At 46.3% G+C, this 57,671-nt stretch carries 42 protein-coding genes and 2 tRNA genes (1 of these 44 running past the window's edge); 28 read left to right on the top strand and 16 right to left on the bottom strand.

Features of this window, described 5'->3' with window-relative positions; genetic code table 11:
* The 4 genes in view from CIK89_RS06295 to CIK89_RS06280 are tightly spaced (at most 41 nt apart) and all read right to left on the bottom strand, a layout consistent with a single transcriptional unit that may run on beyond the window.
* A protein-coding gene (locus CIK89_RS06295) for a DUF4302 domain-containing protein (RefSeq protein ID WP_094390542.1) crosses the window boundary here: on the bottom strand, positions 1–316 show its beginning. Its footprint begins 995 nt before the window's first position; 316 of the gene's 1,311 nt are visible here — the first part of the coding sequence; its start codon is at positions 314–316; its stop codon lies off the left edge, out of view.
* Positions 317–326: 10 nt separating this feature from the next.
* Entirely contained in the window at positions 327–1,217 is an 891-nt protein-coding gene (locus CIK89_RS06290) for a putative zinc-binding metallopeptidase (protein ID WP_094390541.1), read from the bottom strand.
* Positions 1,218–1,240: 23 nt separating this feature from the next.
* Complete coding sequence (locus CIK89_RS06285) at positions 1,241–2,872, bottom strand: RagB/SusD family nutrient uptake outer membrane protein (RefSeq protein ID WP_094390540.1); 1,632 nt, start codon at positions 2,870–2,872, stop codon at positions 1,241–1,243.
* Between the two features lie 41 nt (positions 2,873–2,913).
* Entirely contained in the window at positions 2,914–6,219 is a 3,306-nt protein-coding gene (locus CIK89_RS06280) for a SusC/RagA family TonB-linked outer membrane protein (protein WP_094390539.1), read from the bottom strand.
* A gap of 624 nt (positions 6,220–6,843) precedes the next feature.
* On the opposite strand from CIK89_RS06280, the gene CIK89_RS06275 reads away from it, so the two are divergent.
* Complete coding sequence (locus tag CIK89_RS06275) at positions 6,844–7,194, top strand: MerR family transcriptional regulator (RefSeq protein WP_094390538.1); 351 nt, start codon at positions 6,844–6,846, stop codon at positions 7,192–7,194.
* Between the two features lie 187 nt (positions 7,195–7,381).
* Here the strand turns inward: CIK89_RS06275 and CIK89_RS06270 are convergent, their stop codons facing one another.
* The 7 genes from CIK89_RS06270 to CIK89_RS06240 all read right to left on the bottom strand — a co-directional run bounded on the left by CIK89_RS06270 (position 7,382) and on the right by CIK89_RS06240 (position 17,972).
* On the bottom strand, positions 7,382–10,654 hold the full coding sequence (locus CIK89_RS06270) for a S41 family peptidase (protein ID WP_254046628.1): 3,273 nt from the start codon (positions 10,652–10,654) through the stop codon (positions 7,382–7,384).
* Between the two features lie 84 nt (positions 10,655–10,738).
* Positions 10,739–11,713 (bottom strand): pectinesterase family protein, encoded by a 975-nt coding sequence (locus CIK89_RS06265; protein WP_094390536.1) that lies wholly within the window; start codon positions 11,711–11,713, stop codon positions 10,739–10,741.
* Positions 11,714–11,756: 43 nt separating this feature from the next.
* Positions 11,757–14,027 (bottom strand): bifunctional (p)ppGpp synthetase/guanosine-3',5'-bis(diphosphate) 3'-pyrophosphohydrolase, encoded by a 2,271-nt coding sequence (locus CIK89_RS06260; RefSeq protein WP_094390535.1) that lies wholly within the window; start codon positions 14,025–14,027, stop codon positions 11,757–11,759.
* Between the two features lie 73 nt (positions 14,028–14,100).
* A complete protein-coding gene (locus tag CIK89_RS06255) occupies positions 14,101–15,387 on the bottom strand; it encodes a lytic transglycosylase domain-containing protein (RefSeq protein ID WP_094390534.1) in 1,287 nt (428 codons plus the stop codon).
* Positions 15,388–15,429: 42 nt separating this feature from the next.
* On the bottom strand, positions 15,430–16,221 hold the full coding sequence (locus CIK89_RS06250) for a DUF5683 domain-containing protein (protein WP_371593309.1): 792 nt from the start codon (positions 16,219–16,221) through the stop codon (positions 15,430–15,432).
* A gap of 48 nt (positions 16,222–16,269) precedes the next feature.
* Positions 16,270–17,193: a ParB/RepB/Spo0J family partition protein gene (locus CIK89_RS06245; RefSeq protein WP_094390533.1), complete on the bottom strand. Its 924-nt coding sequence runs from the start codon at positions 17,191–17,193 to the stop codon at positions 16,270–16,272.
* Complete coding sequence (locus tag CIK89_RS06240; protein ID WP_094390532.1) at positions 17,193–17,972, bottom strand: ParA family protein; 780 nt, start codon at positions 17,970–17,972, stop codon at positions 17,193–17,195. The genes CIK89_RS06245 and CIK89_RS06240 overlap by 1 nt, the downstream gene beginning before the upstream one ends.
* A gap of 111 nt (positions 17,973–18,083) precedes the next feature.
* On the opposite strand from CIK89_RS06240, the gene surE reads away from it, so the two are divergent.
* The 5 genes from surE (at position 18,084) to cmk (ending at position 22,685) form a co-directional block, all read left to right on the top strand.
* Positions 18,084–18,854, top strand: coding sequence for a 5'/3'-nucleotidase SurE (gene surE / locus CIK89_RS06235; protein WP_094390531.1), 771 nt, complete (start codon positions 18,084–18,086; stop codon positions 18,852–18,854).
* Positions 18,851–19,966 (top strand): lipid-A-disaccharide synthase, encoded by a 1,116-nt coding sequence (gene lpxB, locus CIK89_RS06230; protein ID WP_094390530.1) that lies wholly within the window; start codon positions 18,851–18,853, stop codon positions 19,964–19,966. The genes surE and lpxB overlap by 4 nt, the downstream gene beginning before the upstream one ends.
* Before the next feature lie 6 nt (positions 19,967–19,972).
* Positions 19,973–20,698, top strand: coding sequence for a DUF5020 family protein (locus tag CIK89_RS06225; protein ID WP_094390529.1), 726 nt, complete (start codon positions 19,973–19,975; stop codon positions 20,696–20,698).
* A 37-nt stretch (positions 20,699–20,735) separates the two neighbouring features.
* Entirely contained in the window at positions 20,736–21,680 is a 945-nt protein-coding gene (porQ, locus tag CIK89_RS06220; protein WP_094390528.1) for a type IX secretion system protein PorQ, read from the top strand.
* A gap of 306 nt (positions 21,681–21,986) precedes the next feature.
* Positions 21,987–22,685 carry a (d)CMP kinase gene (gene cmk / locus CIK89_RS06215; protein WP_094390527.1) on the top strand — a complete coding sequence of 233 codons (699 nt, stop codon included), beginning with the start codon at positions 21,987–21,989 and terminating at the stop codon, positions 22,683–22,685.
* Between the two features lie 13 nt (positions 22,686–22,698).
* Here the strand turns inward: cmk and CIK89_RS06210 are convergent, their stop codons facing one another.
* Positions 22,699–23,865: an FprA family A-type flavoprotein gene (locus CIK89_RS06210; protein ID WP_094390526.1), complete on the bottom strand. Its 1,167-nt coding sequence runs from the start codon at positions 23,863–23,865 to the stop codon at positions 22,699–22,701.
* Positions 23,866–24,622: 757 nt separating this feature from the next.
* Here CIK89_RS06210 and CIK89_RS06205 point away from each other — a divergent pair.
* Positions 24,623–24,865 (top strand): transposase, encoded by a 243-nt coding sequence (locus CIK89_RS06205; RefSeq protein ID WP_371593307.1) that lies wholly within the window; start codon positions 24,623–24,625, stop codon positions 24,863–24,865.
* Between the two features lie 115 nt (positions 24,866–24,980).
* Here the strand turns inward: CIK89_RS06205 and CIK89_RS06200 are convergent.
* Positions 24,981–25,051: transfer RNA gene (locus tag CIK89_RS06200), tRNA-Gln, on the bottom strand.
* A 147-nt stretch (positions 25,052–25,198) separates the two neighbouring features.
* On the opposite strand from CIK89_RS06200, the gene rsfS reads away from it, so the two are divergent.
* The 12 genes from rsfS to CIK89_RS06140 all read left to right on the top strand — a co-directional run bounded on the left by rsfS (position 25,199) and on the right by CIK89_RS06140 (position 38,074).
* Positions 25,199–25,558, top strand: coding sequence for a ribosome silencing factor (gene rsfS, locus CIK89_RS06195; RefSeq protein WP_094390525.1), 360 nt, complete (start codon positions 25,199–25,201; stop codon positions 25,556–25,558).
* Between the two features lie 52 nt (positions 25,559–25,610).
* Positions 25,611–27,677 carry an ATP-dependent zinc metalloprotease FtsH gene (gene ftsH, locus CIK89_RS06190; RefSeq protein WP_094390524.1) on the top strand — a complete coding sequence of 689 codons (2,067 nt, stop codon included), beginning with the start codon at positions 25,611–25,613 and terminating at the stop codon, positions 27,675–27,677.
* Positions 27,674–28,543 carry a phosphatidate cytidylyltransferase gene (locus CIK89_RS06185; protein WP_094390523.1) on the top strand — a complete coding sequence of 290 codons (870 nt, stop codon included), beginning with the start codon at positions 27,674–27,676 and terminating at the stop codon, positions 28,541–28,543. The genes ftsH and CIK89_RS06185 overlap by 4 nt, the downstream gene beginning before the upstream one ends.
* 63 nt (positions 28,544–28,606) lie before the next feature.
* Positions 28,607–29,560 carry a glycoside hydrolase family 5 protein gene (locus CIK89_RS06180; RefSeq protein ID WP_094390551.1) on the top strand — a complete coding sequence of 318 codons (954 nt, stop codon included), beginning with the start codon at positions 28,607–28,609 and terminating at the stop codon, positions 29,558–29,560.
* 656 nt (positions 29,561–30,216) lie between these two features.
* Positions 30,217–31,269, top strand: coding sequence for a hypothetical protein (locus CIK89_RS06175; RefSeq protein WP_144007363.1), 1,053 nt, complete (start codon positions 30,217–30,219; stop codon positions 31,267–31,269).
* A gap of 307 nt (positions 31,270–31,576) precedes the next feature.
* Positions 31,577–32,584, top strand: coding sequence for an anthranilate phosphoribosyltransferase (gene trpD / locus CIK89_RS06170; protein ID WP_173815131.1), 1,008 nt, complete (start codon positions 31,577–31,579; stop codon positions 32,582–32,584).
* A gap of 4 nt (positions 32,585–32,588) precedes the next feature.
* Complete coding sequence (locus CIK89_RS06165) at positions 32,589–33,395, top strand: indole-3-glycerol phosphate synthase TrpC (protein ID WP_094390521.1); 807 nt, start codon at positions 32,589–32,591, stop codon at positions 33,393–33,395.
* The gene (locus CIK89_RS06160) at positions 33,392–34,015 is read left to right on the top strand and encodes a phosphoribosylanthranilate isomerase (protein ID WP_094390520.1); all 624 of its coding nucleotides are present in this window, start codon (positions 33,392–33,394) and stop codon (positions 34,013–34,015) included. Before CIK89_RS06165 ends, CIK89_RS06160 begins: the two co-directional genes overlap by 4 nt.
* A 60-nt stretch (positions 34,016–34,075) precedes the next feature.
* Positions 34,076–34,852, top strand: coding sequence for a tryptophan synthase subunit alpha (gene trpA / locus CIK89_RS06155; RefSeq protein ID WP_094390519.1), 777 nt, complete (start codon positions 34,076–34,078; stop codon positions 34,850–34,852).
* A 36-nt stretch (positions 34,853–34,888) separates the two neighbouring features.
* Entirely contained in the window at positions 34,889–36,097 is a 1,209-nt protein-coding gene (gene trpB / locus CIK89_RS06150; RefSeq protein ID WP_094390518.1) for a tryptophan synthase subunit beta, read from the top strand.
* Positions 36,084–37,508, top strand: coding sequence for an anthranilate synthase component I family protein (locus CIK89_RS06145; protein ID WP_094390517.1), 1,425 nt, complete (start codon positions 36,084–36,086; stop codon positions 37,506–37,508). Before trpB ends, CIK89_RS06145 begins: the two co-directional genes overlap by 14 nt.
* Positions 37,505–38,074 carry an aminodeoxychorismate/anthranilate synthase component II gene (locus tag CIK89_RS06140; RefSeq protein WP_094390516.1) on the top strand — a complete coding sequence of 190 codons (570 nt, stop codon included), beginning with the start codon at positions 37,505–37,507 and terminating at the stop codon, positions 38,072–38,074. Before CIK89_RS06145 ends, CIK89_RS06140 begins: the two co-directional genes overlap by 4 nt.
* Before the next feature lie 166 nt (positions 38,075–38,240).
* Here the strand turns inward: CIK89_RS06140 and CIK89_RS06135 are convergent, their stop codons facing one another.
* Entirely contained in the window at positions 38,241–40,736 is a 2,496-nt protein-coding gene (locus CIK89_RS06135) for a GH36-type glycosyl hydrolase domain-containing protein (RefSeq protein WP_094390515.1), read from the bottom strand.
* Between the two features lie 40 nt (positions 40,737–40,776).
* Complete coding sequence (locus CIK89_RS06130; protein ID WP_094390514.1) at positions 40,777–42,837, bottom strand: acetate--CoA ligase family protein; 2,061 nt, start codon at positions 42,835–42,837, stop codon at positions 40,777–40,779.
* 112 nt (positions 42,838–42,949) lie between these two features.
* Here CIK89_RS06130 and CIK89_RS06125 point away from each other — a divergent pair, with 112 nt between their 5' ends.
* The 9 genes from CIK89_RS06125 (at position 42,950) to CIK89_RS06085 (ending at position 56,282) form a co-directional block, all read left to right on the top strand.
* Positions 42,950–44,275: an MATE family efflux transporter gene (locus CIK89_RS06125; RefSeq protein WP_094390513.1), complete on the top strand. Its 1,326-nt coding sequence runs from the start codon at positions 42,950–42,952 to the stop codon at positions 44,273–44,275.
* A 375-nt stretch (positions 44,276–44,650) separates the two neighbouring features.
* Positions 44,651–50,071 carry an alpha-2-macroglobulin family protein gene (locus CIK89_RS06120; RefSeq protein WP_094390512.1) on the top strand — a complete coding sequence of 1,807 codons (5,421 nt, stop codon included), beginning with the start codon at positions 44,651–44,653 and terminating at the stop codon, positions 50,069–50,071.
* 14 nt (positions 50,072–50,085) lie between these two features.
* Entirely contained in the window at positions 50,086–51,180 is a 1,095-nt protein-coding gene (locus tag CIK89_RS06115; protein ID WP_094390511.1) for a DUF1573 domain-containing protein, read from the top strand.
* Positions 51,181–51,270: 90 nt separating this feature from the next.
* Positions 51,271–52,377 carry a methylmalonyl Co-A mutase-associated GTPase MeaB gene (meaB, locus tag CIK89_RS06110; RefSeq protein ID WP_094390510.1) on the top strand — a complete coding sequence of 369 codons (1,107 nt, stop codon included), beginning with the start codon at positions 51,271–51,273 and terminating at the stop codon, positions 52,375–52,377.
* A complete protein-coding gene (locus CIK89_RS06105) occupies positions 52,374–53,312 on the top strand; it encodes a 4-hydroxy-3-methylbut-2-enyl diphosphate reductase (RefSeq protein ID WP_254046627.1) in 939 nt (312 codons plus the stop codon). Before meaB ends, CIK89_RS06105 begins: the two co-directional genes overlap by 4 nt.
* Before the next feature lie 220 nt (positions 53,313–53,532).
* Positions 53,533–54,261 carry an energy transducer TonB gene (locus CIK89_RS06100; RefSeq protein ID WP_158214624.1) on the top strand — a complete coding sequence of 243 codons (729 nt, stop codon included), beginning with the start codon at positions 53,533–53,535 and terminating at the stop codon, positions 54,259–54,261.
* 31 nt (positions 54,262–54,292) lie between these two features.
* Positions 54,293–55,270, top strand: coding sequence for a polyprenyl synthetase family protein (locus tag CIK89_RS06095; protein ID WP_371593302.1), 978 nt, complete (start codon positions 54,293–54,295; stop codon positions 55,268–55,270).
* Positions 55,270–56,061 carry a TatD family hydrolase gene (locus tag CIK89_RS06090; RefSeq protein ID WP_094390547.1) on the top strand — a complete coding sequence of 264 codons (792 nt, stop codon included), beginning with the start codon at positions 55,270–55,272 and terminating at the stop codon, positions 56,059–56,061. Before CIK89_RS06095 ends, CIK89_RS06090 begins: the two co-directional genes overlap by 1 nt.
* A 133-nt stretch (positions 56,062–56,194) precedes the next feature.
* Positions 56,195–56,282 (top strand) — tRNA-Ser (locus CIK89_RS06085).
* A gap of 505 nt (positions 56,283–56,787) precedes the next feature.
* Here the strand turns inward: CIK89_RS06085 and CIK89_RS06080 are convergent.
* Positions 56,788–57,671: MFS transporter (locus CIK89_RS06080; protein WP_371593300.1), on the bottom strand; the 884-nt coding region annotated here is incomplete at its 5' end.

Here is a 57,671-nt window from a genome sequence, read left to right as displayed (position 1 = left end):
CGCGCGTAATCTTATAAGTAGAAACTACTGACTTGTAGGAACCGTCAGAGTTTTGTGCAGTTTCGTTGTACATCTGTACCTTACCGTCGGTAAACTTCATGGCAAGGTTCAAACCGCCATAAGCATATTCCCGACCAGCATAGTAGTGCATGACCCAACCTTCCTGTGAGCTGGTCAACACTTCCTTGGCATTGGCAACTGCTTCGTTGATACGCTCTGCAGCCGACTTGTCGAAAATCTCGTCGTCATCGTGCAGACAAGACTGAAGTGACAGTCCTGCTACGGCAAACATGATATAGAAAAATATTTTCTTCATAGCGTTGTCTTTACTTTAAGTGTTCGAAATCAAGTTTCTTGTATTCCACAGCACGACGCTGAACTACGGCACGCAACTCTTCAAGGTCGATGTTCCAGTTCTGGCGCATATAGGTGCGGATGTGAGCCAGTTTCTGTTCGATGATGGCCTCTCCGTTTTCGCCGGCTTTCTCCATCTTGGAATTCCATAGCGCATCATTGTTGGTCAGATACTGTGAGTAGAGCTCTGCATAGTCTTCAGCAGGTTCACTCATCGCATAGTTGCGGATGAAACCGAGTGGCAGTGCCTGTATGTCGGTGTTGTACTGATACCAGTCACCGCTGACATAGTTACCTTCTGAGATGAGGTCAAACGAAGTATCGTATGGCTTCTTCTGGTTCAGAATGTGCTGGAACTCATGGTGCAGGGTGGTGAAGTACCACTGGTTCAGTGCATCATAGTCGTCAAGCTTGATTGCAGAACCCAGGTTGTTCACATTGTAGAGGGTAATTTTGTAACCGCCCTCGGCAGTACCCATCACAACGGTTCCGTTGTTTTCAATGGCAAGTGAACCGATGAACTGCAGTACACGTGGGGTGTTGGCCTTCACGAAGTCAGGACCTGCTACCTCAGCGTATGCGTCATACCAAAGGTATTTCACAATCATTGCCAGCTTAGCACACTTGGCAGAGTCTGCTGGGGTCAGTGTGTATTTGTGGTCAATCTCGGTATCCTTCATGCGGTAGAGCACCTCTACGTTGTAAGGATAGGTGAAGTTTTCCAGCAACCACTGCTCAAAGGCATCGGGCTTGGCTTCGTCGTTCACAAAGATGCTGTTGCCGGAAGGCTGGTCACCGTCTGAACATGCCGTGAAGCTGAGTGCTGCAACAACGGCAAACAGGATGAAATATATCTTTTTCATTGTGTTCTTGATTTAGTGTGTCGTTACTTTTTAATCTCGTAGATAAAACCAGAGTCCTGCATAATGTTACCGCCCTGGTCTTTCACAGTAATACGGTCGTTAGGCTCCAAACCAGAGGTGATTACATCCTGAGGCAGCTGGATGGCACGACGTGGATCGTCAACAGTGAGTGAGTCGGTTACAGCAGAGATAGTGTAACTTGTGTTGGTCTGGCGACGGTAAATCACAATACCATAACGTTTCACGTCCTGCATACGGTATCCTTCGCCGACTTCCATGATACGACGCAAGTGAAGAATGGCCTGAAGCAGTGCTTCCTGGTCTGAACCCTCGGCATCGATGGTATAGACGGGTTTTACGAAGTGCTTCTTAACGGTGGCTTTCTTTGGAGTGTAATAGTTAACACCATTGTAGAAGTCAACGATTTGCTTCAAGGTGAAGGTCTTCGGATATTTCTGATAAATCTTCATGATGGTGTTGTAGTCATCAACGGCTTTCTGCAGTTCGCCACTCAGCGCATAAGCCTCGGCGCGCTCTAACAGAAGTTGCTCAGTGGTGAATACGGCATACTCAGCATGGGCAAATCCGATACCAGCCTGAAGGTCGGTGTATTCAAACTCATAGGGCACCTTGCGATGGAACAGTTTTGCCAATGCGGTGTTACTCCATACACGCTGTTTGAAAGTAGAGTTGGCTGCGCCGAACGGACCCTTAGAGGCAATATCCTCATCGTAGGTGATACGGTAGCTATGAGCATATTTCTCACCGTATAAGTAAGGACCAGAGATGGCTCCCCATTCTGAATATACGGTCTGGAGCAGGAAGTTACACTTCTCGTCGGCAGATACCCAAGCCTCAGGACGAATCTGGTCGTTCATGTTAAGAGCTGAGTAGGCATCCCAATCACGGGCTTTGGCAGTAGGATCGGCACCCAATACTTCTGTTGCATAGGTGATGGCCTTGGCGAAGTCGCCCTTGTAAAGGTAGAAACGAGCGGCAAATGCTTTGGCGGCATCGGTATTGAAGTGGAACTTAGGTTTGCTGTAGTTGCTGCTAACCAAAGGAAGACCACGCTGCAAATCCTTATCAATCTGACCATAGAGATCCTCCATAGTGCCACGAGTATATACTGTTCCTACTACCTTTTCTGGATGTGTAGGATAAGGCAGACCCAAATCTGTTGAAGCAGTAGCAGGATTGTAAGCCTTACAGAATACGGTAGAGAGTTGGAACATAGCATAAGCACGGCAGAGCAGAGCCTCACCCAACTGTTCGCTATACTCAGCAGGGCTACCCTTTCCCTCAATCAGGTCAATGGCAGCATTGGCAGAAGCAATGGCGATGTAATGTTTGTTCCAAAGTTCCTGAGGTGATTCATCTTCACCTGTTTCAGTGATGTCTTCCCATTTGTAAGCCTGAGCCTGAAAACGTGATGCTTCTGACCATGAAGGGTTGACACAGTCATCGGTATTGTCTGAATACATCTCCAGCAGATAGGCAGGGTGTGCGCTGGGGTAAGCACTTACCAATAGATTGCTGACATCGCTTGGAGTCTGAAGCTCCATACGGTTGTCGGGTAACTTGTCGAGCCAATCGTCACACGATGTCAAGGTAAGGCCCAGTGCAATGATTGAAAATCCTATATATTTTTTCATATTGTTGTTCTTTTGTTTGTTTCGTTATTCCATTACCTTGATTAGAAGCCAACTTTAAGAGTTGCAGTGAACTGCTTGGGCACAGGAGCTGATACACCACCAGAGCGGAAGAACTCAGGATCCTGACCGTTCAACTTCTTGTCGGCATAGATGAGGAAGAGGTTGGTGGCCTGCAACTTCAGAGAGAGGTTGGTCAGAGGCTTAATCCAATTCTTGGGGAAATCATACTGCAGAGAGATTTCCTTCATGCGGATGAAGTCACCCTTGGCAATGCGTACATCTGAGTAGTTGTAGGCATTGTAACCATAACGCAACTGTGAGTTGTTGGTGTACTGTGCATAACTCAAGATGACAGGTACGTTGGTCTTCTTCTCGTCGCCAGGAACCATCCAGCGGTTTTTGAACTCCTTGGTCATAGAACTCAGGTCGTTATAAGTGGCTGAGAATACAGGATCGAGGCGAACTACATTACCAAATGAGTAGGTGATGAAGAGGTTCAGGGTGAAACCTTTATATTTGAAGAGGTTGCCCAAAGAACCCTGTACGGTAGGATCGGTAGGACCTTCATACTTCAGGTAATCAACCTTGTCGCGCTCCTGGAAGTTGATGTTGTCGGTGGTGATTTCTCCTGCTTCGTTGTAGAAAGTAGGAAGACCGTTTTCATCAAGTCCTGCGAAGGGGATAGAGAACAGTGAACGTACGGGATAACCTACGCGGCGTCCACCGAAGTTGGTGATCATATCAATCACACGGTCCTGGCTTGCCAAATTGGTAATTTTGGTCTTGGTGTGAGAATAAACCAAAGAGGTGATCCAGCTGAAGTCCTTCAACTTGATGTTGGTAGAAGAAATAGAGAGTTCCTCACCATGTGATTTCATGTCGGCTGCGTTGGCCCAGCGGATAATCTGACCACCGATACCCTGTGTGGCAACAGGACCGATTTCATCATAGTTCTTACGAGTATAGATATCAAACGATACGTTGATGCGGTCGTTTAAGAAACCTGCTTCAACACCGAAGTTGAACTCATTCTTCTTCTCATAAGTCAATTCGCTGTTCTCAAGGTCTGAAAGCTGGATACCAGTTTCCTTATCGCTGGTGAAGATGCGGTAGGGGTTGAAAGCCTTGAATACGTTGGTTGAACTTGTATAAGATGTGGGAGGAGGTGTGGCGGTCAGAGAGTAGCTGGCCTTCAGTTTCAAGTGGGAAATGGTTGGCTCCCATGCTTTGAAGAATTTCTCCTGGTCAACATTCCATGAACCTGCAATGTTCCAAGTCGGTGTCCAACGAGCAGAACGGCTCTTACCCATGGCGTTTGAACCTTCATAACGAACGGTTCCGTTCAACACATAACGGTTGTCGTAACCATAGGTGGCGTTGGCGAAGAAGGCTGCCGAACGTGAGTTGGTGTTTGAAAGTGAATAGTAGTCGGTGTTCTCTTCCAAGCTCTTCTTGAAGAACTGATAGGTGTAGTAAGGAATTTCACCCTTAGCATACTGCATACCCCAACCGTTGAACCATGATCTTGAACGCTGGATTTCGGTTGTCTCCATACCACCGAACAGGTTTACGTAGTGGATGTCGGCAAAGGTATGTACGTAGTTGGCTGTTGCACGGAAGTTGTAGTCGCGCATGCGGTTGTCGGTGCGCTTGTACATACCACCTTCGGGCAGTACAGAAATAGGGCGAGAGTATAGTACGTCTTTATCAGTATAGAGGTACTTGTTGGCATCGCGGATGATGGTGTTGTCCATAGCGCGATAAGCCTCTGCCTGGTTTGAGTTGTCGAGAATCTTATATTCCTGTGAAGTGGTGGTGTATTTCAAAGCACCAAGTACAGCAATCTCCAAATCCTTGATGGGCTTGTATTTCAACTCTGCCTGGAACTTAGCATCGAGGAAGTTGACATCGATGAAGTTGGTTTCCAATTCGTGCAGAATGTTGAAAGCTGCATAGTTACTATGATAATAGGTGTCGGGATCGAGTGCACGTGAAGTGTTCAACGCATAAGAGTATGGGTTGATATCGAAGTCACGCTTTACATTACCTGATACAACATCGACGTCCTGACTCAGAGTACCAGGAGCGCGCTGACTACGGTAACTACCGCTACCGATGATGTTCAGTGACAGGTTGTCGAGAATCTTGTGGTTCACGTTCATGTTCAAGGTGTAGCGGTCAACCTTTGACTGCTTGTACCATCCTGGGTCGGTCATGGCACTGACTGAAGCATAGTAGTTTGACTTGGCTGTACCACCGCTCATGCTGACAGAGTGGTTCTGCTGGATGCTGGTAGAGAAAAGCTCGTCAAACCAGTCGGTGTTGCGGAACTCTGCATTTGCCAAATAGGCATTCTTGGCCTCTGTAGTATTAGCCAAAGCGAAAGCGCCGGTTGATGGATTGTAGGTGTTGATCAACTCATACATCTTACCATATACACCATAGTCGCTACCATTCAGTGTGTTGCTGAGGTTCAACCAACCTTTATCGTACAACTCACGATAGATACCCATCTGATCCTGAGAGTTCAGAATGTTGAAGTTACCATAGGTAGGTTTCAAACGCATGGTGAATTCACCAGTATAGTTGATGTGTGCTGTACCTGCCTTACCTTTCTTGGTGGTTACTACAATCACACCGGCCATGGCACGTGCACCATAAATAGAGGTGGCAGAACCGTCTTTCAGAATCTGGAACGACTCGATATCATCTGAGTTCAAACCAGCAATGGCTGAAGAAATAAGGGTTTCTGGGTCACCTGATGACAATGCATCAGAGTCAATGTCGGTTACGTCTTCCATGATAACACCGTCAACTACCCACAGTGGCTTTGAGGAACCGTAGATAGAGGTGGCACCACGTACACGAATCTTTGGTGCTGTACCGAAGGTACCACTGACGTTCTGTACAGATACACCAGCAGAACGACCTTCCAGTGAACGCGAGATATCGGCGATACCATTAAGAATGGCATCCTCGGCATTCACACGGTCGGTAGCACCAGTAAACAGACGACGGTCGGTCTTCTGCATACCAGTTACAACCACTTCTTCCAGCTCTGCACTGGGGCGAAGGCTGATAGACATCTTGGCTTTAGGAGCCAGTGTCTGTGTTTCCATACCAATGTAACTGACACTAATCTTTTTACCTGCAGGTACTGAAAGACTGAACTTACCATCAGCATCGGTCACTGTTCCTGAGCGCTGGCCCTGAATAATGATCGAAGCACCGATGATTGGTTCACCGTCTTCCTGAGATACTACGGTACCTGTTACTTTTGTCTGTGCCAACACTCCTCCACATAGAAGGAAGATATTGACCAACAAGATAAGCAGTTTCTTTTCCATAAAAACTCTCATTTTGATTAAAAATTAAACATATCACTAAATTATACTCTGAATAACTATTTTTGTTCCTATTTAAGTTCTTTTCACAAATTAACATGGTGCAAAAGTACAGTAAATTGTTCTAATTACCAAATATTATATGATGTTTTTTATATAAATCATGAAAAATTCCACGAATAAGGTAGAAAATCAATGGTGAAAGCATGAAATCGTAAGATAAAACATGAAATTAACAAAAAAATGTTAGTTTGCAAAGATTGGTTAAAACCGTGTGCCGTTTTTTTACATATTTTAGGAGCATATCATAATATTAGAATGGCATGGAAATTTGATTTTTTGTTCACTTAATCGTATCTCTGCAACATAGTTGCGAAGATACTCACGTTCGGAAAACCTCAAATAAATTTGGTTTTTCGCTCACTTAATCGTATCTTTGAGGCGTTGCCTCTTAGATACTCACGTTCGATAATCTAAAAGAAAAACGTGTTTTTCTTTTGGATTTTGCTCACTTAATCGTATCTCTGCAACATAGTTGCGAAGATACTCACGTTCGGAAAACCTCAAATAAATTTGGTTTTTCGCTCACTTAATCGTATCTTTGCAAAGAAATAAACCGATACGATTATGGCACTCAACTTGAACAAGAATCTGAAGATGTATTATTCTATCCGCGAAGTGGCGGCTATGTTTGACGTTAACGAAAGCACATTGCGCTACTGGGAAACTGAATTTCCTATGCTCAAACCAAAAACTTCGGGACCGGCAAAGATACGACAGTATCAGCAAAGTGACATCGATCTGTTGCGCACAATACATAATCTGGTGAAGGTGCGCGGTTTTAAGATTGCTGCAGCCAAGAAAATTCTCAATTCCAACAAACGAGGTACTGCCAACAAAACTGATGTATTAAGCAGGTTGATTGATATCCGAACGGAATTGCAAGCACTGAAAAAACAAATGGACTATCTTGTTTGAGATGGTCCTTTTGTTTGAATATAAATCCTCATGAACAATTCTTTTTGTTTGAATACATATATATATTGAGTCCTAATGGTCGAATTGGGTGAACTCAATATGATTATGACCGGTTGAAATTGAAAAACGCCCCAATCCATAGAGGAGTTGGGGCGTAATATATTTATAGGTATTTGTGGATGGAATCCTACAATCCTGCTTGACGCATCATCTCACGAACAGCAGTTTCCAACTGTGGGTCGCGACCGTTGATGAAATCTTCGGGGGTGTTGTAAACCTCGATGTCGGGCAAGAGTTCTTGGTTTTCCATATAGTTGCCACGCATATCCTTCTTGCCAATCTGCGGAATACCGAAAACGAGGGTGGGGTCCATCTGGGTTTCCCACCATACACTGGTGGCTGTACCTGCCACAGGTGTACCGATGAGTTTGCCAATGCCCAGTTCGCGATATACCCAAGGGAATCCCGAACCGTTACTATAGCAGTCTTCATCCATCAAGATGCAAGAGGGAGCTACCCATTTGTTGAGTGGGTCACGTCCCACATATTTGCCACGTGGTACGAAGTTGTGATAGAGTTTCCCGCTGAGCAGGGTGCAGAGGTCGTCGTGAAGCCAACCTCCACCATTGTGGCGCTCGTCAACAACAACAGCCTTGCGGTTGCGGTTCTTGTCGTTGAGCAATTTGCTATATACCTTGCGGAAGTTTTCGCTGTCCATAGATTCTACATGCACGTAAGCAACCTGTCCACCGGAAATGCTATCTACCAAGTGTTCGTTGTGTTCTACCCAACGTTTGTAGAGCAGAGTCTGGAGTTGGCCTTGACTAATCGCTTTCACGTTGATGGTCTTACGCTGTCCGTTACGGGGATTGTAGATGCTGAGGCGGACAGACTTTCCTGCTTTGCCATCGAGCATCCAGAAGTAGTCGGCACCTGCTTTGATTTCATGACCATCGATGCTCTCAATGATGCATCCTGCCTTTACTTCAGAACCATGAAGTGCTAATGGGCTGCGTTTGATGACTTCTTCGATGCGCAGTCCGTCGCCATCATATTGCTGGTCGATGAACACTCCGAGACTTGCAGTCTTCAATGTGGCACCAGCAGTGCGGTAACGTGCACCAGTATGTGAACCATTGAGTTCACCGAGCATCTCGCTCAACATATCACGGAAGTCGTAGTTGTTGTTGATATGTGGGAGAAAACGTGCATAGATGTCACGATAGCCTTCCCAGTCAACACCATGCAGTTCGGGATCGTAGAATTTCTCTTTGACTTGTCTCCAAGTGTGGTCGAACAGATATTGGCGTTCTTCATAGCCACGATAGTTGGATGGTGCATCAAACTCGACAGTCTCTTTCTTGTTTTTCGCAAGGTCGAGTTTCTTGATGCCTCTTGACAACAGATAGATGTGCTTGAATGAAGCGTCAGCCTGCATATTGCCATAGCCCACATTCTTCATTACCAGTTCGGTCTTTTCTTCAAGGAGGTTATGACACCAGAGGTCGTAACCGTCTTCGAAGCGTGACTGATAATAGAGCGTGTCACCCTTAGGACTGAGTATGGCGTCGCCCAGATGACTTGAGTTGACGGTGAGACGGATGATACGGTCCTGACAGTTGTCAAGGTCGAATACCAATGGTTTGACGGCAGGCTTTTGAGTGCCCTTGTCGGTTTTGCTATTCTTGTTGTTTTTGCTGTTTGCTTTTGCAGATTTGCTCTGGCTGTTGTTTGCCTTGCGAGCTTCTGCCTGCTTCTTATCGTAGATTTCCTTCTCCTCTTTGCTCATTAGGAAGCGCTCGTAGGCTTCTTGGTCGAGGAACATGATGTATTCATCGCTTTCAGCTCCCCAACTGCCATGACTTCTATAACCGGCACGGTCGCTCTGGTAGATGATGGCTTTACCACCCAATGCCCACCGAGCATTGTCGTCGCTATAACCGCTGTTGGTCAGGTTGAATACGGGTTTCTGACCTGAAGCATCAACTAGTGCTACATCGGGACTATGCCATCCACCGTTGCCAATATAGCTTGCCAACAACCAACGGCTATCGGGACTCCATTCAAACCATAGGTCGCCATCGGTATAGCTGCACTGATATTTTCCATCGAGCACGGTGCGTACCGAACGACTGGCGATGTCGAGTACACGCAGGTCGCCACGGTCTTCGAAGAATGCCAGTTGTTTACCATCGGGACTGTACTTTGGCTGTTGTGAAATATGTTGTCCGTCGGTGAGACGTTCTTCTGTCAGATTGCTGCTATAGGCAAACTGTGACTCTGATTTCTCTGTCAGTGTAGTGCGGTAGATCTGCCATACTCCATTGCGCTCAGAAGAATAAGCAATGCTGCGTCCATCAGGTGAGAACGAGAGGTCGCGCTCCTGTTCTGGAGTATCTGTAATCTGACGAGTAGTGCTGTAGTCGATGGCTGTTACATAGACATCGCCATGGAGAATGAAGGCAATCTCCTTGTTGTTGGGAGAAAGACAAATCTCTGTTGCACCAGAATGTAGTATTCTGCGCACTACGCTACGGTCGTTGTTGTCGGTTGTGATATTGATATTGACCTTACGTTCCTGTCCGTTCTGCATGACATAGATTTCGCCGTCATAAGCATAGCACAAAGTGCCCTTCTTGTCAGCAGTAAGGAATCGTACGGGGTTCTTGGTATGATGGGTCAGTTGCTGTTCGCCACTGCCATCGGTATTGCGCTTCCATACGTTGAAAGTGCCGTCTTTCTCACTCAGATAATAGAATGAACGACCATCGGGAGCCCATACCGGATTGCGGTCTTCGCCACGGAAGGAAGTCAGCTTGGTGTATTGTCCTTTGCAGAGCAACCAGATGTCGCGAGTAATAGCCGACACATGGTGTTTGCGAAATGGGTCTTCATATCCTTTCACGTCATGATAGAGCACATCGCCATTGGCATTGATGCTTGGCTGTTCCATGGTGATGGTGGAGTAGAGTCGTGGACGTCCGCCAGTAGTACTGACCTCATAAACCTGAGGGAAGGTGCTGCTGGCGAGTTGGCTCGACAAAACGGCAGGCATCATATTGGCACTAAAGAGTACGTGTTGTGCATCGCTAAATACCAATGGAATCTCATTGCCACTATGTGTGGTGAGTCGGGTAGGCGTTCCGCCGGTAGCCGGCATGATATAGACATCGAGACTACCTTCGCGTGCAGAGGCAAAGGCAATGTTTGTTCCGTCAGGACTCCATACCGGATAAGCATCATAGGCACTGTTGGTCGTTAGCTGACGGGCATTGCCACCATTAATTCCCACTGTAAAAATGTCGCCTTTATAGGAAAAGGCGATGGTCTGTCCGTCTGGTGACAGGGCGCAGAAACGCAACCATAACGGTGTTTCAGCACGTGATGACAGAGGCATGGCCATTAAGAACAAGGCCATGAACAAGCGGCAAGCCGCTGAAAACACGTTGTGCATAGTCATAGTTTTTTTGATAAGTAATTGATATTGATAGTAATGATTATTACGGAAAAGCTCGGACTCTGTCACACTATCCCTCCGTTAGCTTTAGGGTAGGGGCGTCCAGTTGTCGTTGCGAGCAAAGACATTAGCCACTGTGATTTTCTGTGCTTCCTTCTTGGTGAGTTGTTTGCTCCATGTGGCACGCTTGTCGGTGGCAGCACCTTCACCTTGGTTGTTGTATTCCATGTAACGTGCGGTCTGTTTAGCCTCTTCGCGCCAATGATGCCAACCCTCTGGACGTATCTGTTGAGGCAACTGGCAGTTCATGAAGAGTGTATAGCCATAGTCTCTCCAAGGACGTCCGAGATATACTTTTGTTACATCGGGTGCTGTAGTGATGCGACAGTTGTTGAAGATGTAACCGTAGGTCACTTCTTTTGGCGTTGAAGCCGCTGTGATATATGAATTGGCTTTGCAGTAGATGTCGCAGTTTTCAAACCATGCTGTTGAAGGACCGAAGATAAAGTCGGTAGTACCTTCTATATAGCATCCGGAAAAATAGAGGCGTGTGCTGGCATTACCTGTATAGATGGTGTCCTGATGTCCCAAGAATCGGCAGTTGACAAAAAGCAGGCAGTCACCTTCTGTATGTAGGGCTACAGCCTGTCCGAGTCGTGCAGAATTGTTCTCAACGGTAATGTTCTTCAAAGTGATATGACTACCTCCTATGCGCAAGGTATAGGTACGGAAAGTTCCCATGCCTTTACCGATTTCTGGTAGATATACGTTGGCATGGTCATCCCATGTGATGATGGTATTGTCTCGGTCTTCTCCACATATTTCTATATTGGTGAGCCACTGTGGAACGGTGAGCTTCTCTTTATAGATGCCCTTTTTGACATAAATCACTTTGTGATAGTCCATAAAGGCGCGGCACACCTCGATAGCTTCTGCCACATTGCGGAAGCGTCCTGTACCATCACGTGCCACTACGATGGTGTCTGGGTTGTCAAAATTCTCTTTGGCCTCCATACCGACTACGGCACATAAGGCATAAATCATGCAGATTAGTTTTTTCATGTTGTATAGCAGTTTGATGTTCAGTTATAGTCCATACCGACGATCACATAATCTGTGACACGTCTTTGATGTCCTCAATCTTCTTGAGTTTATCCATGATAATCTTGGCATCTTCTCTGTCGTGGACGCGCAGTTCGATAGATCCGTCGAAGAGACCTTCCTCGCTGGTAATAGAGAATTTATGGATATTGACATTGAGTTGTGAGGATATGATGCTTGTGATATCCATAACGATACCGACACGGTCGATACCTTGTATGCGGATGCATGCATCGAAGAACAGTTTCTTGTGCATATCCCATTTGGCATCGAGTATGCGGTTGCCATAGCTGGTCTTGAGCTTAGCAGCCACAGGACAGGCACGCTTATGTATTTCGATACGGTGCTTGTTGTCGATGAATCCCAGGATATCGTCACCAGGAATAGGGTGGCAGCAATGTCGGAACTTATATTGTCCGATATTGTCGTCTGTGATATAGATTGGTTTCTTGCGGTTGAAGTTTTCTGGAACCACAAAGAATTCCTGTTGTGTGGTATCCTCTTTCTTCTGTTGCTTGCTACGTCCGAGGAACGGTACGAGTCGTCGCCAACCTTTTATAGTGCTTGGATTGTTCTTGCCGTGCAGTTCGTCGAGGTCTTTTTCTCCCAGCAAAATAGTCTTCTCTCCCAGTGCTTGAAGCAGTTCCTCGCGGTTTTTCACTTCATGGAACGCAGCGAGTTTGTCAATGGTAGCAGCGGTATTCTCTATCTCGTTCTTGGTCAGGAAGGCATTGAGTATTTCTTCGCCTTGTTTCTGCATCTCTCTGCCGTCACGTCTGAGTATGGCTTGTATCTTAGCTCTTGCCTTGGCGGTAGATACAAAGTTGATCCACGAAGGTTGTACGTGTTGTGATTTCGATGTCAGGATCTCCACTTGGTCACCACTGTTGAGTTTATGGCTCAGCGGTACCAGTTTATGATTTACCTTTGCGCCAATACAGTGAGAGCCCAAGAAGGTGTGTATGCTGAATGCAAAGTCGAGTGCTGTACATCCTGCAGGCATCGTTTTGATTTCGCCTTTCGGTGTGAACACAAAGATTTCCGATGCGAAGAGATTGAGTTTGATAGCATCGAGGAAATCCATAGCATCGGGTTGCGGGTCGTCAAGAATTTCCTTGATGGTACGCAACCATTCATTGAGTTCGCTCTCATCTTCAGTGTATTCGTACTCTTCGCCCTCTTTGTATTTCCAGTGTGCGGCAAATCCCTGTTCTGCAATTTCGTCCATACGGTCGGAGCGAATCTGCACCTCAATCCATCGTCCTTGTTTTGACATCAGGGTGACATGGAGTGCTTGGTATCCGTTGGCCTTTGGGTGGTTGAGCCAGTCGCGCAATCGGTCTGGGTGCGACTTGTATATCTTAGAGATAGCAACATAGATGTTGAAACATTCGTTGACCTCTTCCTCACGTTTCTCTGGTGTGAAGATGATGCGCACTGCCAGTATGTCGTAGATTTCGTCGAAGGTCACATGTTTATTCTGCATCTTATTCCAGATGGAATATGGTGTTTTGACGCGTTCTTTGATTTCATACTTGATACCCATCTTCTTGAGTGCCTCTTCGATAGGAGCTGTAAACTGGTCGAAGAGTTCTCGTCGTGATGCTTCTGTAGATGCGAGTTTAGCCTTGATGCTATTGTATTCGTCGGGATGTTCATACTGGAAACTCAGATTTTCCAGTTCCGATTTGATTTTGTTCAGTCCCAAACGGTTCGCCAATGGTGCGTAGATATACAGTGTTTCTCCTGCAATCTTGTATTGTTTGTTGGCAGGTTGCGACTGCAGTGTGCGCATATTGTGCAGTCGGTCGCATATTTTGATGAGTATGACCCGGATGTCATTGCTCATAGTGAGCAAGAGTTTCTTGAAGTTTTCAGCTTGTGCCGAAGCCTGTTCACCGAATATACCTCCACTGATTTTTGTCAGTCCATCAACAATTTGTGCAATCTTCGAGCCGAAGATGTTTTCTATATCTTCGGTGGTGTAGTCTGTATCTTCCACCACATCATGCAGCAATGCAGCACATATACTTGTAGAACCGAGTCCCACTTCTTCGCATGCGATTTGTGCTACGGCGATAGGGTGCATGATATAGGGTTCCCCCGACAGTCGGCGGACACCTTTATGTGCTTGTCTTGCAAAGTTGAAAGCCTTCGTGATGATGTCCACTTTCTTGCGGTGACGTGATGCCAAATACGTATCCAACAAGTGTTGGAAGGCTCCGTTAATCAATTCATTGTCGGCTGTTTCCTTGTTTTTGATGTCCTCGTCCATTGTCGTTTGCCAATTATAGGTGAATACTATACCTTATTTATATATAGGGAAGAATCGTTATTGGTGCAGTGTCTTATCTGCGTCTTCTGCTGCGTGCCTTGCTGCGTTTCTTGCTGTGCCTTGCCTTGCCACGTCGTGCTTTTGATTTTGATCCGCGATGCATATGGGAGCGTCTTGTGACGCGCCACTTTCGGCTCTTCACATAGCGTTTGCTCTTATGATAGTAGGTAGGCACATCATCGTTAACCTCCACCTGCATGCGGTTAGTCAGCAGTTCGCTTGCCCTATAGTTGCTGATAGAGTCTTCCATTTCGATGAATCGGTTGACGTCAGCCAGTGGCAGTCTGATGGCGTATGGCTGTGTGGCACCGGGTACCACGTCGCGTCGATACATCGGGTTGAGTGCTCGAAGCTGTTCGATGTCTATTCCCAACACCCCAGCAATCTGTTGCAGATGGATGTTTCGCGCCACCATCACTGTATCTGTTTGTGCAGGCAATGTGCTGTGCATCGGACAGATGTTATGCTTCGAGTAGTAGGTCATCATGTAGTTGGCAGCTATGAAAGCCGGCACGTAACCTCTTGTTTCTTTTGGCAGATAGGGATAAATCTGCCAATAGTCTTTTGCTCCTCCAGACCTTTGTATTGCCTTGTTGACGTTAGCCGGTCCACAGTTGTAAGCAGCGATGACGAGGTTCCAGTCGCCAAACACCTTATAGAGATCGCTCAGATAGTGTGCAGCAGCAAACGAAGCCTTGATGGGGTCGCGACGTTCGTCAACGAGTGAGTTGACCTGCAGGCCGTATGTTTTTCCTGTGGTGAGCATAAACTGCCAGAGTCCTGTTGCCCCCACTCTTGATACGGCTTTGGGGTTGAGTGCCGATTCTATGATAGGCAGATTGCGTAGTTCGAGTGGTATCTGGTAGAGATCGAGCGCCTCTTCAAAGATAGGCATATAGAAGTTGGATGCTCCAAGTGCATAGCCTATAGTGCGTCTGAGTCTGGTGCAGTATCTGTCGATAAACTGTTGCACTACCTCATTATGTGCCATTTCCATGACGGTAGGCAGTCTGTAGAGGCGTTCGACAAACACCTCTGTGGGATATGAAGGATTTTCATTTGTTGTATTACAGTCTTCGGGTGTGAGATATGTTTTCGCCATATACTCGTTGAGCAGACTGTCGAGGTCATAGGTCATTGCTTCAGGAAATTCGATAATTTCCTCTTTACCCTCTTCGTCAATAACGATGAGTTCATCCTCTTCGTCGGTATCTTCTTCGTTTGTAGTCACCACCTGTGCTTGTACGCCCATGATTAAGACGGTCAGCAGGGTGAATATGCTAATAAGTCTTTTGTTCATTCCTTTTCTTGTTGCTTTCTTTTTAGTGAGTGTGGTGTGTGATTAGAAGTTGAGGCTGCAATTCACACCCAGCGACTGTGCCGTCAGCGGATTCCCCCCGTTATGGTTGGGAATGACTGTAGGCTTTACTTTCAGACTGAGATCTTTTGATATATCGAACACCGATAGTTCGGCATCAACATAGGCATCGATGACCGATAGGGCATAGACACCTACCATCACAAAGAAGCTCATGTCGCGCCACCGGCGGTATTTGTCTTTACGACTTTTGAATATCTGTTTATACCTTTCTTCGTTGCTGCTGTTTATCTGCATGCCGAGGTGCAGGAATTTGTTGTAGCTGTTGGTATTTGGATCATCGTCCATGATGTCGAGGTAGGCTTGTGAGTAATCCTTGTACATCATGTTGTTCCATGTCATGGCATAGATACATCCCATGAATCCTCCATATACGATAGGTAGTTTCCAGTATTTTCGATTGTATATCTGTCCTGCTCCCGGCAGTACCAGAGCCAGCCAAAGTGCGCGTTGTGGATCAGGTTTCCATGTTGACCAGTCGCGTTTCGCTTTGATGCGCTTGGTGGAATCCACCTGTAGTATTGATCGCTCGTCTTTATTGGCAGTCATGTTGATGATAGAGTCTGCAGTGACCAGCGAGTCGATGCGTGCCATCATCAGGTCAATGCTGTCCACTGGTGCAGTATCCTCTTTGATGATCTTATGCTGTTGTGCATAGGCCGAGGTGCATATTGCCAGCAGTAGCGAGCATATTGCGAATTTCAGCGTTGATATGTTATTATAGTGTTTCAACTGATAGATAGCGTTGTTAGACATATTGCGTGTGCAACCCATTACAGGTTGCACACGACATATCTTTGTTTATTACTGATTGCTGTTGTCGAGTGCATTCATGATGCGTTCCAGCTGTTCTTCGTTGTCGAAGGCAATACTGATTTTGCCTTTTCCTTTTGGCGAACAAGTCATCTGCACTTTAGTTTGGAAGAATTGTGAGAGTCTGTCGCGCAGCAAAGAGAACTCTTCCGGCAATTTGTTTTTTGCTGCAATTTTTCCTTTGCTGGTTTTGATATCATCGCCGTTCTTGAGCGCTTGCACCAGTTCTTCAACTTTTCTGACGGAGTATCCTTCTTTCTGGATCTCCTTGAAGAGTCTGATTTGTATAGATGGGCTGTCAATGGCAAGTAGCGCCCTTGCATGTCCCATGTCAATCTCATGCTCTTTGAGTGCCATTTGCACTTGTGCAGGCAGTTTGAGCAGTCTCATATGGTTGGTGACATCGGTACGGCTTTTGCCCACTCGCTCTGAGATGCGTGCCTGTGTCATACCTCCCTTTTCTGCCAAGTGTTGGTATGCCAGTGCAATTTCAATTGCATTGAGATCTTCGCGCTGTATGTTTTCGACGAGTGCCATTTCCATGACGTTCTCATCTTCTACTGTGACGATATAGGCAGGAATTTTAGTGAGTCCAGCCAGTTGTGATGCTCTCCAGCGTCGTTCTCCTGCAATGATTTGATATTTGTCGCCAGTTGTTTTGTGGAGAGTGATAGGCTGTATGATGCCCAACTCTCTGATGCTGCTGGCCAATTCTTGTAGTGCTTCCTGATCAAACTCGCGTCGTGGCTGGTTGGGGTTGGGTTCAATCTCAGTGATGTCAATCTCGTTGAGGTTTGACGAACCCTGTGTGTGTACGTTGCCCGTGTCGATGAGTGCATCGAGTCCTCTTCCTGCACCCATGTCATCGAGTCCTCTTCCCAGTACGCTGCGGTCGTATTTCTTTCTTACGGTCATTATCGTTTGGTCTGATTACTGTTTTTGTTGATGATTTCCTTGGCGAGAGCCAGATGGTTTTTGGATCCTGTAGAGTCGGCATCATAGAGTATGACGGGCAGTCCGTGGCTTGGACTCTCCGACAGTTTGACGTTACGCTGTATGACGGTCTTGAATACCAGCTCTTGGAAGTGGCGTTTTACTTCATCGTAGATTTGGTTTGCCAGTCTCAGACGTGAGTCGTACATCGTCAGTAGGAATCCTTCAATCTCCAGTTGCGGATTGAGTTTGCTCTTGATGATGCGTATGGTGTTCAGCAGTTTGCTGATACCTTCCAGTGCGAAGTATTCACACTGCACGGGTATGATGACCGAGTCAGCAGCCGTAAGTGCGTTGACGGTAATCAGTCCGAGCGATGGTGAACAGTCTATGAGAATATAGTCATAGTCGTTGCGGATGGTAGCCAGCAAGTCTTTGAGCACTCGCTCACGATTGTCGAGGTTGAGCATTTCTATTTCAGCTCCCACCAAGTCGATGTGGCTTGGTATGATGTCGAGTCCGTCGATGTCGGTAGTATAGATGGCATCGCGCACGTCGGCTTTGTCGATGATACACTCATAGAGTGAGCATTCCACTTCTTTGATGTCAACGCCCAGTCCGCTGGAAGCATTGGCCTGCGGGTCTGCATCGACCACGAGAACCGACTTCTCCAGTGTAGCGAGTGATGCTGCCAGATTGATGGTGGTAGTAGTCTTTCCAACTCCGCCTTTCTGGTTTGCCAGTGCGATAATCTTTCCCATATCCAATCTCTAAATAATTTATATAGGTTGCAAAGTTACGAATTTTCTCTGAGAATCGGTCAAATATCAACCTTTTTTAGTACTTTTGCAAACAAAATCATATAACAGAGCATGGATAAAAGAAAACCACTGATACTTATTTCCAATGATGACGGCTATGCAGCCAAGGGCATCAACAGTCTTGTGGCGATGGTTCGCGACCTTGCCGACGTGCTGGTCTGTGCGCCCGATTCAGCCCGTAGCGGTTATTCGTGTGCTTTCTCTGCCACGTTACCGCTGACGTTACATCAGCAGCATCAGGAGGAAGGAGTAGAGATTTGGTCGTGCAACGGCACTCCCGTGGATTGTGTGAAGTTGGCAATGGCAGAACTTTGTCCCGATCGTCGGCCTGCTTTGGTGCTTGGCGGCATCAATCATGGCGACAATGCTTCGGTCAATTCCCACTATAGCGGCACGATGGGCGTGGTGCGTGAAGGCTGTATGAAGTCCATCCCCTCCGTAGCTTTTTCCCTTTGCGACCATCGTGATGATGCCGATTTCGAGCCTCTTCGCCCTTATGTTCGCCGCATGGTAGCACGTGTATTGACCGAAGGTTTGCCCGAAGGAGTTTGTCTCAATGTCAATTTTCCGAAGTTGCCTTCGTTTCGTGGTGTTAAGGTATGTCGCATGACCAAAGGCATCTGGTATAATGAAGTAGAGAAGTGTCATCATCCCCGCAACTACGACTATTGGTGGATGGTAGGCCATTATGCCAATCTTGAGCCCGAATCGGACGATACCGACGAATGGGCATTAGACCATGGCTATGTAGCTATTACTTTTTTTTTCAAGCAGAAGACGGCATACGATATGTTGGACCGCATGAGCAATTGGACCGAATGAGATACTATTTGATAGCTGGCGAGGCGAGCGGTGATCTTCATGCCTCACGTCTGATGCGTTCGCTCAAGACCTTTGACGAACGGGCAGAGTTTCGCTTTTTCGGTGGCGAACAGATGCAGCAGGCTGGTGGCACGCTGGTCAAACACTATCGTGAGTTGGCTTATATGGGTTTCATTCCCGTATTACTCCATCTGCCCACCATCCTCAAGAACATGCGCCGATGCAAAGCCGATATCGTAGCGTGGCACCCCGATGTGGTAATCCTTGTCGATTATCCCGGTTTCAATCTCGACATAGCAGCCTGGCTCAAACGCCATACTGATATTCCCGTCTATTACTATATTGCCCCGAAGATATGGGCATGGAAGGAATATCGCATCAAGAATATCAAGCGCGATGTAGCCGAACTCTTCTCGATACTTCCCTTCGAGGTGGCATTTTTTGAAGGCAAGCACCATTACCCCATCCATTATGTGGGCAATCCCACCGCACAGGAGGTGCGCGAATATCAGAGCACCCATCATGCCGAACAGCCCTTGCGTCCGGTCATTGCCTTGTTGGCAGGATCGCGCCGCCAGGAAATCAAAGACAATCTGCCTGCCATGATAGCCGCCACGCGCCATCTGTCAGACCGTTACGATATCGTGTTGGCAGGAGCACCGGGCATCGAACCCTCTTGTTACGACCGTTTTCTGCGTGGCACGGCAGTCCGTATGGTGCGCAATCAGACCTACGATTTGTTATCCACAGCCACGGCAGCCCTTGTCACCAGTGGTACTGCCACACTTGAAACCGCCATGTTCAATGTGCCGCAAGTGGTATGTTATGAAACTCCATTGCCTTGGCTCATTGGCTATCTTCGTCGCCATCTGCTGAAGGTACGCTATGTGTCGCTGGTCAATCTGATAGCCGACCGCGAAGTCGTTACCGAATTGGTGGCAGACACTTTCAGCGTTGACAATATCCGAATGCAACTCGAAGCCATCCTGCCTGGTGGCGCTCAGCGTCAGGTGATGCTCGAAGGTTACCGGCAGGTACAGCAAATACTTGGTGACAGCAAGGCTCCCGATGTGGCAGCCCGACAGATGATACAATTATTAACCCAAAAATAACAAACAATGAAAAAAGTTATTCTCAGTAGCCTTGTGGCTATTTTTGCCCTTGCCGCACAGGCACAGAACGTACAACTGCACTACGATTTTGGCCGTAATATCTATTCCGACGAGGAAGCAGGCCGTCAAAAGGTGACTCTCACCCTTGAACAGTTCAAAGCCGACCGCTTCGGTTCATGGTATTATTTTGTGGATTTCGACCTCAGCCGCAAGTTCATGGAGGCCGCTTATACCGAGATTTCGCGCGAGTTCAATCTTGGCAAGGGATCACCCCTTGCAGCCCATATAGAGTATGACGGCGGTCTCAACCGTTCGGGTAGTTTCCAGCATGCAGCCCTGTTGGGTCCCGCCTGGAACGGTCATTCTTCCGATTTCTCCAAGACCTATTCCGTACAAGTGCTCTACAAGCGCTACTTCAAGAGCTACGACTATACTCACGCTTACCATAGCATGCAGCTGACCGGTGTATGGGGCATCACTTTTGCCAACAAGGCTTGCACCTTCTCCGGCTTCATTGATTTCTGGCGTGGAGAGAAAGCTAACGGTCACGGACAACTGGTGATGCTCACCGAACCGCAGTTCTGGTACAACCTCAACACCCTGCCTGGCATGAAAGACGTTAATCTCAGCGTAGGTTCCGAGGTAGAGATCAGCCATAACTTCGTTTACAACACCTACAATGGCAAAAACTTCTTTGTCAATCCAACATTGGCAGTGAAGTGGACATTCTAATTCTTGCGTAATAGAATCACAGGAAACATTATCAGCGATGAAGCAAGTCATACTGACCCTCATCAGCCTCTGCACGGCATCAGCCACCGTTGCACAGGAAAGCCAGGAGGTATATACGTTCCTCCGCTTGCCTGTCAGTGTGCATGCTGCGGCATTGGGTGGCGACAATATCAGTATTAGCGACGACGACGCATCGCTGGTGTTTCATAATCCCGCCCTGATCAGCAATGTTTCCGACCGCACGCTCAATCTCAACTATATGACCTATATGGAAGGAGTGAAAACGGCGTCGGCAGCGTTTGTCAAGGCTTGGGGCGAACGAGCCACATGGGCTGTGAGTGCACAGTATATGGACTATGGCGACATGCGACAGATGGATGCATCGGGCACCGACCTCGGCGATTTGTCAGCCAAGGACATAGCACTCTCTGCCTCGTTGGCTTATCTCTTGGGCGATAGGTGGAGTGGTGGAGTAGCCCTTCGCTATATCACTTCCGATCTTGCAGGCTACCATTCGCAGGCTATTGCTGCCGATTTAGGACTCAACTATTACGACGAAGATCACGGTATCTCCCTGTCAGCCTCTGCACGCAATCTGGGTGGACAGGTCCAAACCTATGCCGACACCCATGAAGATCTGCCCTTGGATGTGGCAGTAGGCATCTCCAAGCGCCTTTCTGCTGCTCCGTTGCGCTTCTCTGCAACGTTGTCGCGACTCAACAGTTGGGATGTGTCGCTTCTGAAACACCTCACCATCGGTGCCGATGTCTTCTTGGGCGACCATGTCTATGTAGCTGCCGGCTACCATTTCCGTCGCCCCAGCGAGATGCGTCTCAGTGATGGCGATGGTGAGAGCAGCCATGGCGCCGGCTTGTCGTGTGGTGCCGGTCTGCAGTTGGAGCGCTTCAAGTTTCATGTGGCGTATGCTCGCTACCATGTGTCAGCCTCGTCGCTGCTGTTGGGAGCGTCCTATAGTTTTTAACAACAAATTATCAAGATTACTGAACTATCGCATGTGGGGAAGTTAAGGGAAGTTAGGGAAGTTAGAGAGAAGTTAAGGGACAAATGTCCTACGTCTTACGGCAAAAGGCTATTGTCTCTTAACTTCCCGAACGACCGTAGGGAGTGATAACTTCCATTTTATGGCACCTTTTCTCGCCATGACAGAATTAAAGCGAGCTTTATTCTGCTCATTTGGCTTAACGAAAACGTTCTTTAACTTCAATCAATTCCCTCAGTTGCGAAACTTGAATCAAGATTGTAATTACAAACGAAAAAAACAAACGATATGAAGAAGATAACGATAGCCATCGACGGTCATTCGTCGTGTGGTAAGAGTACCATGGCCAAGGACTTGGCACGCGAAGTGGGATACGTCTATGTTGACACGGGAGCCATGTATCGCAGTGTGACGCTCTATGCGCTGCGCAACGGACTCTTTACCGATAAAGGTATTGATGAAGAAGCCCTTCGCGAGCATATCGACCGGGGCGATGTCAACATCTCCTTCCGTTTCAATGCCGAGACAGGTCGCCCAGACACCTATCTCAACGGCGAGTTGGTAGAGCACGACATCCGCACCATGGAGGTGTCGAGTCGCGTCAGTCCCATTGCAGCCTTACCATTTGTGCGCACCGCCATGGTAGCGCAACAACAGCAGATGGGCAAGGATAAAGGAGTTGTGATGGATGGTCGCGACATCGGTACCGTAGTGTTTCCTGATGCTGAACTGAAGATTTTCGTCACCGCCTCTGCCGAAGTGCGTGCCCGCCGCCGTTATGATGAGTTGAAAGGCAAGGGTATGGAGGCTGATTACGCCGACATTTTGCGCAATGTAGAAGAACGCGACTATATCGACTCCCATCGTGAGGTGTCTCCCTTACGTCAGGCATCAGATGCAATTCTGCTCGACAATTCGCAGATGACGATTGCCGAGCAGAAAGAGTGGTTGATGAACCAGTTCCGTCAGGCATTGGCAAAAGCCTAATGCCTATAGGCTGTTACGCCAAAATGGCGTCAGCCAAAGCTTCAAGAGCCGGTATATCTGTAGGCTTCACCACGCCACGCAGTGTCACGGTGTCGCCTTTTATGGTAATATCCTTCATGGGCTCCAGCATCTGCTTCATCACACGGGCAGCTGTTGGGGCCCAACTTCCGTTTTCTATGAGTGCCACTTCGCGCTTCTGCCATGTCTTGATGGTCAGATGGTGCAGGAAGTCGTACATCGGTGGAAACAGTCCAGCGTCGTAGCTTGATGCAGCCAGCACCACTTTGCCATATTTGAATGCATCTTCTATGGCTTCTGCTTGATCTTCGCGACACAGGTCAGAGATGGCCACCTTCTTACAGCCTTTCTTTTTGAGTATCTCAGCCAGCATCTCTGCAGCAGCCTTGGTGCATCCATGGATAGAAGCGTGGGCGATAAACACACCCTCTGCTTCCACACCGTAGCTTCCCCAGATGTTGTAGAGACGCACGGCTTCAGCCATTTGTTCACCTTTCAGCAGTGGACCGTGGAGAGGCAGAATCTGTTGGATATCGAGTTTTGCAGCCTTCTGCAAAAGTGTTGTCACGGGGTTGCCATATTTTCCGCAGATATTAAAATAGTAGCGTCTTGCCTCGCAAGCCCAGTCATCGGGATCGGCATCCATCACGCCAAACTTACCGAAAGCATCGGCAGAGAAGAGTACTTTGTCCTTACTGTCGTAGCTCACCATCACTTCGGGCCAGTGTACCATAGGTGCCATGATGAATGTCAAGGTGTGTTCGCCCAGCGAGAGGGTGTCGCCTTCCTTCATGGCAATAGCCTTATCGGCAAGGTCTGCATCGGGGAAGTATTGTGGAATCATGGTCAGCGCACGTGCCGAACATACTATTTTAATATCGGGATAGAGTGCCAGCACTTCACCGAGTCCACTGGCGTGGTCTGGCTCCAAGTGGTGCACCACGAGATAGTCGGGCTTACGTCCGTTGAGTGCTTCAGCGAGGTTGGCTTTCCATTGTTCCATGGTGCGCTTGTCGCTGGTATCCATAATGGCAACTTTCTCATCGAGGATTACAAACGAGTTGTAGCTCATGCCTTCCGGCACTTTATACTGTGATTCAAATAGTCGTACATCAGCATCGTCGCAGCCGATATACTTAATTGTTTCTGTTACGTTCTTCATATTTCTTGCGTTTTTGTTTCTGGGTACAAAGATAGTGCAAACCGAGAGAAATACAAAAGAAAATTCCGATTTTCTTTTGTACTTCCGAGGTGCAGCCTATCTTCGGTGCTGTGCGCCAGGCTACAGTTGTTTTAGTTTTTAAGAAATTTCGACCACACGACCACAGAAGCGTGCAACGTATTGTTGGTTAGTATTTTATAGTGTGGTCGATGCATGAAACATCGACCACACATCGACCACACAATTTCGAAAACATATTACGAAAACTCAGATCTATCCGTCAAAATAACAATTGCCACTCAGAAATCAGCCAGAAATAAAACGGATCGACAGTCTTTTGATAACGTTTAGCAAGACTATTGTCTAATGTATGGCCAAGGTATTGTCTAATGTATGGCAAGAGTGTTGTCTAACGTTTGAAAAAGGTCTTTTCAACGTTTGAAAAAGGTGTTATCCAACGTTTGACAATGGTGTTATCCAACGTTTGATAATGGTGTTATCTAACGTTTGATAATGGTGTTATCTAACGTTTGATAATAATATTATCAAGGCTTGAGAAAAGTCTGATAAACTCAAGTCTCCCTACGTATACTTCGATATGTATGCTCAATCAGAGTCTCCTGTTGAGGATAGCTGGCGGTTCACGTGGTCGGAGTGGTGTTCGAAGGGTGTTTGAAATCTTAAGGTTTCGAACACCACTCAAAACCATGAACTACTGTGAGTTAGGCTGTATTGGTGTTCGAGTGTTCGAAATTTATTGAAAACTGAAATAACTGAGCGCACGGTCAAACGTAATGATGGGGGTGGGGAAGTACGCGTGGCGAACCGATGCTTACAGACCTATGATGACATTCTCAACTTCTACAATAACAGGTCGTCTAACGCAGCAGCAGAGTCTTTCAACGCCAAAGTCAAGTCCTTCAGGGCAGCACTAAGGGGAATTAGGGATGAGAAATTCTTTCTCTACAGACTTTCCATGATATACGCTTACCCCCACTAATTATCTACTGAGCCATAAATTGCGGTCGGAATGGGAGAAAGAAACATATTTTGCTAAGGAAAAAGCAAAAAAATAAGTGCCGCAAACCATCGTAGTTTGCAACACTCTCACTGTGTTGGGGTACCCGGATTCGAACCAGGAAAGGCAGGACCAGAATCTGCAGTGTTACCATTACACCATACCCCAATGCCTTAATTGCGGATGCAAAGGTACGGCTTTTTTTTGAAACAACAAAAAAAAACGCGATTTTTTTCTAAAAAACTGCAAAAAAACAGCATAATAAGCACTATTATCAAGAAATAAACTTATCTTTGCAATTCAAATAGAATAAAAATGGAACAATCGACACAACTCGTAGAAACTATAATAAAAGGAATACAAGAGAAAAAAGGTAAAGACATCGTGGTGGCTGACTTGCAACACATTGAAGGCACCATCTGCAAATATTTCGTAATATGCCAAGGTGCATCACCTACACAGGTGGATGCTATTGCGGACTCGGTGGCGGAAACCGTCAGAAAGGAACTCGCAGAGAAACCTATTGCGGTGGCTGGAACGGAAGCGGCACAGTGGGTGGCTATCGACTTTGCCGATGTCATGGTGCACGTGTTTCTGCCTGACGTGAGAGAGTACTACGATTTGGAACATCTCTGGGACGATGCTGACGTGAAACACCTTCCCGACTTAGACTGACATTGAAACAATGACGGCCCCCATGCGGCGGGCCATATATTATATATAAGGTATGAACGATAATCAAAAGAAAGAACCTAACATGAATATGCCACGCTTCAATATGAGCTGGCTTTATGGACTTGTCATCATTGGCATTGCCATCGCAATGTTCACACAGGGTGGCTCTTCATCCAGCGTCAACATAAAACGAACATACACCCAGTTTCAGACTATGGTGATGAAAGGATATGCCCAGAAGATTGTGGTCAATAAAAACAAGGATGTACTTCACATGTATCCTAAAAAGGAACACCTGAGAGATGTTTTCAACGGTGGTGTGAAACAAGTGGGGCAGAACCCTACAGTGGAAGTGGAAATCGGTTCTGTGGAACAAGTGGAACGCTTTGTGGAGCAGGCGCGGGCACAGAAGAAATTCAGTGGCGACTTCTCATACGACAACGAACAGGACAGTGCGCTGCTTCATACTATATTCATCAATGTCTTGCCATTGGTGATTATTGTGGTTATTTGGATATTCATCATGCGCCGTATGAGCGGTGGCAAAGGGGGAAGCGGAGGAATATTCAATGTCGGAAAGTCAAAGGCTCAGATGTATGAAAAGGGTGGTGAACTGAACATTACCTTTAAAGATGTGGCTGGTCAAGCCGGGGCAAAACAGGAAATGCAAGAGATTGTGGATTTCCTCAAAAACCCACAGAAATATACTGAACTGGGAGGAAAAATACCCAAGGGCGCACTGCTCGTAGGCCCTCCAGGAACGGGTAAGACGCTGCTTGCCAAAGCCGTGGCGGGCGAAGCTGGCGTGCCGTTCTTCTCTATGAGTGGAAGTGACTTCGTAGAGATGTTTGTAGGTGTGGGGGCCAGTCGTGTGCGCGACCTCTTCCAACAAGCTAAGCAAAAGGCTCCTTGCATCATCTTCATCGACGAGATTGACGCCGTGGGACGTGCCCGCTCGAAAAATCCATCAATGGGTGGAAACGATGAACGTGAGAATACGCTCAATGCGCTGCTCACGGAGATGGACGGATTTGGTACCAACAGCGGAATTATTACGCTGGCAGCCACCAACCGTGCGGATATGCTCGACTCGGCACTGCTGCGTGCAGGACGCTTCGATAGACAGATTCATGTGGATCTGCCCGATTTGAACGAACGCAAGGAGGTGTTTATGGTACACCTCAGACCATTGAAACTCGACGATACTGTAGATGTGGACTTCTTGGCACGTCAGACTCCAGGATTCTCTGGCGCTGACATTGCTAATGTGTGCAACGAAGCTGCCCTGATTGCAGCACGCCACAATAGCCATAGAGTGGGCAAGCAGGATTTCCTTGATGCGGTTGACCGCATCATCGGAGGATTGGAAAAGAAAACCAAAATCATGACCAACGAGGAAAAACGCTCGATCGCTATACACGAAGCGGGTCACGCTACCATATCATGGTTTACAGAACATGCTAACCCACTCGTCAAAGTGAGCATCGTGCCACGTGGCGGAGCACTGGGCGCTGCATGGTATCTGCCCGAAGAGCGCGTAATCCAAACCAAGGAGGCTATGCTCGATGAGATGTGCTCACTGTTGGGCGGACGCGCGGCAGAGGAACTCTTCATCGGACATATCTCTACTGGAGCGATGAACGATCTGGAACGCACTACCAAACAGGCTTATGGCATGATTGCCTATGCCGGTATGGGTGACAAATTGCCCAATATCTGCTATTACAACAATAACGAATACCAGTTCCAGCGTCCTTACTCTGAAACGACCGCTAAGGTGATGGACGATGAGGTGCTGAAGATGATCAACGAACAATATGACCGTGCCAAGCAGATTCTCAGCGAACATAAGGAAGGACATGCTCAATTGGCTCAGCTACTGATAGAGCGTGAGGTGATATTCGCAGAGGATGTGGAGAAAATATTCGGCAAGCGCCCATGGACCAGTCGTGCGGAAGAATTGCTTGAGGCTCAGCAGCGTGCGGAAGCAGAGCGCATGGCAGAGGAACGTGGCAAGCGACTGGAGGCTGAGGCTGCACTGAAAGCACAACAAGAGAATAATGCCACACCAGTGGATGACAACGATACGGATAATCAAAACAAAGAAGGAAATCAATGAAAAACTTTATAGTAAGAGCCATTACCGGTATATTATTTGTGGCTGCCATTGTGGCAAGTTTTCTGCGCCCTGAAGCTATGGTGCTGCTCTTCGCATTCATCACCGGACTCACTATATGGGAGTTTGGTGGACTGGTAAATCAGCGCGAAGGGGTGGCCATCAATCGCTTCATCACTACTGTGGCTGGCGTGTATTTCTTCCTTGCCATGACTTTCTTCTGTAGCGATGTCTATGGAGGAATGGCAAAATCGGTGGTGTTTATCCCTTATCTGGTGACGGTCATCTATCTTATCGTTGCAGAACTCTATCTGAAACAAACTGATCCAATCAACGACTGGGCATATACGATGTTCTCACAGATGTATATTGCACTTCCGTTCTCACTACTTAATGTGTTGGCATTTAATGCAACACCAGAGGGAATCGTGATGTTTAATCCCATACTGCCACTGTCGGTATTTGTCTTCTTGTGGATGAACGACACGGGTGCCTACTGCGTGGGTTCGCTACTTGGACGTCACAAACTCTTCCCAAGAGTATCGCCAGGAAAATCATGGGAAGGAAGTATCGGTGGATGTGTCGTAGTATTGGCTGTGGCATGGGGCATTGCTAATTATGTAGATAACGGGCAGTTGTTGGGCATGACGTCGATGCTGGCCACATGGGAATGGCTCGGATTAGGACTCGTCGTTGTAGTGTTTGGTACCTGGGGTGATTTGGTGGAGAGCCTGTTTAAACGCACCATGGGCATCAAGGACAGTGGCAATATACTGCCAGGACATGGAGGAATGCTCGACCGCTTCGACTCTTCGCTCTTGGCTATTCCTGCGGCTGTGGTCTATCTCTACACCATCTCTTTGTTCTGAACCAATTTCTCCTAACAATAACAAAACAGAAAACTAATGATGAATGAACACTTTCCGGCAGCATTGAAAACGCTTTTTCTTGCTGTCGTTATGCTTATGGCAGCTGCAACAGTTAAGGCTGCAGACCCCGTAAAACAGTATGGACAGTTGCAAGTGAAAGGTGCACAACTCTGTGACCAACAAGGAAACCCTGTTATCCTGCGTGGCGTCAGTCTGGGATGGCATAATCTCTGGCCACGATTCTATAACAAACAGGTAGTGAAGACCCTCAAGACGGATTGGAATGCTTCGGTCATTCGTGCTGCTATGGGAATACTGATAGAAGACAATTACTTGGAGAATCCAGATTTCGCTATGCAGTGCATGACACCGGTCATTGAGTCGGCTATCAAGAATAATGTCTATGTCATCATCGACTGGCACAGCCATAACCTCAAAACTGCTGAGGCTAAAGACTTCTTCGGTCGTATGGCGCAGCGCTACGGCAAGTATCCGCACGTCATCTACGAGATATATAACGAACCTGTGGAAGATACATGGGCTGACCTGAAGAAGTATGCTACTGAGGTGATTTTCGAAATCAGAAAGTATGACCCTGATAATATTGTCCTCGTAGGTTGCCCACACTGGGATCAGGATATCCATTTGGTGGCTGAGAGTCCATTGCAGGGTTTCAATAATATCATGTACACCGTACATTTCTATGCAGCCACACACGGCGACTATCTGCGTGAGCGAACAGAAGAGGCTGTAAAGAAAGGAATCCCCGTGTTTATCTCTGAAAGTGGTGCTACTGAAGCCAGTGGTGATGGAAAGATTGACCCTGTGAGTGAAGAACAATGGATTCAGATGTGTGAAAGACTTGGCATCAGTTGGGTATGCTGGTCTATCAGCGACAAAAACGAGAGTTGCTCAATGCTCTTGCCACGTGCTACTGCCACCGGTCCTTGGCCCGACGATGTCATCAAGGAGTATGGCAAACTGGTGAAAGGATTGCTTTGGAAATACAATAAATAATATTCCCATTGCCAAATGAGGTGTAGTGGGATGAATCTGTTTGATGAGGATTATTCTGTCTGAGCCGATATTCTGATTGATGATGATGAATACAAAAATAGGAAAGAGCGACGACCCCGCTGGGCTGTCGCTCTTTCTTGAATAAAAAAAGGACTAATGAATATCGCTGTCTGTTGCAATTTCGAAATGGAGAAGTCACTCACTCTTTACTTCTCCTTTCGGTTCTGTGGGTAGCAGATTCACATCTGTAAGAAACAGAACTATAATAATATCCTTTTGTGTTTTTATACTTCGCTTTTGTGCTATACCACGCTTGGTGAGAATACGAACAACGAAGGTCATCAAGTGAATGCACCGGTAACTAACAGAAAGATCAGTGCTTCATGGTGTAAAATCTTCAAAATAGTCATTCATGTAGTGTTTATGAGTCGGGTTGATTGATTCGTTATGGGAACTTCTATCCCGGCGCATCCATCCTGTTGACGATTGCAAAATTATAGTAATATACTGCAATATACAAATTTACAGCACCTTAAATATAGTCAAAAACACAATAAATTATCAAATTTTTACCTAAAAAACGGTCAATCTCAAACTTTTTTCGTAATTTTGTCAACGATATCAATGTCGTAATTACCAACCCACCCCAGACCATTATGTATAGTAACGACGATATGTCATTCAGAGCGGATTTTGAACCGTTCGTTCAAATGGCCAAGAAATTCTTCCATAGGGAGAAAAACTATCTTGACACACAACGCCAGCTGATTACCTGCTGGTACACGTTCCTACTTTCCATTGGATTGGTTGCCAATCTGATGGAACTGACTGGTCCTACAAGTGAATTTTTTAAGTATAGCAATGGAACATTGTTGGCTCTTACTTGGATCTGGTTTGTTGGATATGCACTGCAATGGTTTCGTGTCAATACAGTAGTAAGGCTCATGACACTCACCACACTGGTGGTGATGACTACAAATGCTATCTATGGAGCTATTGTGCCAGATATGCAACACATGCATGTGGTGATTCTTATACAAATGATAGTGCTATTGGGAAATATCACTTTCTCACTTGCTACGTATCAGACCATGTTTTCACTTATTAATATAGGTGTATCGATATTGGCGTATGTATTGTGTGCACTATTTACCAACGATCCGATGATGATACAGAGTCTGGCTATCGTGGTGCTGACTTTGCTCTATACAGGAGTACTTGGTGTGCATATTTCCAGCAATGCGGAACGACTGCAGAAGGAAAACACGATGATGAAACACGATGAAGCGGAATTACTGCACATCTTGCGACTCAATAAGAAACAAGTGAAATCGTATATCAGACTGGCAAGGGCTGAATACACGGAAGACCAAACACGGTTGCTGTTGGCACAGTTTGATGAAACAACGCAGCGACATATAATTGCCAATGTGACGCGATTCATACGTGCTGAGGCTTCAGTTAGCCAGCGCATTGAGAAGGCTTTCCCCGAACTGACACCTTCTGAGCGACGTATAGTACAGCTCATTCTGCGTGACAGAAAACTCAGCGATCTTTGCTCGCTACTCAATAAAACGGAGTCGAATATCAATACCCAACGTGCTAATATCCGCAGAAAGCTGGGACTTCAGCCGAAAGACAATCTCAAAGATAAACTCGAAGAACGCATGAGGGGGTATGTAGATATTCAGGATATCATGGTAAGGTGATGACAAAAAACAAATTGTAGGAAATTTATACTTTTTATGTGCGTTATGTAGTTTTTTCTGGCGATTTATTTGCAGATTAAAAGAAAATGATTACTTTTGTACCCGAATAATCATTCAAACAAAAAAATACAATGACAATATTTGTATCTACAGCATGGTGGTGGCGCAACTCAAGATTGAAAGAATCGTGAGTCGAACAGCCGTGTGGATACTTAAAGAATAAACAAGAGGCCTGTCGTTCTTACGATGGGCCTCTTTTCTTTATAGATAACAAACATAAAATGAATAATAAAAGGAGAATAACATCATGGAAATGAAAGACATTTTGAACAGAATGTTGAATCACGAGGCGCTGACTCGTGAAGAAACGAAGAACATCATTGTGGGAATCACACAAAGCGAATTTCCTGAAGAACAGATTATCGCACTGCTCACTGCACTGCAAATGCGTGGCGTGACAGTGGATGAATTGCTGGGATTTCGTGACGGTATTTTAGCAACGGGTGTACCTGCTATCCTCGATTGCGACAGATATATTGATGTGGTGGGAACTGGTGGTGACCGCAAAAATACGTTTAATATTTCAACGACTTCGTGCTTCGTTATTGCCGGTGCTGGCTATAAGGTGGCAAAACATGGTAACTTTGCAGCCACATCGGTAAGCGGCGCATCGAATGTTATCAGAAACCATGGTGTGGATTTTACCGATGATATCGATAAACTCAACCGAAGCATCAACGAGGCTGGTGTCGTATATCTACACGCCCAACTCTTTGCCAAGGCCATGAAATTTGTCGGTCCTATCCGCAAGGCATTGCAGTTTCCTACAGTATTCAACCTATTAGGTCCGTTGGTCAATCCCAGTCAGCCCAAGTGTCAGTTGCTCGGTGTTGCCAATCTCGACCAGATGCGACTCTACCGTCAGGTATATCAGAAAATTGGAATCGACTATGGTATCGTCAATAGTATTGATGGTTACGATGAAATATCACTGACTGGCGACTTTAAAGTGACTACCAACGACTATGAACGGGTGTTCCGGCCTGAAGATCTTGGCTTTGCTGTTGCAAGTCCGGAAGAACTTAAAGGTGGTGCCACAGAGGAAGAGGCGAAGGAAATATTCGATGCTGTACTTGAAAACCGTGCTTTGCCCGCACAAAAGAATATTGTACTTGCCAATGCTGCCTTTGGTATTCAAGTCATGGAAAAGGGTAGTAAGAGCATTGAGGAATGTATAGATATTGCCCGTGAGAGCATTGACAGTGGAAAAGCTCTTGCTACATTCCGTAAGTTTGTGGAACTCAACTGCAATTGATGCTATGGATATTCTGGAAGAGATCATCGCCCATAAGCGAATTGAGAATGAGCGCAACCGCCAAATTATGCCATTAAGGAAACTTGCTACTGAGGTCGATCGGCTGATGGAAAGCAAAGGACAGCAGGCAGAGGGTGGCAGTATGCGTAAAGCGCTTATAGATTCTACTTCGGGCATTATTGCCGAGTTCAAGCGTCGTTCACCATCTAAAGGTTGGATACACCAGTCGGCACTGGCAACAGAGGTTCCCCTCTCGTATCAACAGCATGGTGCTGCCGCTTTGAGTATCTTGACCGATGAGACTTATTTTGGCGGTAACGACTCGTTTATTGTTGATGCGAGACAGAGTGGGGTAACTATCCCTGTGCTTTACAAGAATTTTGTGATTGACGAATACCAGTTGTTACAAGCTCGTCGCTGTGGAGCTTCTGCCGTATTGCTAATAGCTGCAGCCATCGACCATGATACTTGCAGTCAACTGTGTCGTGAAGCTCACAATTTAGGAATGGAAGTGTTGTTGGAGATGCATGGTGAGCGCGACCTCGATTATGCCGACCTCGCTCCTGATCTTTACGGTATCAACAATCGTAATCTGGGAAGTTTTGTGACTGATGTGGAAAACAGTTTTCACATGGCAAGCCGTTTACCAAAAGAAGGATGCAAGGTCAGCGAAAGTGGACTCTCCAATCCCGAAACGGTCAATAGCCTTCGACTTGCCGGCTATCGCGGATTTCTAATGGGTGAACAGTTTATGAAACAAGAACATCCAGGACTTGCTCTTGATGCGTTTATCAAAGATTTGGCACGATGATCGTTAAAGTATGTGGTATGCGCGATGCCGATAATATCCGTCAAGTAGCCCAGTTGGGTATTCATATGATGGGATTCATCTTCTATCAGAAATCTCCCCGTTGCGTCAGTCGTCCTGTATCACGTTGTGAGGCGGATGCCGGTGTGGAGCGTATTGGTGTATTTGTTAATGATTCGGTAATGCATATTCTGCAATGTATCAATGATTACAACCTCAATGGCGTGCAACTTCATGGTCAAGAGACACCGGAGTTTTGTCGTCAGCTGAAAGCGAATGGGGTGGAATTGCTACTCAAGGCTCTCAGTGTGGCATCTGTCAACGACTTGAAACAATGTGGCGCATACGATGGAATTGTAGATTACTTCGTATTCGATACAAAGACTCCAGATTATGGAGGTAGTGGAAAATGTTTTGACTGGGAGGTGTTGCGTCATTACAAGGGAACTACACCTTTCCTATTGAGTGGCGGACTTGGCATGCACAACACCGAAGAGCTACTCCGCTTCCAACATCCACGATGGTGTGGTATCGATCTCAACAGTTGTTTTGAAGTAGCACCTGGTCATAAAAATGTGGCGCTACTCAAGCAATATCTGCAAACTGTTCGCGAAATATTGTGATATACATTAATAATAAATAAGGAGTTGGTACTCCGACAACATCGACAAGAATAAAAAACAATGAACAAGATAAATCAACTTTTCCAAAATGCCAGTCAGCGCAAACTGCTATCGTTGTATTTCTGTGCAGGCTGTCCAGATATTGACAATACAGCAGATGTCATCAAGACCATGCAGCGTCGTGGCATCGATATGATAGAAGTGGGTATGCCCTTTAGTGACCCATTGGCAGATGGTCCTGTCATTCAGAGTGCTGGTACTGTAGCATTGAAAAACGGAATGACACTCGATCTGCTGTTGCGCCAGTTGGCTGCCATCAAGGATGAAGTCACAATACCACTGGTATTGATGGGTTATCTGAATCCCGTTATGCATATGGGATATGAAACCTATTTCAGTCGTTGTGCTGAAAGCGGTATCAGTGGAACCATCATTCCTGATCTGCCTTTCGATGATTATCTGAATGTGGTCAAACCTATTGCCGACCGTTATGACATTCGAGTTATCATGATGATTACACCTGAAACCAGTGAAGAGCGCATCCGATTCATCGATGAACATACTGACGGTTTTATTTATATGGTCAGTTCGGCTGCTATTACTGGTGCACAAAACAGTTTCGATGAGGCTAAACTTGCCTATTTCAACCGCATCAATAATATGCATTTGCGCAATCCGCGCATGATAGGGTTTGGCATCAGCAACAAACAGACCTTAGAGAGTGCGCAACAGAATGCAGCAGGAGCTATTATCGGTAGCAAGTTTGTGACGCTACTCAGAGAAACTGGTAATGCCAATCAAGCACTCGATGCACTCTATGAAGCTCTTCAAAAATAAAACCGACCATTATCCATACTATAACATCTATACAATATGAAATATCAAGTTGACGAGAAAGGATTCTTCGGAAAGTTTGGCGGAGCCTACGTTCCCGAAATCTTATATAAATGTGTAACTGATTTGCAGCAGGCTTATCGCCCTATTCTGGAAAGTGAGGACTTTCGCCGCGAATACTATGCGCTGTTGCGTGATTACGTAGGACGTCCGTCACCTCTGTACTATGCTAAGCGCATGAGCAAACGATATGGTTGCCAACTCTATCTCAAACGTGAGGATTTGAACCATACTGGTGCACATAAGATTAATAATACCGTGGGACAAATTCTGATGGCTAAGCGTATGGGGAAGACGCGCATTATTGCTGAAACCGGTGCTGGACAGCATGGCGTGGCAACGGCAACGGTATGTGCCCTGATGAATATGGAGTGTGAGATATTCATGGGAGCAACTGACGTAGAGCGTCAACATACTAATGTGGAACGTATGCGCATGCTGGGCGCCAAAGTACATCCTGTACGTACTGGCAATATGACATTGAGTGATGCTTGTTCAGAAGCTATTCGCGACTGGTGTTGTCATCCGCAAGATACCTTCTATATAGTAGGTAGCACGATGGGACCACATCCTTATCCTGATATCGTTGCCCGTTTGCAGAGTGTTATCAGTGAGGAACTCAAAGTACAATTGGAAGAAAAGGTTGGTCGTGACTATCCTGACTATCTTATTGCTTGTGTGGGAGGTGGTTCAAATGCCGCAGGTACTATCTACCATTATATTGATGACGACCGCGTGCAAATCTATCTGGCTGAGGCTGCCGGACATGGTATTGATACCGACTATACTGCCGCCACAATGCACTGTGGTACAGAGGGAATCATACATGGCGCACGAACTTTGGTGATGCAGACCGATGGTGGACAGATTAAAGAGGCCTTTACCATTAGTGCCGGACTGGACTACCCTGGTATTGGACCGATGCATGCAGATTTAGCAACGCGTGGCAGAAGCCATATTTTGGCTGTCAATGATGATGAGGCCATCTATGCCGGTTATGAACTGACTCGTATGGAGGGTATTATTCCTGCTATCGAGAGTGCTCATGCTGTTGCGGCACTTGCCAAGATGAAACATTTGTTCAAACCCGATGATGTGGTGGTGCTGACCGTCAGCGGACGCGGTGATAAGGATGTGGAAACCTATCTCAGTAACAAATCAATGGCTAAAGAATATGGAAACTTTTAACTATACAACCTATTGTCGGCATATTCTGGCCGACCTGCATACACCCGTTGGGGTCTATATGCGCTTGCGAGACCTCTATCCACAGTCGGCGCTGATGGAGAGCTCTGACTATCATGGTAATGACAATGCGCGTTCGTTTATTGGTGTTCATCCTTTGGCAAGTATTGCTATAGGACATGGAGTGGTGACCTGTAAATATCCCGATGGTACCAACCAACAGAAAACGCTACCACGAACCGATGATGGAGACCGTTGCAAACTGGCTATCGCCGATGCCATTGACCGTTTTATACATTCGTTTCACGTTTGTGGAGAAGGACAGGAATACTGTGGACTCTATGGCTTTACGTCGTTTAACGCTGTGCGCTATTTTGAGAATATTGCTGTGCGTGACACAACGATGGAGAAAAATGATGCCCCAGATATCTATTATGTGCTCTTCCGCGATGTTATTGTGTTCGACCATTTTAACAATACCATGACGCTTGTCACACTTGGCGAACGACCTGATGATACTTCTGAGATGGATATGTTGCTGCGCGCCATCAACAAGGCGTCAGTCAAAGCCTATGATTTTCATCCTGTTGGTGATACAACATCTACGTTGACCGATGAGGAACATAAGGCTAACATCCGTCGATGTGTGGAACATTGTATGCGTGGAGATGTGTTTCAGATAGTGGTCAGTCGCCGTTTTGTACAGCGCTATGAGGGTGATGACTTCAAACTGTATCGCGCTTTGCGTAGCATCAATCCTTCGCCCTATTTGTTCTACTTTGATTTCGGTGGGTTTCGTATCTTCGGTTCCTCACCCGAAACCCATAACCGCATCGTGGGCAATAAGGCTTATATCGATCCTATTGCTGGCACAACCCGTCGTACAGGCAATACAGAACAGGATCGGAAGAATGCCGAGTTTCTACGTAACGACCCAAAGGAGAATGCCGAACATGTCATGTTGGTTGATCTGGCACGTAATGATCTGAGCCGCAACTGTCATGATGTCAAAGTTGATTTCTATAAGGATATGCAGTTCTACAGTCATGTCATTCATCTTGTCAGCCGTGTTAGCGGTACGCTTGACGAGGGAGCTAATACCATCCGTACCTTTATCGATACTTTTCCTGCGGGTACATTGAGTGGTGCGCCTAAGGTACGTGCCATGCAGATTATAAGCGAACTGGAGCCCCATAATCGTGGAGCCTATGGCGGATGTATAGGTAGTATATCGCTCAATGGCGACTTAAACCAAGCTATTGTCATCCGAACCTTTATCAGTCGCAATGGCGAACTGTGGTTCCAGGCTGGAAGTGGTGTGGTTGCCAAGAGTAATGACAACTATGAGTTAGAAGAATGTAATAATAAACTGGGTGCCCTTGTCAAGGCCATCCGAATGGCAGAAGAATTATGAATATAGTGATTATTGACAACTACGACTCGTTTACCTACAATCTGTCTCATCTGTTGAAGGAGTTGGGAGCAACAGTCAGCGTAGTACGTAACGACCAGTTTCAATTGGAACAACTGGAACAATACGATAAGATTATCCTCAGTCCCGGACCGGGTGTTCCCTCTGAGGCAGGTTTGTTGCTGGCAGTTATTCGTCATTATGCTGGTCGCAAACCTATACTTGGTGTGTGTCTGGGTCATCAGGCTATTGGCGAAGTGTTTGGTGGTAAGTTGGCCAATCTTTCGGAAGTGTATCATGGAATCGCCACTCCTTGCAGTATTGTGGCAGATGATCCGATATTCCGCGGATTGCCTCGTCGCATAGAAGTTGGACGTTATCATTCATGGGTGGTAGATCGTGAGAATTTTCCTGATTGCTTAGAAATAACTGCAGAGAGCGATGACGGTCAGATTATGGCACTTCGCCATAGGCAGTATGACATTCGCGGCATTCAGTTTCATCCAGAGAGTGTGCTGACTCCCGATGGACATGCTATGCTTGCCAATTGGTTAGAACTAGGTAAATAATCGGAATTCCAGTTGACTATATGCTGAAGAAAGAGCCAGTCTGATGTTGTTCAGACTGGCTCTTAAGTTAGATTGACCATTGTATCGAGCAACTGTTGGGATAGCTTGACTGCTAATTACGATGCTCTATTTGAATTGGATACCGTGGTCTATTGATTGTTGTGTATTATACCATTTCCACAACTACAGCGTGCTTACCTGCTGTGCAGGGGATGACGTTTCCTTCGATGGGTTGACCATCAACGGTAATCTGTTTCACGCCCTTCTCGCTTCCGCGTGGGTTTTTGACTACGATGTCAAATTCGGCTCCGCGCAGAATACGTTTGATGCTATATTCCTTCATGTCTGATGGGAGACAAGGATCGATTTCAATACCATCGTATGTAGGCTTGATACCCAATAGGAACTGACTGACTGTGTACCACATCCATGCGGCAGTACCGGTCAACCATGAGTTCTTTCCTTCACCGGGTTTAGCAGCATCTTTACCTGCCACCATCTGACAGTTGACGTATGGTTCAACCTTGTGGAGGTCTTGGTCTTTGATGTACATAGGACAAATCTTGCGGAAGAGTTCCCATGCATCGTTACCGCGTCCTGCAACAGTTTCTCCGATGATAACCCATGGGTTGTTGTGACAGAAGATACCTGCATTCTCTTTATATCCTGCGGGGTATGAAGAAATCTCGCCCATTTCCACATGATAGGTGGTGTATGCGGGATTGTTGAGCACCATACCGTGTTCGCAGTCGAGATATTTTTTGCAGGAGTCGATTGCTTTGTCGCACATGCCTTCTTCAAGTCCGATGCCTGCCATGGTGCAGAATCCTTGTGACTCGATAAATATCTTTCCTTCCTCGTTTTCGTTAGAACCAATCTTGTTGCCATAGAAGTCGTATGCACGCAGATACCATTCGCCATCCCATCCGTGTTCCTTTACGGCCTTCACCATATTATTAATATGTCCGAGTGCACGATCTGCTTCTTCTGGCTTGCCAATCTGTTTGCAGAGTTCTACATACTGTCTGCCGCAGAGTACAAAGAGGCCGGCAATCATGAGGGATTCTGCCTTTGAACCTTCTGTCTTGTTTTCGGTAGTTTGGAAACTCTCGTTGGGATCCCATGAGAAACAGTTCAGGTTAAGACAGTCGTTCCAATCGGCACGTCCGATGAGTGGTAGAGCGTGAGGACCGAGGTTGTTGACTACGTGGTTGAATGATATTTTCAGGTGCTCAAATAGTGTGACTTCTGTTCCAGGCTCGTTGTCCCAAGGTACCATTTCGTCGAGAATTGAGAAATCGCCCGTCTCTTTGATATAAGCAACTGTACCGAAGATGAGCCACATGGGGTCGTCGTTGAAACCGCCACCGATGTCGTTGTTGCCGCGCTTGGTGAGTGGTTGGTATTGGTGGTAGCATCCTCCGTCGGGGAATTGTGTTGATGCAATATCGATAATGCGCTGGCGTGCACGACTTGGTACTTGATGAACAAAGCCAACAAGATCTTGGTTGGAATCGCGGAATCCCATTCCACGTCCTACGCCGCTTTCGAAGAATGACGCAGAACGTGAGAAGTTGAAGGTAATCATACATTGGTACTGGTTCCAGATGTTGACCATTCTGTTCAAGTTCTCGTCGTCGCTCTTCACTACATACTTATCGAGTAGTTCGTCCCACATGGTGCGCAATTCAGCAAAAGCAGCCTCTACAGCCTCTACGGTAGCGAAGCGCTCGATGGTAGCCTTGGCTTTGGTTTTGTTGACGAGTGTCACGTCGCTATCCTGTGAAGAAATGAGTTCACCTTTTTTCTTGCGCTCGATATCTTCCTTGCAGAACTTTTCGTCTTGTTCGTTTTCTACATAGCCGAGGATGAAGATATAGTCTTTGGTCTCACCCGGTTTCAGTTCAACCTCGATATAGTGTGAGGCAATAGGGCTCCATCCGTGTGCCAGGCTGTTGCTTGGCTTGCCAGCCATGACACATTGTGGGTTTGAAAATTCGTTGTATAGTCCGATGAACGACTCACGGTCTGTATCATATCCGTCGATTTTAGAATTAGCCACAGCATAGTATGCATAGTGGTTACGGCGCTCTTTGTATTCTGTTTTATGGTAGATAACGCTACCGTCAATCTCCACTTCACCTGTTGACCAATTGCGTTGGAAATTCTCCATGTCGGTAGCCGCATTCCACAGACACCATTCAGCAAACGAGAAGAGCTTGATACGCTTAGTTTCGTTGGTGGTATTCTTCAAGGTTACGCGCTGTACTTCAGCCCATGTCTTTAATGGAACGAAGAATAGTACGCTGGCTTCTATACCGTTCTTTGCACCAGTAATGCGTGTGTAGTTCATACCGTGCCGGCACTCGTAGAAGTCGAGTGGTGTTTTGCAAGGCTTCCATCCTGGGTTCCACACGGTATCGCCATCCTTGATGTAGAAGTAGCGTCCTCCGTTGTCCATTGGTACGCCGTTGTAGCGGTAACGTGTGATGCGGCGGAACTTAGCGTCTTTGTAGAAACTGTATCCACCTGCTGTGTTAGAGATGAGTGAGAAGAAGTCTTCGTTGCCCAGATAGTTTATCCAAGGAAACGGGGTCTTAGGGTCTGTGATGACATACTCACGTTGTTGGTCATTGTAGTGACCATAGAGCTTGTTTTCCATCGTCAATTGATTTTGATAGTTGTTAATATTATTTATTTCGTTATTTTTCTATAAGTATTCTTGCATCTACAGCCACTATATCGTCGGCGTCAGCCAGTAGTGGGTTGATGTCCATCTCTTTTATCTCTGTGGCAAAGCGCAGTAGTGTAGATAAGCGCACGATGATTTCTGCATACTTCTGCTCGTTGATGCCTTGTTGTCCACGTGTGCCTTTGATGATTTTATAGCCACGTAGCGAGCGTATCATCGAGTATGCTTCGCCGTATGATAGCGGTGCAAGTCCGCTTTGTACATCTTTCAATACTTCTACAAAGATACCGCCCAATCCGCAGAGCACTACGTGTCCGAATCGTTCTTCATACTTAGCGCCGATGAAGAGTTCGGTACCTTTCAGCATCTTCTGTACCATGACGCCTTGCGCATCTTTGATATTCATCATGCGGTCAAACTCCAATGCCAGATGTTCAGGAGTGCGGATGTTGAGTGTCACACCGCCCACATCACTCTTGTGTACGGGTCCTACTACTTTCGCCACTACTGGATATCCTGTGCGGTTGGCAAAATCGATTAGAGTTTGTTTGTCGTCGCTTACCATTTCGGGTACCATCGGTATTCCGGCACATTCCAGTAGTTGGTGGACGATGTCGGGTGACACATATCCGTTGTCGGTAATACCGCTAATGATTTCGCGTATCTTAGGCACATCCACGCCGAAGAGTTCTATTTCAGGTGGTGCTGGCTGTGGTGTACGCATCACTTGTGAGAGGGCAGTAGCCAAAGTCACCTCGTCGCTGAAGTTTACATGACCTTTTGCCAAGAACTCTGCCACTTCTGGTCCGGCGGTATGCAGACTGGGTAGGATGGGGAAGATAGGCTTCTTACACTCGCCAATCTTTTTGTGTAGTACCTCGTAGGCCTCATAGAGTGTGGTCAGACCTGGTGTTCCGTATATCACAGCAATGGCATCGATATTGTCGAAACGTTGATCGCAATAGTCGAGTGTAATACCCAATTGCTCTGGGGTTCCTGTTGCCAATATGTCGATAGGATTGGCTACTGACGAACCTGCAAACAACTGGCTCTTGAGTTCCTCTGCTACAGGACCTTCCAACTTGGGAACTTCCAGTCCGCCTTTAGATAAAGCATCGGTCAGCATTACGCCTGGTCCTCCTGCGTGGGTGACGATGGCGAAGCGTTTGCCCGCCAATGGTGGCAAGGTGAAGATACATCCCACGGTGGTCAGTTCCTCACGTGAATGGCAGCGCACGATGCCTGCTTTACGGAAGAGTGCCTCTACTGCCGAGTCGCTACTTGCAATGGCACCTGTATGGCTTGATGCAGCTCTGCTTCCGCTTTCACTACTTCCAGCTTTGACAGCGGCAATGCGACATCCTTTGCGAATAAGTGATGAGGCATGGAAGAGCAGTTTGTCGGGGTTGGATATGTTTTCGATATAGAGCAGTTTGACTTTCGAGTCGGTGTTAGGGTCGAAGTGTTCGTCCATGTATTGAAGCACGTCTTCTATACCGATTTGTTTACCGTTGCCAATCGACCATACCGAGTTAAATTGTAGGCCTTTGATAACGGCACTCTCTAAGATGAATACGGCAGTAGCTCCCGAACCGCTGACGAAATCAACACCTTGTGGATTAAGCGATGGGATAGGTTTTGTAAACACACTATGATGATTTCTGTTGAGCAGTCCGATGCAGTTGGGGCCGATGAGTGCTGCCCCATATCGCTCACAGGTGTCGAGTATGCGTTGCTCTCTTGCAGCTCCAGCTTTTGTCTCTTCACCAAAGCCAGCCGATATGATGATAAAGGCTTTTGTGCCTTTTTCGCTGGCAAGCAGTTCCACACTTTCTGGGCATAGTTTTGCTGGAATCACCAGTATGGCGAGTTCTGTAGGTGGCAGTTCTTTAGCATCGTGAAACACTTTGATGCCTTGTACTTCGTCTTCCTTTGGGTTGACAATACGTAGTGTGCCTTGATAGTTGCCTTGCAGGATATTACGCACGATGGCACCTCCTGGCTTGTGGACATTGTTTGAACCACCGATGACAACAATTGACTGTGGATGGAGCAGTTCAGGAGTAATCATAGTAGTAATATAGATTTAATTGCCTACAAAGTTACGATATAGTCGGCTAAATGCAAAGAAAAAAATGATTTTTCTTCGTGTTTTTTCTTCTTTTGATAGTACCTTTGCATGTATGAAACTTTCAAAGACAGACCAAAATATACTTCAGATAGCTCTGCCGGCTATTGTTACCAATATTACCGTCCCGCTTCTTGGCTTGGTAGATACTGCCATCGTGGGCCATATGGGGAGTGCGTCGTTTATTGGCGCTATTGCGGTGGGTAGTATGATTTTTAATCTGGTTTATTGGGTGTTCGGATTTTTGCGCATGGGAATGTCTGGAATGACCGCCCAGGCTCGTGGCCGTCGTCAGGTGGAGGATATTGTCAGGTTGTTGGGCCGCTCGGTAGCAGTTTCGTTGTCTATAGCTTCGTTGTTGTTGGTTTTTCAATGGCCGTTGCGTGAACTGATGTTGATGTTGATCCACCCCGGAGAAGGCGTCCGTCAACTGGCAGAAATTTATTTCAATATTGCGGTATGGGGAGCTCCTGCCGTGCTTTCGCTCTACGGATTGACGGGGTGGTTTATCGGCATGCAGAATACTCGCATTCCCATGCTGGTTTCTGTGGCTCAGAATGTTGTAAATATCTGTGCGTCATTATTCTTCGTCTATGCGCTCGACATGCAAATAGAAGGAGTGGCGTTGGGAACGGTCGTGGCACAATATGCAGGACTTATAGTGGCTGTATTGTCGTTGGCTCCGTCATTCTTTTTATATCGTGGTCGTAGGTCTTGGCGCCGACTGGGTCGTGGCTTTCGATGGCAATCGTTGCGGTCGGAATGGGGACGCTATTTCCGTGTAAATCGTGATATATTCCTTCGTACGTTGTTCTTGGTAGGTGTCAATTTGTTCTTTACTTCGGCTGGCGCACGTCAGGGCGAAGTGGTACTTGCGGTCAATGCACTTTTGATGCAACTATTCTTACTGTTGTCATATTTTTTAGATGGATTTGCCTACGCAGGTGAAGCCCTTGGAGGCCGTTATTGGGGAGCTTCAGATGCGAATGCTTTCCATGATGTGGTGCGACGGCTTTTCCGTTGGGGTGGAGCATTGGCTTTGCTCTTTTCGATTGTATATATTGTGGGTGGCGAACCGTTTTTGCATCTTCTTACGGATAATGTTTCTGTGGTGAAAGCATCCCGTTCGTATGTGGGTTGGGCTTATCTTCTACCCTTGGCAGGAGTGGCAGCTTTTGTTTGGGATGGTATTTTTATCGGAATTACCGCTACTCGAGCCATGTTGATTTCATCGGTTGTCGCAGCTATGGTGTTCTTTTTTACGGCATTATTGCTCATGCCACTATGGGGAAATCATGGCCTTTGGTGTGCGATGACCCTTTATTTGTTGACTCGTGGTTTGGTGCAGACCCTGTTGTTTTGTAACATAAGGCTAAAGTGAAGCCTCCTTTATGAGCCATTAGCTTTATGGCTCAAATAGTGTATCTATTTTCTGATTATTAATGTGCTCTGTCTTCGGGATGCCTTCGGGATGTGTTCGGGATGCGCTTGGCCTACAAAAGTATGCCGTAAATCTCATGTAAGTCCCAAGTAAATCCCATTTTCATGCGGAAAATAATTGGAGTTTGAAGGGAGGGTAAAGGACGGCAAAACTGATCAACGTCCGTATAGAAGTGAAACGAATTGAAACAAAAGAAATCGTCCTCATGTTGCTCGTATATTTGATAATAAAGGCAAAAAACTCGCCATTCGTGTTAAAACACTTTGTGTTTTGACTTTTTCTTTGTACTTTTGTGCTACTAATAACGCATGTGCGATGAAGAAATTAGCCTTTTTACTCCTCATAATGGTATTTTCTGTACTGACAAACGTGTCGGCGCAGACCTATCAGATGTTGTGGAAACAGGTGGAAGAAGCGCGGAAAAAAGATCTTCCGCAAACTTCCATTCGACAGCTGAAACCTATTCGTGAGAAGGCTTTGAAGGAAAAATCGTATGGCAATTTTTTGCGTTCCGCACTCCTGCAAACCAAATTGCAAACTGAAATAGCTCCCGATTCGCTCCTCTCGGAGGTGCAAAAACTGGAAAACATAGCCAGCACTACAGCCGATAAGGTGCTTCGGGCCGTTTGTTGCGTTGTACTCTGTCAAATCTACGAACAGGAAACAACCGCTTTCGGAAACGATTGGAAAGCCAAAGCCGACAGTTGTAGGCACTTGGCAATGGCAAATCCTGCACTTTTGGCGCAAACTCCAACAGCCGATTACACCCCATTTGTGCTTGATGCAAAGACAGTAGATGGCTTTGGTCACGATATGCTCAGCGTGGTGGCAGGCGAATTGGATGTGTGGACTGAGGCTCAAGCCTACTATGAACAAGCAGGTAACCGTCGTGCCGCATGTTTGGCAGCCTATTTCGCAGAACGAAGTCAGTCGGCGGACGATGTGGCTACGCTTGATTCGCTCATCAGCCGTTATGCGGAGGAGAAAGAAGTAGGGTGGCTTGCGGTAGAGCGTGTCAGATGCATGATGCGCAATGAGGAGACTTCTACCATGCAGACCGTGGCTTATATCGACCAAGCCATAGAAAGATGGGGAACAGCCGGTCGCTTGAAGGAGCTTCTGGTGTTTCGTCATGAACTAACAGCGCCGCAATATTCTGCCAATATTGATGAAACACTTTTCATTCCACATGTTTCACAAACCATCAGATTGCGCAATCTTCGACACCTCACATCGCTCACACTTCGGGTTTACCGCACAACTTTGCAGGGCGACAGTAAGGAGCGCATCATGGGACAAATCAACGATGAGGCCTATCGCAGAATACGCCAAGGCCTTGTAGAACAGAAGTCTGCCGCACAAACCCGTACCTTTGCGCCACGTCCTGAATACGAACTTTTCAACGATTCCGTGACGTTGGCAGGACTTCCTGCAGGCATTTATCTATTGGAATTTTCTATTCCTGAGACAAAAGAAGTGCAGCGCCATTTGTGTTGCGTCAGCAATTTGCGTACTATGATTTTTGCACAACCCGATGGAAAAATGCGTTATGTGGTGGTTAATGCCACGACCGGACAGCCCGTTGCCGGAGCTAAGTTGCGGATAGGTGACGGCAAAAAAGCCATGTTGTTGACAACCAACGCAGCAGGCGAAGCATTTCGTACAGCCACCTCCAAGGACAATTGGACTCCACTTTTTGCCTATACTGCACAGGATAAATATTGCCCGAAACTCTATAGTGATCGCTATCCCTATGGTGGACAATCTACAGCCGACAATATCGTAGAACTCTTCACCGACCGTGCCATCTATCGTCCAGGACAAACCGTTCATGTGGCAGCCATTGCCTATCGGGTGGAAACCGACAAGCAGGCCCATGCGCTGAATGGAAAAACCTATACCTTGAAACTTTATGATGCACGAGGCAGAAATATCGCTGAAAAGCAACTGACTACCGATGAATATGGAAAGGCATCTTCCGATTTCCTATTGCCCGAACAGATGCTCACCGGCAATTGCCGACTCAATATGGGCGGTTGCAATCAGAATATTCGTGTTGAAACCTACAAACGACCCACCTTCGATGTGGCATTTGACGAGTATAAGGAACGCTATGCTGCGGGCGACACCATTACTGTGAGTGCAAGAGCAAAAACCTATTCGGGTGTGGCTGTACAGCAGGCAAAGGTTCGTTATCAAGTGCGCCGTCAGCAGTCATGGTGGTGGCGTAGTATGGATGGCGATAATGGCGTAGTGGCAACAGGTGAAACTACAACCGATGCCGATGGACTATTGAAGGTAAATGTTCCATTAGTATTATCGAAGAAAGAGGATAAAACTCCAAGATTTTATCAGTTTGTTGTAGAAGCAGATATTACCGATTTGCAGGGAGAAACCCGCCAAGCCACTATGTCGCTTCCGTTGGGAACACGGTCCTCTGTGCTTACTACAACCTTGCCTTCGAAAATCAGAAAAGACCAAAATACCCCATGGCGCATCAATCGTTTCAATGCTGCCGGACAAACTATCGGTGGAAAGGTGAAATACCGTATTGACCAAAACCCATGGCAGACCGTAGAAGCCAACGATACGGTTGGACAATCATGGACCGCTTATACGTCGGGCAAGCATCATCTCGAAGCCGTATGCGAAGGCGATACTTTGCAGCATGATTTTGTGTTGTTCTCACTCGACGACCACCGTCCTGCCGTCCAGACCGACGAATGGTTTTATGTGAGTCACGATCGTTTCCCAGCTGACGGTAGTCCGGTAACCCTACAAGTGGGTTCTTCTGATGCAGACGTCTATATGGCCTACGAGATCTGTGTTGCCAATAAAGTGGTGGAAAAAGGTTTCCGCCGTGAAAACGGTACATTGTGGAATCGCAAACTGACCTACAAACCGGAATATGGCGACGGTATCCAGCTCTCGTTCGTATGGGTGAAAAATGGAAAATATCATCGCCATACAACCACTTTGTATGCACCGGAACCAGACAATAAATTGACTCTGCGATGGGAAACCTTCCGCAACCGTCTGCTCCCTGGTCAGCAGGAAGAGTGGAGACTGCATGTTGCAGACAGCAAAGGACGTTCGGCAACGGCACAACTCATGGCTGTGCTATACGATAAAAGTCTTGATGCACTCGCCAAACACCAATGGTCGTTCACTCCCCGCATTTATTATCAAGTGCCGTATGGCAACTGGAGAATCTTATACAGTTCCAGCCTTTTTCTCGATTACAGTCTTCCCTGTCCCTATGTTGTAAACGATATTCGCTCAGTTGGCGTGTTCGACCATTCGGTCTATCCCTATCGCATGATGGGAATGGTGTTGCGCTCGTTCGCTACAAATGGAATAAGAATGAAGGAAATGGCCAAACAGGTGGGGAGAGTATATGAGGCTGTAGAAGAAAGTGCAGACCGCATGGAGAGTGTTGTTATGGAATCGAAAATGAAGGACTCAGGAATGGCGAAAATTGACGAAAACAATACGCACAAGCCTGTTGCCCTCCGCGAGAACATGACAGAAACAGCATTCTTCTATCCAACTCTCGCTACAGATACAGCAGGTATGGTAACTATTCGTTTCACCATGCCTGAGACGCTCACCACGTGGCGCTTCATGGGAGTAGCCCATACCAAAGACATCCGTACTGGATATATTGAGAGTGAGATTGTGGCACATAAACAACTTATGGTAGAGACCAATCTGCCACGGTTTATTCGTGAGGGCGACAATAGCCAGTGGAATGTGCGCATCGCTAATCTCAGCAATAGTGTAGAGACAGGAACGGTGCGACTTGAACTGCTTGACGCTGAAACCGAAAAAGTGGTTTATACAGAAGATACCACATTTAGTGTCGATGCTGGAAAAAACACTTCTGCGACATTCCACTATCAGGCAGACGGAAATCACCCGCTCCTCATTTGTCGCATCATCGCCACTGGGCAAAACCATTCGGATGGTGAACAGCGCTATTTGGCTGTGCTTCCAGCTACCGAACGTGTCATCGTGACACAACCTATCACGCAATACGAAGCCGGAGGCATGACGCTGAATATCGACAAACTATTTGCCAAAACAGCAACACATCGCAAATTGACAATAGAATATACCAACAACCCTGTGTGGATGATGGTTCAGGCGTTAGCGGCAGCAGGACAGCCCTCAGAGAAAAGTGCTATTGGACAAGCGGCTGCCTATTATTCCAATTTCCTTGCCAAGTCACTTGTTGACCGACTGCCGCAGGTAAAGTATGTGTTTGAACTATGGCGCCGCGAAACAGAAGAAACGAACTCGCTCCAAGCGCAACTGATGAAGAATCAAGAACTCCGCGACCTGTTGCTCGATGAAACACCATGGGCGACCGAAGCAGATAATGAACGCGAACAAAAACGTCAGTTGGCAGACTTCTTCAACGACTATAATGTCAGCAACAGACAGGAGCAGAACCGACAACAATTACAACGTCTGCAAAATGCGGATGGAGGCTTCGCGTGGTATGAAGGTATGCGCTCCAACGACTATATTACGATGGAGGTGGCACAGATGCTCGCACGTCTGTCGCTCCTGACAGGCGAAGATAGTAGAACTAATGTCATGCTGCGCAAAGCCATGGACTATATGGACAAGAGAATGCTTGAAACCGTGACAGAACTCAAACGCAGAGAGGCAAAACGTGAGCGCATTACGTTCCCTGGAGATAATGCTTTCCGTTGGCTCTATGTCAACGCTATAAGCAAGCGCCAACTTTCAACATCGGTTCGCAAGGCAAGCGACTACCTTATAACATTATTGCGCAAAGAATCGAAGCGCATAAGCATCTATGGAAAGGCAACGCAGGCCATAATCCTTCATCAGCAAGGTTTGCATACGGAGGCAGCCAACGATGTGAAGAGCATCAAGGAATATTCAGTCTATAACAAAGAGGTGGGGCGCTATTTCGATACACCACGGGCATTCAATTCGTGGTATAGTTATAAGATTCCTACGGAGGTTGCGGCTATCGAGGCCTTGCACATGGTGTCTCCCGATGACGAAACAACCATCGAAGAGATGCGACGTTGGCTACTTCAGCAGAAACGTACCCAACAATGGGATACTCCTATCAATACGGTTAACGCCATCTATGCGTTCTTGCAAGGGAATGAACAGGTGTTGGCAACACCACAGCCGGTACAGATGGAGATTGACGGAAAACCATTGGAACTGCCTAAGGCTACTTCGGGATTGGGCTATGTGAAAACAACTATTCAATCATCGGAAGGTAAGACTCTCACCATCCGTAAGCCAGACAATAACGCTTCGTGGGGAGCGGTCTATGCACAGTCCTTACAGCCCATTAAGCAAATTACTGCAACTAATGGGGCGTTGACCATAGAGCGTCAATTGGTGGGCGGACCAAGCATGTTGCACGTGGGCGACCGTATCAAGGTGCGTATTACCATCGAAACAAAGCGCAACCTCGACTTCGTTGAGGTGGTGGATAAGCGGGCGGCATGTCTCGAACCTGTCGGTCAATTGTCAGGATACCTTCGCGGAGCTTATTGCGCACCTAAGGATGGAGCCACACATTATTTCTTTGAAAAACTGCCAAAAGGCAAACATGTGATAGAAACAGAATACTATGTTGATAGAGCGGGATGCTATGAAACGGGAACTTGTACGGCACAATGTGCCTATGCCCCCGAATACCAAGCAACTGGCGCTTCGATGACACTCAATATTGAATAATAAAAAACGAAATAATGATTTTAAACAACAAAAGAAAGACAACAAATGGATGGCGATGGCTTGCAGCGTGTTGCCTGATGACTATGCTACCCATCGGGGCTATGGCACAGAAACTGATTGCCCAGAAAACTACAATAGATGTGGGTAAGACAGGATTCCAACAACCCGTTACTGCTGTCTTCGAGTTCAGAAACAAAAGCATAAGACGACTGAAAATCGAAAAGGTAGATCCAGATTGTAACTGTACAGTAGTAGAATATCCTAAGACCGTGGTTGGTATGGGAGAACGCTTCCAGATACGGATGACATACGATGCACGGATGCTTGGACATTTCGACAAGCAGGCAGCTATTATCAGTAATGGTACTAAGAAACCTGTATATATACGTATGAAAGGTGTCGTGCTGGCAGACTATCAAGATGTGTCGTGCAATTTCCCTATAGAGATTGGAGAATTGAGAACCGACAAAAATGAACTGGAGTTTGATAACGTCAACAAAGGAGAACATCCTATACAGCAGATACAAGTATATAATAACAGCGACAAGCCATGCCGTCCTAATCTTATGCACCTGCCATCGTATCTCTCTGCAACTGTCGTCCCTGAGAAAATCAACCCAGGACGTACCGCAACCATATCGGTCACGTTACAGTCGGAAAAGGTCGGAGGATTCGGATTGACGCAATCAAGCATCTATCTCGCAACTAATCCGGGCGATAAAGCTACGGCAGACAATCTCGTTGGAGTATCTACAGTATTGCTGCCAGCATTCGAGGGAATGACATCTGAACTTAGAAAGTTTGCACCAAACATGCAATTGTCGAAAGAGAAGGTGGACGTGGTAATGGCAGGAAAATCAAAAAAGAGTGATGTCGTCAACATAACAAATACAGGACGAAGCGAATTGAAAATCTCGTCCATACAACTATTTACCGTAGGATTGCGTGTGTCGCTCAATAAGCGAATTCTTAAACCGGGAGAAACCGCACGCTTGAAGATAACTGTATTGCGCGACCAAATCAAAAAGGCACGTACACAACCACGTATTCTGATGATTACCAACGATCCAGACCACTCGAAAGTCGTGATACCGGTTAGTGCAACTTGATAGTCAGCCGAACGGAAAAGCATGTGAGGCATTACAATGTAAAAGAAACTATTATTGACTAAAATATTCGTAACCCATAATTATCGATATATGGAACATCCCGAAAACAACGCAGAATTTGCAGGACTGCAAGTGAACGGTGGCGTAGAGCAGCCGTCTATCATCAATCCTTATCTCAAACGTAATAGATTCAAACGCCGCGAGCTGACTGCTGCCGAAATGGTGGAGGGTATCGTAAAAGGCGATGTGACTGTGCTCTCACAGGCTGTCACACTCGTAGAAAGTGTCAATCCTGATCATCAGGCTAAGGCACAGGAGGTTATCAATAAGTGTCTGCCCTATAGCGGCAATAGTATCCGTGTGGGTATAAGTGGCGTACCGGGGGCAGGAAAATCAACGTCTATCGACGAGTTTGGCATACATGTGCTGAAAGAGAAAGGTGGAAAACTCGCAGTATTGGCTATCGACCCAAGTAGCGAACGCTCTAAAGGTAGTATCCTTGGAGATAAAACGCGCATGGAGAAACTGTCTATTCATCCAGATTCTTTTATCCGTCCTAGCCCAACGGCAGGGTCTTTGGGAGGAGTGGCACGTAAAACTCGTGAGTCGATTATCCTATGTGAAGCTGCTGGATTCGACAAAATCTTTGTAGAAACGGTGGGCGTAGGACAGAGCGAAACGGCTTGCCATTCTATGGTCGATTTCTTCTTACTCATACAGTTGGCTGGTACGGGCGATGAACTTCAAGGCATCAAACGTGGTATTATGGAAATCAGCGACGGTATTGTTATCAATAAGTGTGATGGCGAAAATGTTGATAAATGTCATCTGGCTGCAACCAATTTCCGCAATGCATTACACTTCTTCCCTATGCCTGAGAGTGGTTGGCTGCCCAAGGTACTATGTTATAGTGGATTCTATGGCTTGGGTATCAAGGAAATATGGGATATGATCTATGAGTATATCGACTTTGTCAAAGACAATGGATACTTCGACTATCGCCGCAATGAGCAGGCTAAATACTGGATGTATGAAAGTATCAACGAGCATCTGCGACTCAATTTCTATAATGATGCACTCATACAGAAACGAATGCAAGAGGCAGAAAAGGAAGTCTTGGCTGGACAGCAGACATCGTTTGTGGCTGCACAAAATCTGCTCGATTTGTATTTCGAACAACTCAAAAATGGTAAATGAAGAACGAACAACCGAAAATGAACAATTCGTGTGAAACAAAGGATTCCTCTACGTCTCCCGTAAAAAGGAATGACGGAGGAATCCAAATTGAAATAGACAAAGGGAGCGGCTTTTGTTTTGGTGTGACTACTGCCATAAAAAAAGCAGAGGAGGAACTGGCTAAAGGAACGAAGTTGTATTGTTTAGGAGACATCGTTCATAATGGAATGGAATGCGAACGATTGCGACAGATGGGACTTGTCACCATCAACCATGACGACCTTAGACAGTTGCACAACGTAAAAGTGTTACTTAGAGCACATGGCGAACCGCCAGAAACCTACGTCTTGGCACAACGAAACAATATCGAAATTATAGATGCAACCTGTCCGGTAGTATTGCAGTTGCAAAGACGCATCAAAAAACAATATGAGGCTGGCGGAGGACAAATTGTCATCTTCGGAAAAAATGGACATGCAGAGGTGCTTGGATTAGTGGGACAAACTCAAGGCGAAGCTATCGTCATTGAGAAATTCGACGATGTGAAGTGTCTTGATTTCGAACGAGATATTTATCTGTACTCACAGACTACAAAATCACTCGATGAGTTTCACCGCATTATTGACTATATTCAAGAACATATTCAGCCTAATGCAGTATTCCAGAGTTTCGATACTATTTGCAGACAGGTCGCTAACCGTATGCCTAATATCTCACAGTTTGCAACACACCATGACCTCATACTGTTTGTCTGTGGACGGAAAAGCAGTAACGGAAAGGTGCTCTATAAAGAATGCCTACATATCAATCCCAATTCGCATCTCATAGAAGGACCAGAGGAAATACAACCGGAATGGCTAGAAGGCATAGGAACCGTAGGCATTTGTGGAGCTACCAGTACACCAAAATGGCTTATGGAACAATGTCGTGATGCTATTGTTGCGTTGACAGATTAGGTACTCACGTTCTGAAAAGCTCAAATGGATTTGGTTTTTCGCTCACTTAATCGTACCTTTAATCCTTCGGATTTTAGGAACTCACGTTCTGAAAAGCTCAAATGGATTTGGTTTTTCGCTCACTTAATCGTACCTTTAATCCTTCGGATTTTAGGTACTCACGTTCTGAAAAGCTCAAATGGATTTGGTTTTTCGCTCACTTAATCGTACCTTTGCACAAATGGAACAGAAAAAGATACCACAGGTTGATCTCGATCACCAGCGAACCACAGGTTTCCTGTTGGGACTAGTACTGGTGTTGGCTCTGCTGTTTGTCTCACTTGAATGGAACAGTATGCCCAATGTGGAGACAGACGAAGATATGGATATCAGCGAACTGGTCCATGAAGACGAACTGGTGCCTATGTCCATCGAACAGCAGATGGCTGAGATGCCACCGGCCAGAGCCAAAGCAGAAGAGAGTGAACAACTGCGAGTGGTGGATGACAATGTGGAACTGGCTCATGAAGAGAAAAACGAGCAAGACGATACTGATGGCGATAAAAATGGGGAAGATGATTCTTCTGTACCACAGCAGGTGGATACAGAAGACCCAAAGGTGCTAACTCCTGTGGGTATCGACCCTAACAACAATCCCTTAATGTTTCGTATTGTGGAAGATCTGCCACAGTTTCCTGGGGGTGCCGTAGAACTGATGAAGTGGCTTACACGTAATCTGACCTATCCAAAAGTTGCACAAAGTCGCAAAACACAAGGCAAGGTGGTGGCTTTCTTCTATGTGGAGAAAGATGGAAAAATCACGGGAATAACCATCCATCAGTCGTTGTCGAAAGAATGTGACGATGAAGCACTACGAGTACTAAAACAGATGCCAAGATGGAAACCTGGCATTCAGAACGGCAAGCCATGCCGCACTAAGGTGTGCATACCTATCGTCTTTAAACTATAAAAAACTCTTGAAACAATAAAAACGAATAACAATGATACTATCATCAAAAGAAATCCTTCAAGCGGTCAACGATTTCTTGGAAAAACTTCCGTATGACCGTAAACCACAGTCGCTCTATGACCCAATCCGATATGTGTTGTCGCTCGGTGGCAAACGTATTCGACCTGTGCTGATGCTGATGGCATACAACCTCTACAAGGATAAACCAGAGGACATCCTTATGCCTGCATGTGGATTGGAAACGTATCACAACTACACGTTGTTGCACGATGATCTTATGGACAATGCTGACCTCAGACGTGGTCATGAGACCGTTCACAAACGTTGGAATGCCAATACAGCAATTCTGTCGGGCGACTCAATGTTGGTCTTGGCCTATCAGCGCATGGCACAGGTGCCTGCTGAAAAACTGGCGCAGGTGCTCGACTGCTTTACAGAGACTGCATTGGAAATAGGTGAAGGACAGGAATACGACATGGCATTTGAAACCCGAAATGACGTGCGCGAAGAGGAATATATCGAAATGATTCGCTTGAAAACTTCGGTGTTGTTGGCTTGTGCTACTAAGATTGGCGCTATATTGGCTGATGCACCAAAAGAAGATGTCGAAAATCTCTATCGCTTTGGTGAACGTATGGGACTCGCTTTCCAATTGCAAGATGACCTGCTTGATGTATATGGTGACTCAAAAGTATTTGGTAAGGCTATTGGTGGCGACATTACCTCTAATAAGAAAACCTATATGCTCATCAATGCTTTCAACCGAGCAACCGACAAACAACGTGCCGAACTGACTCGATGGGTTGAGGCCACTACATTCGATCGACAAGAAAAGGTTGCTGCCGTGACCAGACTCTACGATGAGATTGGCATACGTCAACTCTGTGAGGAGAAGATCAATGATTATTTCCAACAGGCAGCAGAGAGTCTTGATAAGGTTGGAGTTGATGGCGAACGAAAACAGATGCTCCGTCAGTATATGGATCAATTGCTTCATCGTAACAAATGATGCACTATACCGATACTCATACACACCTTGATGGCGAGGAATTTCTAAACGACCTTGAGGCTGTTGTACAGCGCGCAAAGGACGCTGGGTGTCATCGAGTTCTTATTCCCGCTATCGACAGATCTTCGCTTGAGAGTGTGCCGGCTCTTTGTCTGCGCTATCCTGATTATGCCTTTCCTATGATGGGACTGCATCCGGAAGAGGTGAAGGCTGATTGGCATGATGTGTTAAGCGAAATGCACGAATCACTTCTAACCAATCCATCCTATATTGCTATTGGAGAGGTGGGGCTCGATTATTATTGGAGTCGTGAATTTGAAACAGAACAACTTGAAGTGTTCGAAGAGCAGGTGAGATGGTCTGTAGAGATGCAGTTGCCTTTGGTGATACATTGTCGTAAGGCACAAAACGAAATGGTGGCTATTCTCCGTCGATATGCCGACAAACTTCCTGGTGGCATATTCCATTGCTTCACAGGAAATGAGCAAGAGGCTCGTCAGTTGTTGGATTTCCCTGGTTTTGTATTGGGAATCGGCGGTGTATCAACATTCAAGAAAAGCCATCTGCCAGAGGTCCTTCCTGCTTGTGTTCCACTTGACCGTATCGTTCTTGAAACCGACTCTCCCTATATGGCTCCCGTTCCTCTTCGCGGTCAGCGCAATGAACCGGCATTCATTCAGCATATTATTAGAAGATTGGCAGAAGCGTATGGTGTTAGTGAAGAGAAGATATGTGAAGTCACTGAATCGACAGTCTTGCGCATCTTCCCTCGTCTTGCCGTCTGTCAGTAGAAAAACAATCTATTTGTTGGTAAATAATGTGGTTGTTTCGCATGGCGAAGTTGATGTTTGCGGGATATAAATATTCTGTCTTTTTCTTGCCAATGCAAAATAAAAGTAGTAATTTTGCATCCGCTAACGCAAAGGAGAGGTGCTCGAGTGGCTGAAGAGGCACGCCTGGAAAGCGTGTAACCGGCAAAACCGGTTCGGGGGTTCGAATCCCCCTCTCTCCGCTTTTCTATCTTAAAGGGAATCAATCAGGTTCCCTTTTTGTGTGCTTGTTAGAAAACCTTTTAATAGAGTGCTGATATGGAAATATGTTTACTTGTATAAAACATCATGCCGTTACAGTATTACAGTATTACAGTTTTTGAAAAGCAAAAACGATGGGTTCGTAGCGTTTTTACCAGTTAAAAACCACAAAAAACTATCTAATGAGCCTCAAAAAACGTTTTTAAAAACTGTAAAACTGTAAAACTGTAACGATGTAAAATATCTAATTCTGATATTGTTTCTTTACATACGTATATCGTTTTGTATTGTTAAAAGCCCAAAGGAAATCTTCCTTCCCTGTGCGTGCTATTTCCTAAGTAAGTCCTAAGTAAGTCCGCAGAAACTCCTAAGTAAGTCCCAATGAACTTACGGGCAATATGGGAAATAGATGGGAGATGTTACGGTCAGAAAGGGGAAATACCGCCTACACAGTAATTCTTATGCTTGGCGTGGAATGGTTGTTCGCTATTTCCTTCTTGTTGCGGCATATCCTGCAATTACGACATAACAGAGTAGGGGAATGATGAATGATGTAGCCATGCTGCCTGTTGTGTCGGCAATATATCCCATCAGTATTGGGGCAACGGCACCACCCACAATGGTCATAATGAGCAGCGATGAGGCTATCTTGGTATGGGTTCCTGCATCTCTTAATGCCAAGGAAAAAATGGTAGGGAACATGATGCTCTCACCAAAATATAAAGCGAAGAAGGCTGCAAGCGATACCAAACCGTTACAAGTGACAATGACAAGAGTGGAGAATATGGTGAGCATGGCACATACCATTAATATATATTTGGGTTTGATATAGTTCATCAACACTCCTCCTATCAGGCGTCCTGCAAAAAACAATCCCATGCCGCCAAAAGCAAGATACATACTGGCTTCTTGTTTTTCGATGTGGATACACTCTACGGCGTAATTGATGAAAAAACTGTTTACGCCAGTTTGAGCGGCTACATAGAGAAACAAAGTGAGCATGCCGAAAGTAAAGGCGACAACGTTGATCGGTATGTCTTTTCTCGTTTCTTGCGTTTCCGCTTCATGGGTTTTGCGAGGGTCAGGTAGTTTGACACGAGAGAATATAAATGCCACGACAAGTACAAGTATGCCAACGATAGCATAGGGAACGGCGATGCTTACTCCAGTGAACAACAGCTGACCGCCCACCAACGGTCCCACAATCCATCCTATGCCGTTGAGCGATTGTGATAGGTTGATTCGACTCTCTGCCTTGTCGGGATGTCCGAGAACGGTAGTATATGGGTTTGCACTTGTTTCAAGACATGTCAGTCCACACCCAATGACGAATAGTGACAACACATAATAGTAGAAGCTATTAACCAGTA

Origin of the sequence: Prevotella sp. P4-119, from assembly GCF_002251345.1 — a bacterium.
Classification (GTDB): domain Bacteria; phylum Bacteroidota; class Bacteroidia; order Bacteroidales; family Bacteroidaceae; genus Prevotella.
The sequence above is the reverse complement of the archived record's forward strand: the minus strand, read 5'-3'. Positions and strand labels throughout refer to the sequence as shown.

Coding starts and splice junctions, on each gene's coding strand:
- CIK89_RS06140 (WP_094390516.1), top strand. CDS start 37,505: ATGAATATAGTGATTATTGACAACTACGACTCGTTTACCTACAATCTG.
- CIK89_RS06175 (WP_144007363.1), top strand. CDS start 30,217: ATGTATAGTAACGACGATATGTCATTCAGAGCGGATTTTGAACCGTTC.
- CIK89_RS06245 (WP_094390533.1), bottom strand. CDS start 17,193: ATGACCGTAAGAAAGAAATACGACCGCAGCGTACTGGGAAGAGGACTC.
- CIK89_RS06090 (WP_094390547.1), top strand. CDS start 55,270: ATGCACTATACCGATACTCATACACACCTTGATGGCGAGGAATTTCTA.
- CIK89_RS06135 (WP_094390515.1), bottom strand. CDS start 40,736: ATGGAAAACAAGCTCTATGGTCACTACAATGACCAACAACGTGAGTAT.
- CIK89_RS06265 (WP_094390536.1), bottom strand. CDS start 11,713: ATGAAAAAACTAATCTGCATGATTTATGCCTTATGTGCCGTAGTCGGT.
- CIK89_RS06290 (WP_094390541.1), bottom strand. CDS start 1,217: ATGAAAAAGATATATTTCATCCTGTTTGCCGTTGTTGCAGCACTCAGC.
- CIK89_RS06275 (WP_094390538.1), top strand. CDS start 6,844: ATGGCACTCAACTTGAACAAGAATCTGAAGATGTATTATTCTATCCGC.
- CIK89_RS06210 (WP_094390526.1), bottom strand. CDS start 23,865: ATGAAGAACGTAACAGAAACAATTAAGTATATCGGCTGCGACGATGCT.
- CIK89_RS06260 (WP_094390535.1), bottom strand. CDS start 14,027: ATGGACGAGGACATCAAAAACAAGGAAACAGCCGACAATGAATTGATT.
- rsfS (WP_094390525.1), top strand. CDS start 25,199: ATGGAACAATCGACACAACTCGTAGAAACTATAATAAAAGGAATACAA.
- CIK89_RS06115 (WP_094390511.1), top strand. CDS start 50,086: ATGATTTTAAACAACAAAAGAAAGACAACAAATGGATGGCGATGGCTT.
- ftsH (WP_094390524.1), top strand. CDS start 25,611: ATGAACGATAATCAAAAGAAAGAACCTAACATGAATATGCCACGCTTC.
- CIK89_RS06240 (WP_094390532.1), bottom strand. CDS start 17,972: ATGGGAAAGATTATCGCACTGGCAAACCAGAAAGGCGGAGTTGGAAAG.
- CIK89_RS06280 (WP_094390539.1), bottom strand. CDS start 6,219: ATGGAAAAGAAACTGCTTATCTTGTTGGTCAATATCTTCCTTCTATGT.
- CIK89_RS06145 (WP_094390517.1), top strand. CDS start 36,084: ATGGAAACTTTTAACTATACAACCTATTGTCGGCATATTCTGGCCGAC.
- CIK89_RS06270 (WP_254046628.1), bottom strand. CDS start 10,654: ATGACTATGCACAACGTGTTTTCAGCGGCTTGCCGCTTGTTCATGGCC.
- CIK89_RS06120 (WP_094390512.1), top strand. CDS start 44,651: ATGAAGAAATTAGCCTTTTTACTCCTCATAATGGTATTTTCTGTACTG.
- trpD (WP_173815131.1), top strand. CDS start 31,577: ATGGAAATGAAAGACATTTTGAACAGAATGTTGAATCACGAGGCGCTG.
- surE (WP_094390531.1), top strand. CDS start 18,084: ATGGATAAAAGAAAACCACTGATACTTATTTCCAATGATGACGGCTAT.
- CIK89_RS06185 (WP_094390523.1), top strand. CDS start 27,674: ATGAAAAACTTTATAGTAAGAGCCATTACCGGTATATTATTTGTGGCT.
- trpA (WP_094390519.1), top strand. CDS start 34,076: ATGAACAAGATAAATCAACTTTTCCAAAATGCCAGTCAGCGCAAACTG.
- CIK89_RS06095 (WP_371593302.1), top strand. CDS start 54,293: ATGATACTATCATCAAAAGAAATCCTTCAAGCGGTCAACGATTTCTTG.
- meaB (WP_094390510.1), top strand. CDS start 51,271: ATGGAACATCCCGAAAACAACGCAGAATTTGCAGGACTGCAAGTGAAC.
- CIK89_RS06105 (WP_254046627.1), top strand. CDS start 52,374: ATGAAGAACGAACAACCGAAAATGAACAATTCGTGTGAAACAAAGGAT.
- CIK89_RS06225 (WP_094390529.1), top strand. CDS start 19,973: ATGAAAAAAGTTATTCTCAGTAGCCTTGTGGCTATTTTTGCCCTTGCC.
- trpB (WP_094390518.1), top strand. CDS start 34,889: ATGAAATATCAAGTTGACGAGAAAGGATTCTTCGGAAAGTTTGGCGGA.
- CIK89_RS06100 (WP_158214624.1), top strand. CDS start 53,533: ATGGAACAGAAAAAGATACCACAGGTTGATCTCGATCACCAGCGAACC.
- lpxB (WP_094390530.1), top strand. CDS start 18,851: ATGAGATACTATTTGATAGCTGGCGAGGCGAGCGGTGATCTTCATGCC.
- CIK89_RS06165 (WP_094390521.1), top strand. CDS start 32,589: ATGGATATTCTGGAAGAGATCATCGCCCATAAGCGAATTGAGAATGAG.
- CIK89_RS06125 (WP_094390513.1), top strand. CDS start 42,950: ATGAAACTTTCAAAGACAGACCAAAATATACTTCAGATAGCTCTGCCG.
- CIK89_RS06160 (WP_094390520.1), top strand. CDS start 33,392: ATGATCGTTAAAGTATGTGGTATGCGCGATGCCGATAATATCCGTCAA.
- cmk (WP_094390527.1), top strand. CDS start 21,987: ATGAAGAAGATAACGATAGCCATCGACGGTCATTCGTCGTGTGGTAAG.
- CIK89_RS06130 (WP_094390514.1), bottom strand. CDS start 42,837: ATGATTACTCCTGAACTGCTCCATCCACAGTCAATTGTTGTCATCGGT.
- CIK89_RS06250 (WP_371593309.1), bottom strand. CDS start 16,221: ATGTCTAACAACGCTATCTATCAGTTGAAACACTATAATAACATATCA.
- porQ (WP_094390528.1), top strand. CDS start 20,736: ATGAAGCAAGTCATACTGACCCTCATCAGCCTCTGCACGGCATCAGCC.
- CIK89_RS06285 (WP_094390540.1), bottom strand. CDS start 2,872: ATGAAAAAATATATAGGATTTTCAATCATTGCACTGGGCCTTACCTTG.
- CIK89_RS06255 (WP_094390534.1), bottom strand. CDS start 15,387: ATGAACAAAAGACTTATTAGCATATTCACCCTGCTGACCGTCTTAATC.